This window comes from Streptomyces sp. NPDC024555, from assembly GCF_055559335.1.
Map to the genome: position 1 here is coordinate 10,261 of NZ_JBVHKV010000008.1, position 55,374 is coordinate 65,634.

Sequence of the window (55,374 nt, forward strand, 5' to 3'; positions counted from 1 at the left end):
GGCGGCAGCGTCCCGTACTGGCCGGTGTCACCCTCGCCCTGCGGCGGCAGCGTCCCGTACTGGCCGGTGTCACCCTCGCCCTGCGGCGGCAGCGTCCCGTACTGGCCGGTGTCACCCTCGCCCTGCGGCGGCAGCGTCGCGTACGCACCGGTGTCGCCCTCGGCCTGCCGGGGGACGAAGACGCCCGGGTCGTCGTCCTCGTCGGGTGCCGGGGCGCCCATGGGCATGCCGTCGGCGCCCGCCGGGCCCGGACGGCCGTCGCCGGCGCCGTCCGGGGACCCGCCGTCCGGCTCGCCCTCCGCCAGGGCGGCGGCGCGGAGCCTGCGGGCCCGGCGGCCCTCCCCGGCGACCGGCTCGGCCGGGACCGCGAGGTCCGCGTCGGGCAGGTCGTCGTCGATCTCGCGGCGCCGGCCGGGCAGGGCCATGACCACGAGGACGACCGCGAGCGAGATCTGGGCCCAGATCCACGCCCGGTGGGTCAGCGGGGTCTCGTACGTGAGGGACAGGGCGCCCCCCTCGGCGGGCAGCGCGAAGCCCTGGGCCCAGCCGTCGACGGTCTTGCGGTCGAGCGCCCGGCCGTCGAGCGTGGCCTGCCAGCCGGGGTCGGCGGCCTCGGCGATGCGCAGGGTCCGGCCCTCGGCGCCCGCGGGGATCTTGGTGTGCACCTCGACGGGGCCCGATTCGACCGGCAGCGGCTCGTCGGCCGCGGCGGACGGAACGATCATGACGCGGGCGACCTGGCGGCGGTCCACCCGCCACAGGGCGCTGCCGTCCAGCTGGCTCAGCCGGCTGAGGCCAGGGGTGGCGTCGAGCACCCGGCTCATCTGCTTCGGGGCGCCGTCGCGCACGAGGACGTACCGGATCGCGAAGCCGCTGAGCTGGCTGCCCTGGTCGGCACCGGAGCCGGCCACCAGATTGGCGACGACCTTGTCGAGGTGGCCGTTGCCGCCGCCGGACTCGGCCAGTTCGGCGTCGCCGAGGCGGGCGCCGGAGCCGCGGACCAGGGTGTACTCGACCAGGTCCGACGAGGTTCCGCCGAGCACCAGGGTGCGCGGTTGGTCGCGGGTGCCGGACTCCTCGGCGACGAAGGCGGGCACCTGGACCGGGTCGCGGCGCTCCAGCGGTCCGGCCGCGCCGCCGATCATCCAGCCGGCGGCGGCGAGCACCGGGGCGGCCGCGGCGGCCAGCGCGATCAGGGCGGCGACCGGCTGGCGCCAGCCGAAGCTCTGCTCGGCGACGCGGACCCGGGCGCCGTCCGCGCCGACCAGCGCGGCGGCGATGAGCGCGGCGCCGTAGACGAGGGTGGCCGGTCCGGCCCAGCCGGAGCCGTTGGCCAGGGCGGCGAAGACGAGCCCCACCAGGGCGGCGGCCCAGGCGGTCCGTACGGCGAAGCGGCGCTCGGAGCGCAGCAGTGCGGCCAGGGCGGCCAGCACGATGCCGAGGAGGAGGACCCCGCCGGCCGCCTTGGGACCGCCGGGGCTGATGCCCAGCAGATCCAGGGCGGAGGCCTCGCCCGAACCGGTCTCCAGGCCCGCTTCCTTCAGGAAGGACGAGGGGCTGCCGAGCAGCGAGAGCGACCAGGGGGCGAGGACGAGCAGCGGGGTGCCGACGGCCGCGACGAAGCGCAGCGCGTAGGCGGTGAGGTCGTTGCGGCGCAGCGCCAGGACCCCGAGGCCGAGCACCACGGCGAGCGGCCAGACGATCGGCGTGAACGCCATCGCGAGGGTGAGCAGCAGGGTGTACGCCCAGGTGGCGCGCCAGCTGCCGCGGGCGTCGCCGGTGGCGCGCATGCCGTGCGCGGAGACGGCGGTGCGGGCGATCAGCGGGAGCAGGACCGCCAGGACGGCGGTGCCCAGCCTGCCGGTCGCGAGGGCGCCGGTGGCGGCGGGCAGGAAGGCGTACGCGATGCTCGCCCAGGCCCGCAGGAGCCGTGAGGGCAGCAGCGGGCGGGAGACGAAGTAGGCGGTGAGTCCGGCGAGCGGGACCGAGCAGACGAGCAGCAGGGTGAGCGCGAAGCCGGTGGAGCCGAGGAAGAGCGCGGAGAGCGCCGAGAGCACGGCCAGATAGGGCGGTGCGGTCTGGGTGCCGCCGGTGCCGATGGTGTGCCAGCCGTCGGCGTAGCGGCCCCAGAGGTCGGAGACGTCGGCGGGGGCGGGCAGCAGGGCGCCGCCGGCCAGGGCGCCGCCGCCGAGCAGGCCGCGGCAGGCGACGAGCGAGACGAGGAGGAGCACGGCGAAGAGGACCGGGCCGGGCTTGCGGCCGATCCTCTTCAGCCGGGCGAACTGGTCGATCTCCAGGTAGTCGGCGTCGTCGCCGCCCGGTCCGGACTCGACGGCGCCGTGCCGGGAGCCGCCGGTGTCGGCGTCGGAGCCGCCGCCGAGGTTCCCGGCGACCTGTTCGACGGTCGCGCGGACGGTGGCGCCGGGGGCGGGGAAGAGTCCGCGCAGTTCGGCCTGGTCGACGGCGCCCTTGCCGCGGCTGCGGCGGGCTCCGAGGATGCGGCCGGGGCGCAGCAGGGTGCCGAGGAGGCCGGTGACCTCGTCGAGCGCCTGGCCGGGCACCTTGCCGACGAGGTAGGCCAGGGTGCGCAGCAGGGTGCCGAGGACGAGCCGGAGCAGGACCCAGGGCAGCCGCTTGCCGGGGGTGTTCACCAGCATGGTGTAGACGGCGCCGGCCTTGTCGACGCGGTGCGGGTTGGCCACGGAGCGGCCGGCGCAGTCGATGGGGCGGCGTTCGCGGGCGGAGGCCTCGGCGTGCCGCAGGACGGCGTCGGGGGCGACGAGCACCCGGTGTCCGGCCCGGTGGGCGCGCCAGCACAGGTCGACGTCGTCGCGCATCAGGGGGAGCCTGCGGTCGAAGCCGCCGAGTTCCTCCCAGACGTCCCGGCGGATCAGCATGCCGGCGGTGGAGACGGAGAGGACGGTGCGGACCTGGTCGTGCTGGCCCTGGTCCTGTTCGCGCCGGTCCAGTCCGGTCCAGCGGCGGCCGCTGTTGGCGATCGAGACGCCGACCTCCAGCAGCTGGCGGCGGTCGTACCAGCCGCGGAGCTTGGGGCCGACGATCGCGGCGTGCGGGTCCTCGTCGACGACGCGCAGCATCTCGGCGAGGGCGTCCGGCTCGGGCGCGCAGTCGTCGTGGAGCAGCCAGAGCCACTGCACCGGTTCGCCGTGCGGCAGTTCGGGCAGGTCGTAGGCGTCGTCGCGCCAGGTCCGGGTGACCGGGTCCCAGCCGCTGGGCCGCTTCAGATAGGGCAGGTCGTCCGGGGTGAGGACGCCGGCGGTGCGGCTCGCCTCGTCGACGGCGGTGCCGAAGCTCGTACGCCGCGCGAGGTGCAGGACGCGGTCGGCGCCGAGCGCCTCGGTGACCAGGCGCGCGGAGTCGTCGGCGCTGCCGGTGTCGGCGGCGACGACGTTCTGTACGGGGCGTTCCTGCCCGAGGAGTCCGGCGAGCGCGTCGGGCAGCCAGCGTGCGCCGTCGTGGGAGACGAGCACGGCGGTGACGACATGCCGGGGGAACTCGGGGGCGGTGGCGGCCGCGTACGGCGCCGCCGATTGGCTGTGCACGGACATCGAGGTACGGGCCCTCCGGCCGGGTCCGGGGGGCGTCCCCCCGGGGGCTGCTTCGGTGTACACGCGCGCTCTGTCGGGTCGTTGGCGCGTCTCGGACGGGGCCCCACACTAACGGTACGGATAACCGGGGTGGCGCGGGAGCGGGGAACGGGGTCGGTGGTACGGAGCGCGGTGCGCCCGGACACGACGACGGCCCGCCGCCTGCGGGCTGGGTGCAGGCGGCGGGCCGTGGCCGGAAACCATCGGGCCGGGACGTGGTCGGCTCCCGGCCGGGAGCGGCGGGGCCGCGTCAGACGGCGGCCTTCTTCAGGCGGCGCCTCTCGCGCTCGGAGAGACCGCCCCAGATGCCGAAACGCTCGTCGTTGGAGAGGGCGTACTCCAGGCATTCGGAGCGGACCTCGCAGGCGAGACAGACCTTCTTCGCCTCGCGGGTCGACCCGCCCTTCTCGGGAAAGAAGGACTCGGGGTCGGTCTGGGCGCACAGTGCGCGCTCCTGCCAGCCGAGTTCCTCGTCCGCGTCCTCGACCAGCAGTTGCTGGAACAGCTCGGTCATGTGCGCCCCTCGTCTGTCTCTTGCGTCCCCGTGATGCGGCCGTGATCGAATCGGCCGAACGACACGGGTGAAATTACAGGTATGTAGCTCTGGGCGAGTCAAGCCCGCATCTGCTATTGGGCCCCGTATTCACTCTGCGGAACCAAGCGTACGCAGAAAGTGTGCAAATCACCAAAAACCTGACATATGCCATAGCCCCCTTCACCCCCGAACCTGCCACTGGAAGGAACTCCCCCGGGGGCGGACACGTTGCGATTCGGTCACCGAAGCGATCAAGATCACAGTCGGATCACGGGCGGCGGCGTTTGAGGGCACGGCTGTTGCGCCACATCTCCGGCCCCGCGTCTGCATAAACCTTTCTCCGGATGGAGTAACCGGATGAGGTGAAACATTACCGCCAAATCGGGCATTGGGTTGACAGGTGCCGCCCCTCCCCGCTCTCCTTGATGGCATGCCAGTGACCTCAGCGATGCGCGCCACCCACGTCCGTGGGTTCCGCAGCGCTGTCCAGGCCCGCTGTTGCTGTTCCAGCTGTCTCGGCTGTTGAAGCCCGCGCGCTCCAGCCGTATCCCGCTCATCCCGGACCCCCGGACCCGTTCCCCCGTGGCCTGACGGCCCCTGTGGTCACCCGGTCCCGCGGTCCTCGCGACACCCCTGCACCGCACCCGCGCCACCTGCCGAGGAACCACCGCACCCATGAACAGCGACAGCGACCTCCAGATCGCCGGCGACCTCCTCGAGGTCCCCCACCTCCTGCGCCCCGCCCGCGAACACCCCGCCACCGTCGCGGAATTCGTCGGACTCGCCCGTACCGTCGCCGCCGACCGCGCCGCCTGGGCGCCGCTCGTCCGCTACGACACCACCACCCGCTGGTACCACCGGCTGCGCACCGGACCCGGCTACGAGGTCTGGCTGCTCAGCTGGGTCCCCGGCCAGGGCAGCGGACTGCACGACCACGGCCCCTCCTCGGGCGTACTGACCGTGCTGGACGGCGAACTGACCGAGCGTACGGACCGCGGCAAGCGGACCCTGGCCGCCGGCGCCCAGCGCGTCTTCGCCCCCGGCTACGTCCACGAGGTGGTCAACGACTCCCTCGAACCCGCCGTCAGCCTGCACATCTACTACCCGGGCCTGACCGACATGCCGATGCACGCCACCCGGTGCGCCGCGGCCCCCGCACCGACCCCGGCCTGAGACCCCTCCCCAACGACCGGGCTCCGCCTGACAGACTGTTTCCATGCGCATTGTGGTTCTGGCCGGCGGTATCGGTGGTGCTCGTTTTCTTCGTGGCCTCAAGGAGGCCGCGCCGGACGCGGACATCACGGTGATCGGCAACACCGGTGACGACATCCATCTGTTCGGCCTCAAGGTCTGCCCCGACCTCGACACCGTGATGTACACCCTGGGCGGTGGCATCAACGAGGAGCAGGGCTGGGGCCGCACCGACGAGAGCTTCCACGTCAAGGAGGAGCTCGCGGCCTACGGCGTCGGCCCCGAGTGGTTCGGCCTCGGCGACCGCGACTTCGCCACCCACATCGTCCGTACGCAGATGCTCGGCGCGGGCTATCCGCTCAGCGCCGTCACCGAGGCGCTCTGCGCCCGCTGGCAGCCGGGCGTGCGGCTGCTGCCGATGTCCGACGACCGGGTCGAGACGCATGTGGCCGTCGACGCCGACGGCGAGAGCCGGGCCGTGCACTTCCAGGAGTACTGGGTGAAGATGCGCGCCTCGGTCCCCGCGCGGGCGATCGTGCCCGTCGGCGCCGAACAGGCCAAGCCCGCGCCCGGGGTGCTGGAGGCGCTCGCGGGGGCCGACGTCATCCTCTTCCCGCCGTCCAACCCCGTCGTCTCCATCGGGACGATCCTGGCCGTGCCCGGGATCCGCGAGGCCGTCGCCGAGGCCGGGGTGCCGGTCGTCGGGCTCTCCCCCATCGTCGGCGACGCCCCGGTGCGCGGCATGGCCGACAAGGTCCTCGCCGCGGTGGGCGTCGAGTCGACGGCGGCCGCGGTCGCCGTGCACTACGGCTCCGGGCTCCTCGACGGCTGGCTCGTCGACACGGTCGACGCGGGCGCGGTGGACGAGGTGGAGGCCGCGGGCATCCGCTGCCGCGCCGTCCCGCTGATGATGACCGATGTGCCCACCACCGCCGAGATGGCCCGGCAGGCGCTGGCCCTCGCCGAGGAGGTGCGCGCGTGAGCGCCGCCGGGGAGGGCGCGCCCTCCTACCGGGTGTGGGCGCTGCCGGGGCTGCCGGAGGTGCGGGCGGGGGACGATCTGGCGAAGCTGATCGCCGCCACCGAGCCGGGGCTGGCCGACGGCGACGTGCTGCTCGTCACCTCCAAGATCGTCTCCAAGGCGGAGGGCCGGATCATGGAGGCCGCCGACCGGGAGGCGGCCATAGACGCGGAGACGGTACGGGTGGTGGCCCGGCGCGGACCGCTGCGGATCGTGGAGAACCGGCAGGGCCTGGTGATGGCCGCCGCCGGGGTCGACGCGTCGAACACCCCCGCCGGCACGGTGCTGCTGCTGCCCGAGGACCCCGACGCCTCCGCGCGGGCGATCCGCCGGGGGCTGCGGGACGTCCTCGGCGTCGAGGTGGGCGTCGTCGTCACGGACACCTTCGGGCGGCCGTGGCGCAACGGACTCACCGACGTGGCGATCGGGGCCGCCGGGGTGCGGGTCCTCGACGATCTGCGCGGCGGCACCGACGCGTACGGCAATCCGCTCTCCGCCACGGTCGTCGCCACCGCCGACGAACTGGCCGCCGCCGGTGACCTGGTCAAGGGCAAGGCCGAGGGGCTGCCCGTCGCGGTGGTGCGCGGGCTCGGCCAGGTGCTGGACCCGGACGACGCCGAGGGCGCGCGGGCCATGGTGCGGGTCGCGGCCGACGACATGTTCCGGCTCGGCACGTCCGAGGCGGTCCGCGAGGCGGTGACCCAGCGGCGCACGGTGCGCTCCTTCACCGGCGACCCCGTGGACCCCGGGGCGGTGCGCCGGGCCGTGGCCGCCGCGGTGACGGCCCCCGCGCCGCACCACACGACGCCCTGGCGCTTCGTCCTGCTGGAGTCGGCCGCCTCGCGGACCCGGCTCCTGGACGCGATGCGGGACGCCTGGACCGCCGATCTGCGGCGGGACGGCAAGAGCGAGGACTCCATCGCCAAGCGCGTCCGCCGCGGCGACGTCCTGCGCCGGGCCCCCTACCTGGTGGTGCCCTGCATGGTGACGGACGGCTCCCACACCTACGGCGATCCCCGCCGGGACACCGCCGAGCGCGAGATGTTCGTGGTCGCCGCCGGCGCCGGCATCCAGAACTTCCTGGTCGCCCTCGCCGGCGAACGGCTCGGCTCCGCCTGGGTCTCCTCCACCATGTTCTGCCGCGACGTCGTCCGCGACGTCCTCGGACTCCCCGCCTCCTGGGACCCCCTCGGCGCCGTCGCGATCGGCCACCCGTCCGAGACCCCGGCCCCGCGCACGGGGCGGGACCCGGAGGACTTCGTCACGGTGCGGTGAGGCCCGCCGCCGCGCCCCGCTACAACGGCGCGATGTTGCGCGGAGTCATCCGGGGCGCGTGGCGGGGCGGGGTGTGGCCGGAGAGCAGGATGAGGCGGGTCGCGCGGTGGCGCTGGCCCTCGTAGGGGGCGAGGAGGGTGAGCATGGCCTCGTCGTCGGCGTCGCGGTCGCCGGCCAGGGCGTGGCCGACGATGCCGGGGAGGTGGAGGTCGCCGACGGTGACGGCGTCGGCGGCGCCGTTGGTGCGCTGCAGGGTTTCGGCGGCCGTCCAGGGGCCGATGCCGGGGACGGCCTGGAGGCGGGTGAGGGCGTCGGGCAGGTCCATGGCCGCCGCCTCCTCCATGCGGCGGGCCACCCGGACCGCGCGCAGGATGGTCGCCGAGCGCTTGCTGTCGACGCCCGCGCGGTGCCACTCCCAGGAGGGGATCAGGGACCAGGTGCGGGCGTCGGGCATCACATAGAGGCCGTACTCCTGGGGGCCGGGGGCCGGCTCCCCGTAGGTGCGGACCAGCAGCCGCCAGGCGCGGTAGGCCTCGTCCGTGGTGACCTTCTGCTCCAGGACCGAGGGGATCAGGGACTCCAGCACCAGGCCGGTGCGCAGCAGGCGCAATCCCGGGCGGCGGTGGTGGACGGCGGCGATCAGCCGGTGGCGCGGGGTGAAGTCCTCCGGGGTGTCGCCCGCGCCGAGCAGCGTGGGCAGCTGGTCCAGCAGCCAGGACGCGCCGGGCCCCCAGGCCGCCGCCTCGATCCGGCCCTCGCGCGCGACGACATGGAGCGTGCCGGGGCCCGCCGGGGTGCGGCTGGCCCGGCGGACCGAGCCGTCGGCGGACATCCGGAACGTGGGGTCGGCGGGGCCGCGGCGCAGCGGGCCGAGGACGAGCCGCAGGTCGAGCGGGCCGGGCGGGGTCCAGTCGCGGGTCAGCGCCGCCGGTACGGGCGTCGCCGTCTGGCGCGGGACGGCCGCGCGCGGGGCGCTGCGGGGGGCGAATCGTCCTGCCACGGGTGAAGGTCCTCGGTAGTCGGGGCTGCCAGTCGAGGGTACGGCCGAATCAGGCCGGCCGGGCCGTCCTCGTACGGGTGGACCGCTCCGGTCATTCGTCCGAGGAGAACCGGAGGGAGGCGGCCGGGAGCCGGGCTCCGCACCAGACGCGGACGCCCTCGCGCAGTTCGTTGTCGGCGCCGACGTGGGCGCCGTCACCGACGACCGCGCCGGCCAGCACCGTACGGCTGCCGATCCTGGCCCCGGCGCCGACGAGGGAGTCGGTGATCACGGCGCCCGGTTCGACGACGGCGCCCGCGAGGACGGTGGAGCCGTCGATCCTGGCGCCCGCGCCGATGACGGCGTCGTCGCCGACGACCGTGCCGCCGGAGAGCTTGGCGTCGGGGGCGACGGTCGCGGTGGGCAGGACGAGCCGGTCGCCGCAGCGGCCGGGGACGGCCGGGGAGGGGGCGCGGCCGAGGACCAGGTCGGCGGAGCCGCGTATGAACGCCTGCGGGGTGCCGAGGTCCAGCCAGTACGTGGAGTCGACCATGCCCTGGAGGTGGGCGCCGTCGGCGAGGAGTCCGGGGAAGGTCTCGCGTTCCACGGAGACGGGCCGGCCCGCCGGGATGGTGTCGATGACCGAGCGGCGGAAGATGTAGGCGCCCGCGTTGATCTGGTCGGTGACGATCTCCTCGGGCGTCTGGGGCTTCTCCAGGAAGGCGGTCACCCGGCCGGTGTCGTCGGTGGGGACGAGGCCGAAGGCGCGCGGGTCCTCGACCCGGGTCAGATGGAGCGAGACGTCCGCCCCGGACTCGGTGTGGCAGGCGGCCAGGGCCCGGATGTCGAGGCCGGTGAGGATGTCGCCGTTGAAGATCAGGACCGGTTCGTCCGGGCCGGAGACGAGGCGCTCCGCGACGTTGCGCAGGGCGCCGCCGGTGCCGAGCGGGTCGCGTTCGGTGACGTACTCGATGTGGAGGCCCAGCGACGAGCCGTCGCCGAAGTACGGCTCGAAGACCTCCGCCAGGTACGACGTCGCGAGGACGATGTGCTCGACCCCGGCGGCCCTGGCACGCGCCAGCTGGTGCGTGAGGAAGGGGACGCCCGCGGCCGGGACCATGGGTTTGGGCGTGTGCACCGTGAGCGGGCGCAGCCGGGTTCCCTTGCCGCCGACCAGGAGGATCGCTTCTTTTGCCTCTGTCACAGCACTGTCTCTGCTTCCTGCTGGGGCCGGGCCGGGGTTTCGGCTGGCCAGTGTATGCAGACCGGAAAGGACGTCCTCGGTCAGCAGCCCGCAGCAGGTCTCCGGCGCGTCCGGCGCCGGGCGGCTCCTTTCGCGTCAGCGGCCCTGCAGCCGGGCCGATCCGGTCCGTGCGGTGCCGAGCTTCTTGTAGAGACGCGCTCCGGGGCATTCGGTTGCGAAACCGTCGCGGTGTCCGGAGATGACGTTCAGTTTGACCTTCCTGCCCTTCTTGTACTTGTTGCTCCCGGCGGAGACGAGCGTCACCTTGCCCTTGGGGTTGGCGCCGAACAGGCCGAGCTTCCAGGCGGTGAGCTTCTCGACGGCGGTGACGGCCGCGGCGGGCGGGTTGGACGAGGTGAAGGTCCCGAGCACGGCGATGCCCATGGTGTTGGTGTTGAAGCCGAGGGTGTGCGCGCCCATGACGGCCTTCGTCACGCCTCCGGCGCGGCCCTCGTAGATGTTTCCGCACTTGTCGACGGCGAAGTTGTAGCCGATGTCGCGCCAGCCGCTGCTCTTGACGTGGTAGCGGTAGATGCCGCGCAGCACCGACGGCGCCTGGGAGCAGGTGTAGTTGTTGCCGGTGGCGCTGTGGTGGATGAAGGCGGCCTTGACGCTCTTGGTGTACGCGAAGGCCTTCTCGCGGAGCTTCTCGTCGGCGCCCCAGCCCTTGCGGGTGATGATGCGGGGGCGGGGGCCGATGTACGGCTTGGCGCCGGGGGCGAATCCGGCGGCCGCCTGCGTGGCCGCGCGGCTCAGGGCGGGCAGGGCGGCGGCGCCGAGCGCGGTGGTGCGGTCCGCGCCGGCCGCCGTGTTCCGCTCGGGCGCGGCGCCGGGGTCGACGAGTTCGAGACGGAGTCCGGCGGGGAGCGGCAGGGGGGACGTGCCGCGGGCGGCGGGGGTCTCGGGCACCACCCGGACCTCGACGCCGTCGGAGGCGCCGGTCCAGAGCGGGGCGGTGGATCCCCGGGCGGCGCCGGAGTCGCGCTCGGCGGTTCCGGCGTCGGCCGAGTGCTCGGCGTTGTGGGTCTCCAGGCCCTGCCAGCCGGACCAGCGGCCGGTGGCGGTGGCGCGGGTGCGGACCTGGGCGGTGCCGTGGAGTTCGGTGTTCACGTCGTCCCAGACGACGCCGACCAGGGAGAACGGCTGGACGCGGGGTCTCGACAGCCCCTGTCCCGGGTCGGCGGCGCCGGCGGACCGGGAGGAGGGCGCGGTCAGGGGGGCCAGGGCCAGGGAGCGGGTCGAGCCGGGCGGGTCGGCGGGCTCGGACGCGGTGGCCGGACGGGCGGTGGTGTCGGGGGCGGCGCCCGCGGGCGCGGCGAGCGGCAGCACGAGGGCCGACGCGCAGGTGACACCTATGGCGGATGCAAGGAAGGCACGCATACAAACGATCCTTGGCACAAGGGGACGAGTCCGGCGACCGGGATGTTCCGGGTCAGTTGACGGCCCGTCTGCCGAACCGGTGTACCCGGCGTCCGCCGCACCGGTGGCCCTCCACCGCCGCCGCGTACGCTTCCGCCCATGAACGCCAGCGACCGCACCCCTGCCGACCTGCTGCGTTCCGCGCTCGCCGCGGACCCGGCCCGCCCCTTGGTCACCTTCTACGACGACGCCACCGGAGAACGCGTCGAACTCTCGGTGGCCACCTTCGCCAATTGGGTGGCCAAGACGGCGAACCTGCTCCAGGGCGACCTCGCCGCGGAGCCGGGCGACCGGCTCGCGCTGCTGCTCCCGGCGCACTGGCAGTCCGCGGTCTGGCTGCTGGCCTGCGCCTCGGTCGGCGTGGTCGCCGAGGTGCAGGGGGACCCGGCCGCCGCCGATCTCGTGGTGACCGGGCCGGAGGGCCTGGAGGCGGCGCGGGCCTGCGGCGGGGAGCGGGTCGCCCTGGCGCTGCGCCCGCTGGGCGGCCGGTTCCCGCAGGTCCCGGAGGGCTTCATGGACTACGCGGTCGAGGTGCCGGCGCAGGGCGACCGCTTCGCCCCGTTCGCACCGGTGGACCCGGGGGCGCCGGCCCTGGCGGTGGGCGGGATCGAGCTGACCGGGGCGGAGCTGGTGGAGCGGGCGCGGCGGGACGGCGCGGCGCTGGGGCTGGACGCCGGTTCCCGGCTGCTGTCGGGGCGGGCGTACGACAGCTGGGACGGGCTGAGCGCCGGGCTCTTCGCCCCGCTCGCGACCGGCGGGTCCGTGGTGCTGTGCCGGAACGCGGACCGGCTGGACGCGGAGGCGCTGGCCCGGCGGGTGGAGAGCGAGCGGGTCACGCTGAGCGTGTGAGACCCCCGGTCGGCGCCGGCGGGGCCGGGTTCGTCAACGCACCGGTACGACAAGCGGCCTGAGGACCACTCGTCCGGACCAGCGTGGGCCGAGCCCTCCCGTCGATCCGTCAGCTCCGGTACATGATCTGCGGTACGGACCACTCAAGGCACAACCAAGCGTGAGGTTCAGCCGTCTACTTGTGCGACCGGCGGCCGTACGCGCTGCCGAACGTGAAGGATGGACGCAGACGTGACCGAAAGCGCCGGCACACCGGACGGGCCCGAGGACCCGGACGGGAAGGGGGACCGGACGCCCGACGCGGCGCAGCCGGCGGCGGGCGGCGCGCCCGGCCCGGACTCCGGCGAGCGGTCCGCCCCGGCGGACGCCCCGGGCGGTGAGACGCGCAGCGGCTCGGGCAGCGGCCCGGGGCACGCCGCCCCGCCCCCGGACGGCGTCCCGGCGGCCGTCGCCCTCACGGTGCGGCGGAAGCGGCACTGGCTGCGGTGGACGGCGCTCGGCGCCTCGTTCGTCGTCCTGGCCGCCGCGGGCACCGGCTGGTGGCTGTACAAGAAACTGGACGGCAACATCCGGACGGACACCTCCGCGGCCGCCGAGTTGAAGGCGTACGAGAAGGAGCGCCCGGCCCAGGTCGTGCACGACGCGCAGAACATCCTGCTGATCGGCTCGGACAGCCGGGCCGGGGACAACCGGAAGTACGGGCGCGACGACGGGGGCAGCCAGCGTTCGGACACCACGATCCTGCTGCACCTGGCGGCGGACCGGAAGAGCGCGACCGCGATGTCGCTGCCGCGCGATCTGATGGTGAACATCCCGGAATGCCATAAGACGGACAAGAGCGTCAGCAAACCGCAATTCGCCCAGTTCAACTGGGCCTTCGAGATCGGCGGGACGGCCTGCACCATCCGGACCGTCGAGAAGATGACCGGCATCCGGATCGACCACTACATGGTCGTCGACTTCAGCGGCTTCAAGAACATGGTGAACGCCGTGGACGGTGTCGAGGTCTGCCTCAAGGAGCCGATCGACGACTCCTCCGCGCACCTCAAGCTCCCGGCGGGCCGCCAGAAGCTCAACGGAGAGCAGGCCCTCGGCTACGTACGGGCCCGCAAGTCCATCGGCAACGGCAGCGACACCGAGCGGATGGACCGCCAGCAGCAGTTCCTCGGCGCCCTGGTCAACAAGGTGCAGAGCAACGGCGTCCTGCTCAACCCCACCCGGCTCTACCCGGTGCTGGACGCGGCCACCAAGGCGCTGACCACCGACCCCGGGCTGGACAGCCTCAAGGACCTGTACGACCTGGTGCGCGGGATGCGCAGCGTGCCGACCGACCGGGTCCAGTTCCTGACCGTGCCCCGGCAGTCGTACCGACTCGACGCCAACCGGGACGAATTGGTACAGCCCGATGCGGACAGACTCTTCAAGCAGCTGCGCGACGACGAACCCGTCGCCGTGGTGCCCGCGGACCAGCTGAAAGAGGACGGAGGAAAAAACGCTGACGCCGATGAGGCATCGGGACCGTCGCCCACACCCACGTACTCGGGAAACAATGCGGCGGCCGACCTGTGCAAGCAGTAAAGCAATAGCCAAACAGTCATAGACGTTCGGCGCGCAATGGGAAGAATGCCCGGTTGTAAAGGCCGTGGAATGTGTCACGCCCGTCGCTGCGCACCGAACAGGACGGATAGTGTGACGCGATCCGGTGCTTCCGGCCAGCTGGCCGCGCACTTCAGGAACCAGAACTGAGCGCCCTTTTCGGGGGGAGGGCGCGTCGCGTGGCACCGACGGAGGACTCAAGCGACCGTGGATGCACAAGGCCGTGGGCGGGCGGAAGAATTCGATCCCGCAGACCAATGGGTTCTCAACCCGGACACCGGCGACTACGAATTGCGACTGAATCACTCCGGAGGGGATTCGACCCGGGCGCCGGGGGTTCCGGCTCCCCGTCGTTCCGCGCCCGCGGACGGCGGTCCCGAGACGGGCCGGCGGCGCGGCGCGCCCGCCGAGGGCACGGTGCCGCGCCAGGGCGGCCGCCGCGCGGCCGGACCGCGCGGCCAGGAGCCGGCCGGGTCCGCCGGTGAGGGTCCGGGCCGCCGCAAGCGCAAGGCGCCCCGGACCCGCCGCAAGAAGGTCCTGGTCTGGACCGGCGGCGTGATGGCCTTCCTGCTGGTGGGTGCCTCGGCGGGCGGCTACTGGCTGTACCAGCACTTCAACGGCAACATCAGCACCATCGACATCGGTGACCGGGGCAACAAGGAGGTCATCACCGCCAACGCCCCGCTCAACATATTGATCATCGGTACGGACAAGCGGACCGGCAAGGGCAACGAGGGCTACGGCGACAAGGGCAGCGTCGGCCACGCCGACACCAACATCCTCTTCCACGTCTCCGAGGACCGCACCAACGCCACGGCGATGAGCATCCCGCGCGACCTCATCACCGACATCCCCGAGTGCAAGTCCAAGCAGGAGGACGGCTCGGAGAAGACGATCCCGGGCCTGAACCACGTCCGGTTCAACCGGAGCCTCGGCGAGGCCGGCCGCGACCCGGGCTGCACGATGGACACCGTCAAGGCGCTGACCGGCCTCCAGGTCGACCACTTCATGATGGTCGACTTCAACGCGGTCAAGACCCTCTCCACCGCGGTCGGCGGCGTCAAGATCTGCCTCGCCCACCCGGTCAAGGACAAGGACTCCAAGCTCGACCTGCCGGCGGGCGAGAGCACCGTGCAGGGCGAGGAGGCGCTCGCCTTCGTCCGGACCCGGCACGCCTACTCCAACGGCAGCGACCTCGACCGGATCAAGGGCCAGCAGCAGTTCATCGGCTCGATGATCCGGCAGATGAAGTCGAGCGACACGCTGACCAGCCCGACGAAGCTCTACAAGCTGGCGGACGCGGCGACCAAGGCCCTCACGGTCGACTCGGCCATCGACTCGGTGCCGAAGCTGACGACGCTGGCCAAGGAACTCACCAAGATCGACACCAAGAACATCACGTTCGTCACCATGCCGGTGATAGACAATCCGGACGAGCCCAAGCCCGTCACCGTGGTCGCCCATCCGACCCAGGCGGAGCAGCTCTTCTCGATGATGCGCGACGACACCTCGCTCACCGAGGTGGCCGCGCAGAAGAAGAAGGCCAAGAGCAAGCAGGATGCGCTCCTCAACGGAACCAAGGCACCCGCCGCCGACGTCCGAGTCGACGTCTACAACGGTGGCGAGGTGCCCGGCGGTGCGCAGCAGACCGTCACCTGGCTCCAGAACGACAAGGGCGTGCTGAAGTCCACGAACAAGGCCAACGCCCCGCAGAAGATCGACAAGACGACGCTCGTGTACGCGCCGAACCAGGCCGATCAGGCCCGTGCGCTCGCCGAGATGATGGGGCTGCCCGGCTCCGCCATGAAGCCGGGCACCGAGGACGCCGTGGGGAAGCAGCCGATGGTGCTGACGCTGGGGAAGGACTTCAAGGAGGCGGGTACGCCCATCAAGGCCCCCGCGAAGATCGACATTCCCAAGGCCAGCGCCGACAAGGCGGAGTGCGCGAAGTGACACCGTGTCACCGCGCCATACGAGTCTGAGCAGCAGGGGGGTCCCGGTGGGACGGAGCGGTATGCCTGGGGAGGGGACCCGACCACGCGTCGGTCCCGCCGGCCAACTCGGCTGGGACGACGGGCTGTACGGCGCGGAGGACGGGAACGACGGTGAGCGGTCCGCACCGTCGGACTCCGCGGAGGGCGGCGGTGGCCGCGGCCACCGCGCCGGGAGCCACGGCGGACGCCGCGGCCGGTCCCGCCGCGCCCCCGGGAAGAAGAAGCACCGCGTCCTGCGGTGGATCGCCTTCTCGGTCGCCTTCCTCATACTCGGCACCGGCGCGGCCGGTTATCTGTACTACGAGCACCTCAACAGCAAGCTCCGCAAGGGCGAGCGCAGCGCCGGCAACAGCGGCGCGAAGAAGGCCGCCCCGAACGCGGACGGCCAGACCCCGCTGAACATCCTGCTGATCGGCTCCGACAGCCGCAACAGCGCGGAGAACCTGAAGCTCGGCGGTTCGAAGAGCAGCGTCGGGGGCACCCCGCTGGCCGATGTGCAGATGCTGCTCCATGTGTCGGCCGACCGGAAGAACGCCTCCGTCATCAGCATCCCGCGCGACACCCGGGTGAACATCCCGGCCTGCGAGAACCCGGACACCCACAAGAAGTACCCGGCCAGCAACGGCATCATCAACGAGACGCTGCGCGGCGGCCCGGGGTGCACCCTGGACACCTGGGAGCAGCTCACCAAGGTCTACATCGACCACTGGATCATGGTCGACTTCGCCGGTGTGGTGGACATGGCGGACGCCGTGGGCGGCGCCTGGGTCTGTGTGAAGCAGAACGTCAACGACGTGTCCAAGCCCGGGGTCCCCGGCGGCTCCCATCTGCGACTGACCGCGGGCCGTCACAAGATCAAGGGCGAGACCGCCCTCAAGTGGCTGCGCACCCGGCACGCCTTCGAGAGCGACATCGGCCGCTCCAAGGCCCAGCACATGTATCTGAACTCGGTCATGCGCGAGCTGAAGGGCCAGAACGCCTTCACCGACACGGGCAGGCTGATGAACCTCGCCGAGACCGCCGTCGAGTCGCTCCAGGTCTCCGAGGAGATCGGCACCGTCAAGAAGCTCTTCGACCTCGGCATGCAGCTGAAGAACGTGCCGCTGGACAAGATGACCATGCTGACGATGCCGCGCATCGCCGACCCCCAGAACCCGGATGCCCACGTCCTGCCGAAGCCCGGGGCCGCCGACAAGCTCTGGTCGATGCTGCGCGACGACGAGTCGCTGGACCCGAAGGACCGGGCCAAGGCGAAGAAGAAGGCGGCGGCCGGGCCGAAGGCCGGTGCGCCCGCCTCGCTGGGCGTGACCGTGGTCAACGGCACCTCCGCGGACGGCCGGCCCGCCACCGAGGGCCGGGCCGGTCAGGTCCGGGACCTGCTGAAGGCCAAGGGCTTCACCGAGGCGGACACCTCGACCGACCCCGGTTCGACGCTGACGACCGAGGTGACCTACCCGCACAGCGCCGGGGCCCAGGGCAAGGCCGACGCCCTCTCGGTCGCCAAGGCCCTGGGGCTGCCCACCAGCGCCGTGGCGGAGACGCCGGACGGGGCCGGGCTGACCCTCACCGTCGGCTCGGACTGGCGGTCCGGGTCCACGTTCCCGAAGGCCCCCGCCGCCGACGCGGAGGACAGCGATCCGCTGGAGGGCACCGAGGCCAGCAACAGCTCCAAGACGGACGACTGCATGGACGTGTACTGGCCGTACCGCCAGATGTAGCGGAGCACGCGCTGCGCGAGAGGGGGCGCCCGGTCCGGCCGGGCGCCCCCTCTCCTGTGTCCGCGCGGGTCAGGCGACCGTGGTGCCCGCCTCGCCCAGCGAGGGCCGGCGGCTCGCGATGACCTTCCTGGCCAGCGAGCGGGGGCTGGTCAGGAAGCCGAAGCCCCAGGACATGTGCATGGTGGCCAGCGCGACGGGGATCTGCGCCCGCGCCTTCAGCGACAGCCCCTTGCCCGCCGGGAGGGATCCGGCGACGATCGCGGCGGCGTACCCGCCCGGGACGATCAGCGCCCAGGGCGTGACGGCGGCCCCCACCACGAGACCGGCCGCGAGGGCGACGACGGCGGTCGGCGGGGCCAGATAGCGCAGGTTGATCGAGCCGGAGTGGTAGCGGGCGACGACATGGCGCCAGCGGCCGTAGTCCTTGTACTGCTTGGCGAGCGCCCGGACCGAGGGGCGCGGGCGGTACTGCACGCGCAGCTCGGGCGAGAACCAGATCAGGCCGCCCGCCTCGCGGATCCGGAAGTTCAGCTCCCAGTCCTGGGCGCGGATGAACTCGACGTTGTAGCCGCCGGCCTTCTCCAGGGCCTCGCGGCGGAAGACGCCCAGGTACACGGTCTCGGCGGGACCGGCCTCGCCGCCGGTGTGGAAGGCCGCGTTGCCGACGCCGATCTTCGAGGTCATCGCGGCGGCGACGGCGTCCTCCCAGGCGTTCTCGCCCTCGGCGTGCATGATGCCGCCGACGTTCTGCGCGCCGGTCTCCTCCAGGAGCCGGACGGCGGTCGCGATGTAGTTCGGGGAGAGCATGCCGTGGCCGTCGACGCGGACCACGATCGGGTGGCTGGAGGCCTGGATCGCGGCGTTGAGCGCGGCGGGGGTGCGGCCGGTGGGGTTGGGCACGGTGTGGACCCGGGGGTCCTCCGCGACCAGCTCGGCGGCGATCGCGTCGGTGCGGTCCGTGGACGGGCCGAGCGCGATCACCACCTCCATCTCTCCGGCGTACTCCTGCTCCAGGATGTGCCGGACGGAGTTCCTGAGATGACGTTCCTCATTGAGCACCGGCATGATCACGGAGACGGCGGGGTGCTGCGCGGCAGACATGTGGTCCTCGGATGGTCCTCGGGGGCGCCGGGGGTCTCTCACCCCACCAAGCGGCATGATTCGGCCGCCACGTTACCGCGAATGGGGGACACCGGCGCGCGCCGCCGGCCGGGCTGCCGGGATGGAGATCGTATGGACCTACCGTACGAATTGTCCCTCTTTCAGCGGAGGTCCCTCCCATGCCCGCACCCCGGCGCTCCCCCCGTCCGCCCCTGCCGCGCCAGGCCCCGCCGCGCCCCCGGCGCCCGCCGAAGCGGAACGAGCGGCCGCGCTGGGGCATGCGCGTGGCGACCGGGCTCTCCGTGCTGGTGCTCGGCGCGGGCGGGATCGGCCATGCCGTGGTGACCAACCTGGAGAACGGGATCGACCGGATCGACCCCTTCAAGGACATGAAGAACCGGCCCGCGGGCGGCCACGGCATGAATCTGCTGCTGGTCGGCACCGACGGCCGCGACCGGATCACCGCGGAGGAGAAGCGGAAGTACCGGCTGGGCGGTGCGCCCTGTCACTGCACGGACACGCTGATGCTGGTGCACCTGTCCGAGGACCGGAAGCGCGCGAGCGTCGTCAGCCTGCCGCGCGACAGCTACGCGGAACTGCCCGCGCACCGGGACGGGACCAGCGGCAAGGAGCACGCCGCCCATCCGGTGAAGCTGAACGCCGCCTACGCCGAGGGCGGGCCGAACCTGACCGTGCGGACGGTCGAGCAGATGACCGGCGTCAAGGTCGACCACTATCTGGAGGTCGACTTCACCAGCTTCATGACGACCGTCGACACCCTCGGCGGGGTGAAGATCTGCACCAGCCGCCCGATGAAGGACTCCTACACCGGCCTCGACCTGGCGCCCGGCACCCATGAGCTCAACGGCGGCCAGGCCCTCCAGTACGTACGCTCCCGGCACATCGACGGCGCCGCGGACCTGGGCCGGATGCAGCGCCAGCAGAAGTTCATGGCCTCGCTGATCAAGCAGGCGACGAGCAGCGGGGTGCTGCTGAACCCGGTGCGGTTCCGCGAGGTGGCCTCGACGATGCTGAAGTCGGTCCGGGCCGACACCGGCTTCGGCACCGAGCAGATGCTGGAGCTCGGCCAGGCCATGCGGGGCTTCTCCGCCGCCTCGTCGGAGTTCACCTCGGTCCCGCTGGACAACGTCGCCTACCCGGTCAAGGGCATCGGTTCGACGGTGAAATGGGACCCGAAGAAGTCCCGGGCGCTGTTCGAGGCCCTGCGGGAGGACAGGCCGCTGGCGGTGGCCCGTCCTCACCAGGAGCCCGCGAAGAAGGTCGACGTGGACCCCCGGCGAATCCGGGTGCAGGTCTACAACGGGACGCCGAAGGACGGGCTCGGCGCCACCGTCGACGCCGCGCTGCACGCCACCGGGTTCGACACCACCCGCGCCCCGCTCACCGCCCCGGAGCGCGACCTCAAGCACACCCTGGTGACGTACGACCCCCGCTGGGACCGGTCCGCGAAGACCCTGGCGGCGGCGCTGCCGGGGGCGCAGCTCAAGGCGGTCACGGGGCAGGGCGGCACGCTGAGGGTGACGGCGGGCGAGGACTACCGGGCGGTGGAGCGGGTGCGTGCCGAGGAGCCGGATCCGGGCCGGTTCGGCGCGGTGAAGGGCGACGAGGTGGTCTGCCCGTAGGACCCGGGGGCGCGAGGCCGCGGGACTGCGGGACCGCGGGACCGGTTACTCGTCCTCGATGCCGTCGGCGGCGCGCTTCTCGCGCAGTTCCTTGATGGCGCGGCGCCGGGCCAGCCGGTGGGTGCGGCGGATCTGGGCCTCCTGGTAGCGCCGCTTGTCGCGCTCGGTCTCCGGGACGACGGGCGGGACGCGGCGCGGCCGGCCGTCCGCGTCGACCGCCGCGAACACCAGATAGGCGGTACCGACCTGGGTGGCGGGGGTGGACTCGTTCCAGCGCTCGGCCATGACGCGGACGCCGACCTCCATGGAGGAGCGGCCGGTCCAGTTGACCTGGGCGCGGACGTGCACGAGGTCGCCGACGCGGACCGGCTCCAGGAAGACCATCTCGTCCATCGAGGCCGTCACCGCGGGGCCGCCCGAGTGCCGCCCGGCCACCGCGCCCGCCGCGTCGTCGACCAGTTTCATGATCACGCCACCGTGCACCGTACCCAGCAGATTGGTGTCGCTGCCGGTCATGATGTGGCTGAGCGTGGTCCGCGAGGCTGCGGTGGGCTTGCCCGGAATGTCACCCTCCGGGCGCGGGGCCTGATCTGTCATGCCCTCCACCTTATGCGCGGCCCGGAGGCCCGTCGCAATGCATCAGCTTCGCAACAGCCGCGGTCCGATTTCCCTCACCCCCTGTAGGAGCGGCGGCCCCGGCCTGCACACTGGTCCGTATGAACGAGTGGCCCGAGGGCTGGAGCGACGACAACCGCAGCGGCAACCGCTACGGGCAGGGGAGCATGAGCGACCGGCCCGAGGGCGCCCGCTCGATGCCGCATGTCCAGCGCCGCCCCGCCCCGCCCCGGCAGCGCCCCGCGCCGCCGAGGCAGCGGCCGGTGCCCCAGCAGCCCGCCGGCTACGACGAGGGCCCGCAGTACGACAGCGGGTACGACAGCGGCTACAGCTCCGGCCAGGTCTACGGCGGCGGCCGGGGCGGCGGCCAGGGCGACGGACCGGGGGGCGGCGGATATCCGCAGGGCCGTCCGGCGTCCGCGCCCGACTGGCGCCGCCGGATCAAGATCGGCGCGCTGACCCTGGTGGTCGTGGTGCTGGCGGTCTCCATCGGCACGTACTTCTGGGCCGACTCCAAGCTGAAGCGCGAGGTCGACCTCTCCAAGGTCATCGAGCGGCCCGAGGGCGGCGACGGGACGAACTACCTGATCGTCGGCTCCGACAGCCGCGCGGGCATGACGGCCGACGACAAGAAGCGGCTGCACACGGGCTCGGCCGAGGGCAAGCGGACCGACTCGATGATGATCCTGCACGACGGCTCGAACGGCCCGACGCTGGTCTCGCTGCCCCGTGACTCGAACGTCGAGATCCCCTCGTTCGTCGGCTCCGAGTCCGGCAAGCGGTACCCGGGCAAGGGCCGGACGACCAAGCTGAACGCGGCGTACGCCGAGGACGGCCCGGAGCTGCTCGTCCGCACGGTGGAGTTCAACACCGGCCTGCGCATCGACCACTACGTCGAGATCGGCTTCGGCGGCTTCGCCAAGATCGTGGACGCGATCGGCGGGGTGGAGCTGGACATCCCCAAGGCCTTCAAGGACAAGTGGTCGGGCGCCGACTTCCAGGCCGGCAAGCAGACCCTGGACGGCCAGCAGGCCCTCGCCTTCGTCCGGACCCGGCACGCCTTCACCTCGGACCTGGACCGTACGAAGAACCAGCAGAAGTTCCTCGCGGCCCTGGCCAGTCAGACGGCGACCCCGTCGACGATCCTCAACCCGTTCAAGCTGTACCCGACGATGGGGGCCGGCCTGGACACGCTGATCGTCGACAAGGACATGTCGCTGTGGTCCCTGGGCCAGATGTTCTTCGCCCTGAAGGACGTCACGGGCGGTGACGGCACCTCGCTGAACATGCCGATCTCCGGTTCCACCGGCGGCAACCTGGTCTGGGACAAGGCCAAGGTCAAGCAGCTGGTCGAGCAGCTGAAGAACGACGACAAGGTCACCGTCACCGACAACTGACCGCAGCCGAAGGGCCCGGACGCCGTCCGGGCCCTTCGCCGTGTCCCTACGCCCTCCCGTGGGCCAGCACCGCCACATGCGGCAGCGCCAGCATCCCGTCCGCCCCGAGGAACTCCCGGCACAGCCCGTCGTACGCGCGCTTCGCGGCCGCCACCCCGGCCGGGCCCCGGCTGTTGACCAGCCGGCCGATCGCGGCGACCCCGGACGCGGGCCCGTCCCACCAGTCGTCCGGGGCCACCCGGTGGTCCCAGGCGACGGCCTCGCTCCGTACGTCCGCGGCCCCGGCCTCCTCCAGCAGGGCGCCCAGGCCCTGCGGGGTGCGCGGGAAGTTGTGCTCCTCCTCGACCGTGGCGAGCCAGTCGGGCCGGGTCAGTCCGGCGGCCTCGGCGGCCCGGCCGGCCAGCGCCTGGCCGGGGGCGCCGGGCACCTGCCAGATCGTGACGGCGATCCGGCCGCCGGGCCGGGTGATCCGGCGCAGCTCCACCAGGGCCTCCAGCGGCCGGCCGACGTGGTTGAGGACGAAGTTCGCCACGACCGCGTCGAAGCCGTCGTCGGGGTACGGGAGCAGGGGCAGCGTGCCGGTGCGCACCTCGGCCCCGGGCGCGGCCCGCCGGGTCGCCTCGGCCATGCCCGGCTCGGCGTCCACCGCCTGGACGGCCGCGCCGCGTGCCAGCGCCGCCACGGTCACGGTGCCGCTGCCGCATCCCACGTCGAGGACCCGGCTCCCGGCGCCCACGGCCGCGGCGTCGAGCAGGTCCGGGACCGTACGGGCGCAGAGGCGGGCGAAGGTGCGGGCGTAGCTCTCGGCACGGCCCTCCCAGATCCGCCGCTCACTCACGTCGAACGCCGTCATGCGCCGCCTCCTGCCGGGCCCTGCGGCTCCGTCTCGTCCAGATCCTCGTACAACGCGCCCAGCACCCGTCCCGTCGGCCCGCCCCCGGGTGACAGTTCGGCCAGCCGCCAGCGGGGCAGCTCCGCCTCGATTCCGGGCGGGAGGTCGCCGTCCGAGGGGCCGTCCAGTCCGTACAGCACGCCGGACACGGTCTCCCGGGCGATCTCGCGGGCCAGCTCGCCCAGTTCGCCGGGCGTGAGCCCGAGCCCCAGCGCCCGCCGGACGCATCCGCTCGCCGGGCCGTCCTTCCGGTAGGCCTCGACCCAGGCGGGTGCCGCCGTGCTCCAGGCGTCGATGTCCTGCCACACCATGCGGAGGAACCGGTAGCGGGCCAGCTGCGGAAGGTCCTCCTCCGCCTCCGACTCGGCCCAGCCCGCGGCGTCGTCGGCCCCCAGCGCCTCGAACAGGGCGGTCAGCCCTTGGATGTCCGTCGTCATGGACCGCGAAGCTACGCCACCCCGCGCACCGCGTCCAAGGGGTGCGGTGCGCCCTCAGCCGCGGAAGTTGCGGGCCAGCCAGGGGCTGAGCATCGTGCGCGGGACGAGTTCCCGGTACGTCTCGTCCCCGGGCAGGGGGACGACGAGCCACTGGCCGGGCGGGAAGAGCTTCCCCTTCACGAAGGCGGTGCCGCCGTACACGGAGCGCAGGAAGGCGGGCACGGAGTCGCGGGGCACGTCGTGGAACTCGACGCCGTCGACGGTGATCCGCGCGTCGTCCTCGGGGAAGAGCTGGACGGTGACGTCGGGCGCCCCGCCCAGCTCGACGAAGGCCTCGTGGGGCAGCGAGCCGTCGGTGTCGAGGACGGTGAAGGCACCCGCCGAGGTGCGGCGGGAGGTCCGGTCGGCACCGATGTCGTCGGTGACCGTCATCTCCAGGCCGTACGCGCGCGCGACCTCGCGGACCGCGGTGACGGCGGTCTCGGTGCTCGGCAGATGCGGATGTCCCATGCCGTGATCATGCCCGAGCGGGCCGTGCGGGCGGGCGGCGGGTGTCGGTGCCCGCCCGTAGGCTGCGTTCCGTGGGCCAGGAACGGGAGGATCCGGTGAGCGGGACGACGACGGTGGCCGAGGTGAGGGCCGAACTCGCCGCGCTGGAGGACCCCAGGGCGCGGGCGGTCAACGAGCGGCACGGCGACGACCACGGGGTGAACCTCGGGAAGCTGCGCGCCCTGGCCAAACGGCTCGGGACCCGGCAGGAGCTCGCGGAGGAGCTGTGGGACACGGGCGACACCGCCGCCCGGCTGCTGGCCCTGCTGGTCTGCCGCCCCAAGGCCTTCGGGCGGGACCGGCTGGACGCCATGGTCCGCGAGGCACGGGCGCCCAAGGTGCTGGACTGGCTCGTGAACTACGTGGTGAAGAAGAGCCCGCACGCGGAGGAGCTGCGCCTCGCCTGGTCCGCCGACCCCGATCCGGTGGTCGCCGCCGCGGGCTGGGCGCTGACGACCGAGCGGGTGGCGAAGCGGCCGGACGGACTGGACCCGGGCGCGCTGCTCGACGTGATCGAGGCGGAGCTGAAGGACGCCCCGGACCGGTTGCAGTGGGCGATGAACCACTGCCTGGCCCAGATCGGCATCTCCGACCCCGCGTACCGGGCGCGGGCCCGCGCCATCGGGGAGCGGCTGGAGGTCCTCAAGGACTACCCGACGCCGCGGGGCTGCACCTCTCCCTACGCCCCGGCCTGGATCGACGAGATGGTGCGCCGGAACGAAGGGCCGTAGCGGACGCGCGAAGCCCCGCCGCCGGGGCGTTCCGGGGCGGGGCTTCGGGGGCCGGTGGGCCGGTGCTAGGGCGTGTCCGGAAAGTAGCGCCGTCCGCCCGCAGGGCGGGCTCGGCGGCGTCTGGTGCGTGCGATCGCAAGGCGGAGGGTCGCCCCGATACTGGATGTATCGGGGTGATCCCGACAACGCCGCGAGCGTGCGTGCCAGGCGTCGCCGAGCAGGCGGGACTTTCCGGACACGCCCTACGGCAGGTTGCGGGCCATGACGATCCGCTGGACCTGGTTGGTGCCCTCGTAGATCTGGGTGATCTTGGCGTCGCGCATCATCCGCTCCACGGGGTAGTCCCGCGTGTAGCCGTAGCCGCCGAGGAGCTGGACGGCGTCGGTGGTGATCTCCATGGCGACGTCGGAGGCGAAGCACTTGGCCGCGGCGCCGAAGAAGGTGAGGTCGCCGTCGACGCGCTCGGACTTGGCGGCGGCGGAGTAGGTCAGCTGGCGGGCCGCCTCCAGCTTCATCGCCATGTCGGCGAGCATGAACTGCACGCCCTGGAAGTCGCCGATCGGCTTGCCGAACTGCTTGCGCTCCTGGACGTAGCCCTTGGCGTAGTCCAGGGCGCCCTGGGCGACGCCGAGCGCCTGGGCCGCGATGGTGATGCGGGTGTGGTCCAGGGTCTTCATCGCAGTGGCGAAGCCGGTGCCCTCCTCGCCGATCATGCGGTCGGCGGGGATGCGGACGTTGTCGAAGTAGACCTCGCGGGTCGGGGAGCCCTTGATGCCGAGCTTCTTCTCCGGGGCGCCGAAGGAGACGCCCTCGTCCGACTTCTCGACGACGAAGGCCGAGATGCCCTTGGAGCGCTTGGTCGGGTCGGTGACGGCCATGACCGTGTAGTACTCGGAGACGCCCGCGTTGGTGATCCAGCGCTTCACGCCGTTGAGCACCCAGAAGTCGCCGTCGCGGACCGCGCGGGTCTTCATGCCCGCCGCGTCGGAACCGGCGTCGGGCTCGGAGAGGCAGTACGAGAACATGCCCTGGCCCTTGGCCAGCGGGCCCAGGTACTTCTTCTTCAGGTCCTCGGAGCCGGAGAGGATCACCGGGAGCGAACCGAGCTTGTTGACGGCCGGGATCAGGGAGGAGGAGACGCAGGCGCGGGCCACCTCCTCGATCACGATGACGGTGGCGAGCGCGTCGGCGCCGGCCCCGCCGTACTCCTCCGGTACGTGGACCGCGTGCAGGTCGGCGGCGGTGAGGGCGTCCAGCGCCTCCTGCGGGAAGCGGGCCTCCTCGTCGACCGCGGCCGCGAACGGGGCGATCTTCGCCTCGACGAGCGCACGCACCGTCTCACGGAGCATGTCGTGCTCCTCGGCCGGACGGTACAGGTCGAAATCGGTCGAACCCGCCAAGACGCTCACTCCCCAAGCTGCTAACTACCGTTAAGTAACCCAATTTTAGGCGCCCGCCCCGGCCCCGGCATACGGACGCGGGCCGTGAGCTTCACGACAGCCGGAACGGGCCGGCCCAGGGGCCAGGACTATGCTCGTGCACCGCACGTCTGCCCGCATCTCACAGGAGCACGTTCATGGCCCTCAGGATCACTGTGATCGGCACCGGCTACCTCGGCGCCACCCACGCCGCGGCCATGGCCGAGCTGGGCTTCGACGTCCTGGGACTCGACATCGTGCCCGAGAAGATCGAGCTGCTGTCGGCGGGCCGGGTGCCGATGTACGAGCCCGGTCTGGAGGAGATCCTCCAGCGGCACGTCGCCGGCATCGAGGGCTCCACCGGACGGCTGCGGTTCACCACCTCGTGGGCCGAGGTCGCCGAATTCGGCGATGTGCACTTCGTCTGCACGAACACCCCGCAGAAGCAGGGCGAGTACGCCTGCGACATGAGCTACGTCGACAGCGCCTTCGACTCCCTGGCCCCCCTGCTCACGCGGCCGGCCCTGGTCGTCGGCAAGTCCACCGTGCCGGTGGGCTCGGCCGCCCGGCTCGCGGCGCGGCTGGCGGAGCTGGCCCCGGCGGGCGAGGCGGCCGAGCTGGCCTGGAATCCGGAGTTCCTGCGCGAGGGCTTCGCCGTCCGGGACACCCTGCACCCGGACCGGATCGTCGTCGGCGTGGAGAGCGAGCACGCCGAGAAGCTGCTGCGCGAGGTCTACGCGGGACCGATCGCGGAGGGCTCCCCCTTCGTGGTCACGGACTTCCCCACCGCCGAACTGGTGAAGACGTCCGCCAACTCCTTCCTCGCCACCAAGATCTCCTTCATCAACGCCATGGCGGAGGTCTGCGAGGCCGCCGACGGCGACGTGGTGAAGCTGGCCGAGGCCATCGGCCACGACGAGCGCATCGGGAACAAGTTCCTCCGGGCCGGCATCGGCTTCGGCGGCGGCTGCCTCCCCAAGGACATCCGCGCCTTCATGGCCCGCGCCGGTGAGCTGGGCGCCGACCAGGCCCTCACCTTCCTGCGCGAGGTCGACTCCATCAACATGCGCCGCCGCGGCCACATGGTGGAGCTGGCCCGCGAGGCCGTCGGCGGGAGCTTCCTCGGCTGCCGCGTCGCGGTGCTCGGCGCCACCTTCAAGCCGGACTCGGACGATGTGCGCGACTCCCCCGCGCTGAACGTCGCCGGCCAGATCCACCTCCAGGGCGGCCAGGTCACCGTCTTCGACCCCAAGGGCATGGACAACGCCCGCCGCCTCTTCCCCACCCTCGGCTACGCGGAGACCGCCCTGGACGCGGTGCGCGGCGCGGACGTCGTGCTGCACCTGACGGAGTGGAGCGAGTTCCGCACCCTCGACCCGGAGGCCCTGGGCGCCGCGGCCGGACGGCGCGTCCTCCTGGACGGCCGCAACGCCCTGGACCCGGAGGTCTGGCGCGCGGCCGGCTGGACGTTCCGCGCGATGGGCCGCCCGAAGGCCTGACCCGGGCCGCCCCTCAGCCGCGCCGTGCGCGGTAGGTCCGCATCTTGGCGCGCGCCCCGCACACCGACATCGAGCACCAGCGGCGGCGCCCGGCCGGGCTGCGGTCGTAGTAGGCCCACCGGCAGTCCGCCGCCTCGCAGGCCTTGAGCCGGGCCCAGGTGCCGTCGGCCGCGGCGGCGGCGACGGCGGCCGCGACCCGGGCCGTGAGCCCCGGGGGCTCCTCCACCGGCCGCAGCGCGACCCCGCCCGCCCCGTCCACGGCGACCCTCAGCGGCGCCTCGGCGAGCAGCCGGTCCAGCACGCACAGCGGGCTGTCGTCGGAGCAGTGGCCCGCGTGGGCCAGACAGGCCGCGCGCAGGGCCTCGCGCAGGGCGCGCGCCGCCGGCACCTCCGGCTCCGCGAGGGCGAAGGCGGCCCGCCCCTCCGCCGTGTCCAGGGCGTCCGCGCCGGTCTCGACGTTCAGGGTGTTGACCAGCGCTTCGACCAGCGCGAGCCCACCCGGCGCGGAGTCCCTCTCATTCATGGTTGCGACGTTACCTCTCGTACGGCAGCATGCAGTAACGGTTACCGGTTGAGCGACTCAAGCGGTAACCACCTGTCCGTCGTTGTGCCGAGGAGGAAACACCATGGCTCTGGCCTCAGTGGGATCCGTCGTCCTGGACTGCCCCGACCCCGTCGCCCTCGCGACCTTCTACGCCGCGCTGATCGGCGGCGAGGTCGAGCAGCAGGAGGGCTGGGTGGAGCTCACCGGCGGCGCCGGGGCGCAGCTCGCCTTCCAGGCCGCGCCCGGGTTCGTCCCGCCGAAGTGGCCCAGCCCCGACGCCTCGCAGCAGTTCCACCTGGACCTGACGGTGGAAGACCTGGACGCGGCCGAGCGCGAGGTGCTGGCGCTGGGCGCGACGGTGCTGGAGGCGGACGACCGGGAGCGCACCTTCCGGGTGTACGCCGACCCGGCGGGGCACCCGTTCTGTCTCTGCGCCTGCTGAGCGGGCGCGCCGGAGGAAACGCCCCGGTGGCTCAGGCCGCCGGGGCGTCCAGCTGCTCGATCGTGGCGTGCGAGGGGCCGCGCAGCGCCTGCTGCTCGCGGGCCACGTCCTCGGCGGCGCGCAGCACCCGTACGGCGTTGCGCCAGGTCAGCTTGGACAGGTCGGCGGCGGACCAGCCGCGGCCGAGGAGTTCGGCGATCAGGTTCGGGTAGCCGGCGACGCTCTCCAGGCCCCGCGGGAGGAACGCGGTGCCGTCGTAGTCGCCGCCGATGCCGATGTGGTCGACGCCCGCGACCTCGCGCATGTGGTCGAGGTGGTCGGCGATGGTGGCCACGGTCGCGACCGGGCGCGGGTTCGCCGCCTCGAACGCGGCGTGCAGCTTCATCGCCCGCTCGGTGGTGTCCAGGTGGTGCAGCCCGTGGGCGCGCAGGTTCTCGTCGGCGGCCTTCGTCCAGGCGACGGCCTCCGGCAGGACGAACTTCGGCACGAAGGTGGCCATGGCGATGCCGCCGTTGGCCGGCAGCAGGGCGAGGACGTCGTCGGGGATGTTGCGCGGGTGGTCGCAGACGGCCCGCGAGGACGAGTGCGAGAACATCACCGGTGCGACGGTGGTGGCCAGCGCGTCGCGCATCGTGGTCGCCGCGACGTGCGAGAGGTCGACCAGCATGCCGGTGCGGTTCATCTCGCGGACGACCTCGTGGCCGAACGGGGAGAGGCCGCCGACGCCCGGCTCGTCCGTCGCGGAGTCCGCCCAGGCGATGTTGTCGTTGTGGGTGAGCGTCATGTAGCGGACGCCCAGGGTGTGCAGGGCCCGCAGGGTGCCGAGCGAGTTGTGGATGGAGTGCCCGCCCTCGGCCCCCATCAGGGAGGCGATCCGGCCCTCGGCGCGGGCCGCCTCCATGTCGTCGGCCGTCAGGGCGCGCCGCAGGTCGGCCGGATAGCGGTCGAGCAGTTCGGCGACGACGTCGATCTGCTCCAGCGTGGCGGCCACGGCGTCGTCGCCGGCCAGGTCGGAGCGCACGTACACGGACCAGAACTGGGCACCGACGCCCCCGGCGCGCAGCCGGGGGAGGTCGGTGTGCAGACGGGCCGACTGGTCGGTGGCGATGTCGCGGGCGTCCAGGTCGTAGCCGACCTGTTCGCGCAGCGCCCACGGGAGATCGTTGTGACCGTCCACGACGGGGTACTCCGCGAGGAGTGCGCGCGCCTCTGCCAGCCGGTCCATCGCCGTCCTTCTCTCTGTCCGCCGGGCGTCCGCCGGGTCTGCCTACTTGCCGAAGCCGAAGGAGTCCGCGCCCGTGACCTTGGCGCGCAGCCGCTTGCCCTTCTCGGTGGCCTGGCCGTTCAGGTCCGAGAGGAACTCCGTCATCCTCGCCCGCAGCTCCTCGTCGTGCGCGGCGAGCATCCGGACGGCCAGCAGTCCGGCGTTGCGCGCGCCCGCGATGGAGACGGTGGCGACGGGGATGCCGGCGGGCATCTGGACGATGGACATCAGGCTGTCCATGCCGTCCAGGTACTTCAGCGGTACGGGGACGCCGATGACCGGAAGCGGGGTGACCGAGGCGAGCATGCCGGGCAGGTGCGCGGCGCCGCCGGCACCCGCGATGATCGCCCTGAGCCCGCGGCCGGCCGCCTCCTCGCCGTACGCGATCATCTCGCGCGGCATGCGGTGGGCGGAGACGACGTCGACCTCGTACGGGATCTCGAACTCGTCGAGGGCCTTGGCCGCCGCTTCCATGACGGGCCAGTCGGAGTCCGAGCCCATGACGATGCCGACGGCCGGGGCGGCGGAGGCGGAGGCGGGGGAAGTCATTCAGTGATCGTTCCTCGCAGATAGTCGGCCGCGTGCCGGGCGCGCTCGCGCACGTCCGCCAGATCGTCGCCGTAGGTGTTGACGTGGCCGACCTTGCGGCCGGGCTTCACGTCCTTGCCGTACATGTGGATCTTGAGCTGCGGGTCCCGGGCCATGCAGTGCAGATAGCCCTGGTACATGTCCGGGTAGTCGCCGCCCAGGACGTTGCACATGACCGTCCAGGGGGCGCGCGGGCGCGGGTCGCCGAGCGGGAGGTCGAGGACGGCCCGGACGTGGTTGGCGAACTGCGAGGTGATCGCGCCGTCCTGGGTCCAGTGCCCGGAGTTGTGCGGGCGCATGGCCAGTTCGTTGACCAGAATGCCGGGCTTCCCGTCGGGTCCGCGGGTCTCGAAGAGTTCGACGGCGAGGTGGCCGACGACGCCCAGCTCGGCCGCGATGCGCAGCGCGAGCTGCTGGGCCTCGCCCGCCAGGGTCTCGTCCAGCTCGGGGGCCGGGGCGACGACCGTGTCGCAGACGCCGTCGACCTGGAGGGACTCGACGACCGGGTAGGCCACGGCCTGGCCGTGCGGCGAGCGGACGATGTTGGCCGCCAGCTCCCGTACGAAGTCGACCTTCTCCTCGGCGAGGACCGGGACGCCGGCCCGGAAGGGCTCGGCCGCGTCCGCCTCGGAGCGGACCACCCAGACGCCCTTGCCGTCGTAGCCGCCGCGCACGGTCTTGAGGATGACGGGGAAGCCCCCGGTCTCCTCGGCGAAGGCCGCGGCGTCGGCCGGGTCCGCCACGATGCGGTGGCGGGGGCAGGGCGCGCCGATCTCGGTGAGCTTCGCGCGCATCACCCCCTTGTCCTGGGCGTGCACCAGCGCGTCGGGTCCGGGGCGCACGGGGATGCCGTCCGCCTCCAGGGCCCGCAGATGCTCGGTGGGCACATGCTCGTGATCGAAGGTGATCACGTCGCAGCCGCGCGCGAAGGCGCGCAGCGTGTCCAGGTCGCGATAGTCGCCGACGACGACTTCGCCCACCACCTGGGCCGCCGAGTCCTGAGCGGTGTCACTGAGGAGCTTGAACTTGATGCCGAGGGGGATGCCCGCCTCGTGGGTCATACGGGCGAGCTGTCCGCCACCGACCATGCCGACTACCGGGAACGTCACCCGTCCAGGGTATCCGCACGCTCCGGCGGCGCCCGACGACGCCCTCGGGATGCGGAGGAGGGGAGTCCGGGTGGCGGCTGTCACAGCCTCGCCACACCTGTACCGGTACTCACGGGCGGCGGGCGGATCCCCTGGTTAGCATGGCTGGGTTGACGGAACACCGAGCGGAACCGACAGACGGGCTGAACGAGACCATGAGCGAACGGGGCGCACTGCGGGCGCGGCTGGAGCTGCTGGCCCGGGAGATCGCCAAGTTCGGCGTGGTCGGCGCGGTCGGCCTGGTGGTGAACATCGCCGTGTCCAACCTGCTGTGGCGCTACACGGACATCCCGACGGTGCGCGCGGGTCTGCTGGCGACGTTCGTCGCGATCCTCTTCAACTACGTCGGCTTCCGCTACTGGACGTACCGGGACCGCGACAAGTCCGGCCGCACCCGTGAGCTGACGCTGTTCCTGCTGTTCAGCGCGGTGGGCGCGGTCATCGAGACCGGTGTGCTGTACGCGGCGACGTACTGGTTCGGCTGGGACACCCCGGTCCAGAGCAATGTCTTCAAGGTCCTCGGCATCGGCATCGCGACGCTGTTCCGCTTCTGGTCGTACCGGACCTGGGTCTTCCGGGCGCTGCCCGCCAAAGAGTCCGCTCTGAGCCCCCCCGCCGAGGAGCCCGCGCGCGCCGCCCGGCCCGTGCAGGTCCCCGCTCCCGCACCGGCCGCGGTCGTCCGCGTCGAGGCGGACACCGCCCGGCGCTAGGGCGTGTCCGTCATCTGACCGGACGTTCCGGTTCCTTCCGGGGCAGGGCCACCTGGCTGAGGAAGAGCGCGAAGACGGGCGGCTGCTGCTGGAGCAGTTCCAGCCGTCCGCCGTCCGCCTCCGCGAGGTCGCGGGCCACGGCGAGGCCGATGCCTGTGGAGTTGCGGCCGCTGATGGTCCGCTCGAAGATCCGCGCGCCGAGGTCCGCCGGGACGCCCGGTCCCTCGTCCGTCACCTCGATGACCGCCTGGTTCCCGGTGACCCGGGTGCGCAGCGCGACCGTGCCCCCGCCGTGCATGAGCGAGTTCTCGATCAGCGCGGCCAGCACCTGGGCGACCGCGCCGGGGGTGCCGACGGCGCTCAGTCCGTGCTTGCCGGAGCAGACGATGGCCCGGCCCTCGCTGCGGTAGGCCGGGCGCCACTCCTCGATCTGCTGCTTGACGATCTCGTCCAGGTCGAAGACGACGGCGGAGCCGGTGCGCGGGTCCCGGGCGTTGGTGAGGAGCCGCTGGACGACGTCGGTGAGCCGCTCGACCTGGGTGAGGGCGATGTTCGCCTCCTCCTTGACGGTGTCCGGGTCGTCCGTGACGGAGATCTCCTCGATCCGCATGGAGAGCGCGGTGAGGGGGGTGCGGAGCTGGTGGGAGGCGTCGGCGGCGAGCCGGCGCTCGGCGGTGAGCATCCGCGCGATCCGTTCGGCGGAGGCGTCCAGGACGTCCGCGACCCGGTCCAGCTCCGGCACCCCGTAGCGCTTGTGGCGCGGGCGGGGGTCGCCCGAGCCCAGCCGTTCCGCCGTCTCGGCGAGGTCGGTGAGCGGGGAGGCCAGCTTGTTGGCCTGGCGTACGGCCAGGAGCACGGCGGAGACGATGGCCAGCAGCGCCACCGCGCCGATGATCAGCAGGGTGCGGCCGACCTCGCGGGTGACGGCGGAGCGGGACTCCTCGACCGTGACCCGTTCGCCGTGCTCGCCCTCCTCGGTGGCGCTGATCACACTGCCGGTGGGGCGGTCGCCGACCTCGATCGGGGCGCGGCCGGGCATCTTGACCAGGGCGTAGCGGGTGTCGTCGATCTGCTCGGCGAGCACCCCGGGGTTGATGCGCTCGGCGCCCAGCAGCCGGCTCTCGATCACGCTGATCAGCCGCAGCGCCTCGGAGTCCACGCTCTCCTGGGCGCTGGTGCTGATGGTGCGGGTCTCGACGATGACGAGGGAGACGCCGAAGACGGCGATCACCACGAGGACCACGGCGAGGGTGGAGTTGATCAGGCGTCGGCGCATGGCGGCCTCTGTACGTCAGCTCGTGCGGGACCGGTGTGCGTCAGCTCTTCTCGAAGCGGAAGCCGACGCCGCGGACCGTGGCGATGTAGCGGGGGTTGGCGGCGTCGTCGCCGAGCTTCTTGCGGAGCCAGGAGATGTGCATGTCGAGGGTCTTGGTCGACGACCACCAGGTGGTGTCCCAGACCTCGCGCATCAGCTGGTCACGGGTGACGACCCGGCCGGCGTCCCGGACGAGGACCCGCAGCAGGTCGAATTCCTTGGCGGTGAGCTGCAGTTCCTCCTCGCCCATCCAGGCGCGGTGGGACTCGACGTCGATCCGGACGCCGTGGGTGGCGGGCTGCGGGGCGGGCTCGGCGGAGCCGCGGCGCAGCAGGGCCCGGACCCGGGCGAGCAGCTCGGCCAGCCGGAAGGGCTTGGTGACGTAGTCGTCCGCCCCGGCGTCGAGGCCGACGACCGTGTCCACCTCGTCGGCGCGGGCGGTCAGCACCAGCACCGGGACGGTGTGGCCCTCGGCGCGGAGCCTGCGGGCGACCTCCAGTCCGTCCATCCCCGGCAGCCCCAGGTCGAGCACGACCAGATCGATGCCGCCCTGGAGTCCGGCGTCGAGCGCGGTCGGGCCGTCTTCGCGGACCTCGACCTCGTATCCCTCCCGCCGCAGGGCGCGGGCCAGCGGTTCCGAGATGGATGCGTCGTCCTCGGCGAGCAGTACACGGGTCATGGACTGATGGTAGTCCGCGGACGCGAGAAGGCGTGAGGTGATCGGAAAGGCCTGCGGGTCCGTGCTCGACTGGCGCTCAGACCTTCGAACAGGGGAGTGTGGACACCCTCTGACCTGTGATCCATCTCTCAAGTCCTGTTATTTCGGCTTCTGTCGTGCCGTATGGTGTTCGGACGCCTGTTGCACGACTCAAGGACCCTTGGGCAGCTGTTGACGCCCGGGGTCCTTGTGCGTGCGGGGGCCGGTACCCGCCGGCCCGGAAACAACCAGTGAATGACCTGTGGGCCGGGCCCGGGACACCGACGAGGGTGTGTCCGGGCGTGGATCCCGGCGCGGTGGGCGTACCCGCGCCGGTGCCGGCCTCCCCCCACCGGGCGCGTACCGCTCATGAGCGACGCGTCCCGAGCACACAAGGATCGATCATGGCGTCCAGCCTGACGAAGGACCCGGCGAGCACCGCGGGCGGCGAGAAGACCTTCTTCGGCCACCCCCGCGGCCTGGCCACGCTCTTCATGACCGAGATGTGGGAGCGGTACAGCTTCTACGGGATGAAGGCGCTGCTCCCGCTCTATCTGATCGCGCCCGGCGGCCTGCACATGAACGCCACCACCGCGACGGCCATCTACTCCGCGTACATGTCGATGGTCTATCTGCTGACCATGCCGGGCGGCTGGGTGGCCGACCGCTTCTGGGGGCCGCGCAGGACGGTCGCCATCGGCGGCGCCGTCGTCATCCTCGGCCACATCACCCTCGCGGTGCCGAACTCGGGGAGCTTCTTCGCGGGCCTGGCCCTGGTCGCACTCGGCTCCGGACTGCTGAAGGCCAACATCTCCACGATGGTCGGCCACCTCTACAAGGGGCCGGAGGACCCGCGCCGCGACGGCGGGTTCACGCTCTTCTACATCGGCATCAACATCGGCGCGTTCCTCGCCCCGCTCTCCATCGGCACGGTCGGCGAGAAGGTCAACTGGCACTTCGGGTTCGCACTGGCCGCGATCGGCATGGCGCTGGGCCTCGCCCAGTTCATGCTGGGCACCCGCCACCTGAGCCCGCAGAGCAGCGTCGTCACCACCCCGGCGACGGAGGAGCAGAAGCGCTCGGCCCTGCGCAAGGGCATGATCTGGCTGATCGTCGCGGTCGTCCTGTACGGCCTGCTCGGCATCACCGGGAACTTCTCCGACTGGGCCACCGTGCCGCTGAGCATCGCCGGACTGGTCATCCCGATCACCGTCCTGGCCCGGATGAAGCGGGACAAGGAGCTGACGGCCACCGAGCAGTCCAAGCTCTCGGGCTACATCTGGTTCTTCGTCGTCGCCGCCGTCTTCTGGATGATCTACGACCAGAACGGTTCGACCCTGTCGATCTTCGGTGAGAACTCGACGACGAACACCCTGTTCGGGTTCGACTTCCCGACCTCCTGGTACCAGTCGCTGAACCCGATCTTCGTGATGGCGATGGCCCCCGTGCTCGCCTCGGGGTGGCTGTGGCTGAACAAGCGCGGCAAGGAGCCGAGCACCGCGGTCAAGTTCGCCTCCAGCCTGGTGCTGATCGGCGTCTCCTTCGCGGTGTTCCTGATCCCGCTGATCGACACGGCGGCCAACGGCGGCAAGGTCAGCCCGATGTGGCTGGTGGCGATCTACTTCGTCCAGACGGTCGCCGAGCTGTGCCTCTCCCCCGTCGGTCTGTCGGTCACCACGAAGATGGCCCCGGCGAAGTACGGCTCCCAGATGATGGGCGTCTGGTTCCTCGCGGTCACCGCGGGCGACTCGCTGACCGGGCTGCTCACCGCTCCGCCGGTCGGTGTCGACCTGGACACGACGGGGGCGGTCGCCTTCGAGGTGATCCTCGCCGTGATCGCCGGTGTCGGCATCTGGATGTCGCGCAGGAGCATCGCCCGGCGCATGGGCGACGTGGGCTGAGAAGCCCGTTCCTCCGCGCACGAAGGGGCCGCCGCACCGTTTCCACGGTGCGGCGGCCCTTCGCCGTACGGGTTACGCGGTCCGGGTCACCGGCCCGAGCGCAGCCGGCGCCACGGGGTGAAGGTGAACACCGCACCGCCCAGCAGGATCGCCGTGCCGGCGACCAGGCCGAGCGCGCGCAGGGCCCCGTTGTCCTCGGCGCCGGTGGCGGCCAGACCGCCGCCGGAGGCCGTGCCGCCGCCCGCCGCACCGCCGGAGGCCGCGTCGCCGCCGCCCGCCGCGCCGCCTTCCTGGGCGGTGGTGTCGAGTTCGAGCGAGGCCTGGACCGCGCCCGTGACCTTGCAGGCGATCGGGATCTTCGCGCTGCCCAGCGTGACGTCGATCTGCAGGGTGCCGGGCGTGAGCGTCGACTTCCCGGAGGCGCCCGGCTTGTACGTACCGGTCATGTCGGGCAGGTTGACCGGCTTGCCCTTGGTCAGCGGCTCCGGATTGCCCGGACCCGCGGCGTTGACGAAGCCCTTGTCGGCCCCGCCGACGACGATCTTCATCGACGGCTTCAGCGCGCCCGCCGGCAGATCGGCCGGGCTGTCCATGACGCCCTTGGCGGTCTTGACCGTGAGCGCGTAGCTGCCGCCGCTCTTCTTGGCGTTGATCGTCACCTTGGAGGCGATGTCGGCCGGTCCGGGCGACTCGCAGGCGAAGTGGACGGAGACCTCCTTGCCCGGGAAGTCGGTGGCCCCGCCGGACCCGCCGGTCGTCCCGCCGGAGGTGGTGCCGCCCGCCGTCGTGCCGCCGCTCGTGGTGCCGCCGGAGGTCGTGCCGCCGGAGGTCGTGCCCCCGGAGGTGGTGCCGCCCGCGGTGGTCCCGCCGTCCGTGGTGCCGCCGGCGGTCGTGCCGCCCGCCGTGGTGCCTCCGGTGGTGCCCCCGCCGCCCTCGGTGACCTTGATCGTCGCGCCGGGCTGCACGGTCTCCTTGGGCGTGCACTTGGTGTCCGTGGAGATGGGCTTGGAGACGTTGAGGGTGTAGGCGTCGGGGGTCAGCGTCAGCTCACCCGCCTTCTCCAGTTTCAGCGACCCCTTCATGTCCGACATGACCATCGGGCTGTTCTTGGGGATGGCCGGATTCTGCCGGGGCCCCTCCACCTTCAGGTCCCCGGTGGCGGCGCCGCCCAGCTTGACGGTCCCGGACGGCTTGACCGTGTCCTTGTCGAGGTCGATGACGTCGGGATTGTTGGAGGCGGGCTGGACCGTCTTCCACACGACCTCGACGGTGTCGCCGACCTTGGCCTCGGCGGGCGCGGTCAGCTGCACCTTCGTGGTCCCCTGCACGGGCGGCAGTCCGGATATGGCCGGGGGGACGCACTCCGTCTTGAACGAGATGTCGGCGGCCTGGGCCGGGCTCGCGGCCAGCAGCATGCCCGCCCCGCCGATCATCATCGCGACTCCCGCCGCGACCGTCCTGCGTTGCGTACTCACGAATGTCCCTTCGTCGTCGGTCTGTGCTCTGACGGTGCGGATTCAGGGGTGAACCACGGCAGGGCCGCCGTGGTGGTGCCGCCCGGCGCGGCGGCCGGTGCGGGTCCGGGGGGCCGGTCGCCGCGCGGTTTCGACAGCCGGGCGCGCACTCCGGCGCGCGTGGAGGTGCGCCGTCCGCAGCGGCCCGCTCCCTGTCCGGAGCGGGGCCGGACCTTGTCGACGACCGCCATGCCGATCCGGAAGACGGCCGCGGGCACCACCAGGCAGAGCAGGATCCAGAAGAGCGTCACGCCCCACGGACGGCCGACCCCCCAGGGCTGTTCGGCCAGCACCTTCGTGCCGTACTTCACCGAGATCTGGTAGTCGCCGTGGGCCCCCGCCGACAGTTCGACGGGCAGCTCGACCAGCGCCTTGCGACCGGGCTCGACCGTGCCGCGCCACTGCCGGTCCTCCCACTGGGGGGCGTAGACGCCGTGCGAGACGCCGATCCGGAAGACCGGGTCCTTGACCGGGGCGGAGCCCAGATTGCCGACGGTGAAGACGAGCCGGCGCGAGGGCGGGGCGCCGAACCAGGTGAGCAGTCCGCTGTCCCCCTCCAGCCGGGTGGCGGCGAGGACGGCGAGCCTGCCCTCCCCCGACTCCTTCGGCAGCGCGGCGACGGGATGGCCCGCGACCACGAACGGGGCGTCGGCCAGGGCCTGTTCCCCGGTGACCGTGGCGACATGGACGACGCACGGGCAGGGCACGGGCGGCTCGGCGACCGGCAGCTTCTTGGTGAACGCGCCCTTCTTGTCGGTGGTGACGGCCCGGCCGTCGCCGTTGGCGCAGGAGTTCGTCCCGCCGATCACCCCGCGCGCCGGGGTGGACTGCCCGCAGATCAGCATCATCAGCAGGGTGTCGGGCCGCCAGCCCGTGCCCCTGACGGTGACCTCGCCGCCCTTGCCCGCCTGCTTCTGGGAGAGCGTGAGCGCCGGCTTCGGGTCGGCCGCGGCGGCGTGCGGCGCGGCGGCGAGCAGGGCCGGCAGGAGTACGGCCAGCAGGGCGGCGGCCACCGCGGCCGCCCGGGGCCGTGCGGTCCGGGGCGTCGCCGGCCCGCTGTGCCGCCGCGCGCTTTCGGTCCGTCGAGTCACGATTCCGCTCCCGCCTTCACCAGGTGCCTCTCGTCGGAATGCTGTCGGGGGTCCGGACCGGGGTCCCGCCCCGGACCGTCGGGGTCCGGTTCCCTCCGCCGCCGGACGCGGCGCCGCAGGACGTACCCGCCCCCGGCGACGGCGGCCAGGAGCACCGCCGCGCCCGCGGCCGCGGCCGGCCACGGGACGAAGAGCGCGGAGGCCGCCGCCTCGGCGTGCGCGCCGCCCGCCGCCGTGACCCGCAGCCGCACGGTGACCGAGTCCAGGGCCGGGGCGTCCCGCCACGGTTCGCTGAGCCTCACCCGCTGGCCGGGCAGCAGTTCCACCGGCAGCGTGCGGGGGCCGCGCCGCAGCAGCGGCCCGAACACCCCGTCCGCCTCGACGGCCAGCCGGGGCACCAGGACGGCGTTGCCCCGGTTGACCAGCGTGTAGTGGACGGCTCCCCGGGAGACCGTGACGTCCTCCGCGGTGAGCGCGGCGAGCGTCGGGCCACCGACGCGCAGCTGGACCCGTACGCCCACCGCGCGTCCGCCGCTCTCGGCGACGACGGCGCCCGGATGGTCACCGGGCAGCGCGTCCTCGGGCACGGTGAAGGAGACCGGGACGTCGGCCCGGGTGCGGGCGGGCACGGTCACCTCGGTGCGCGCCGTCCGCAGCCAGGCGCCGGTGCCGGTGGACGCGTGCGCGCCGCGTACGGCGAAACCGCCGTCGTCCGTGTTGTACGCGTCGGCCCCGCGCAGCCGTACGGTCACCGGCTCCGTCCCCGGGTTGATGACCGACAGCCGGTCCTGGAGGACGCTGCCGGGCAGGCCCTCCAGATAGAAGGAGGGCCGGGCGTCGTCCGGGTCCGTGCCGTCCGAGGCGGGCACCGCCGTCCAGGCCGGAGCGGCCGGGCGCGGCGCGGCGCCCGCCGGACCGGCCGGGGCGAGGACGCACCCCAGCGCGACGAGCAGCGGCAGGGCCAGGCGGATGACGTGACCGGACGGCGGCGGCATGGGCGGCTCCCTCGGGCGTGACGGCGGCGGCGGTTCGCGCGGGGATCAGCCGGTGGCCCGCTGTCCGCGCCGGGTCAGCCAGAGGACGCCGGCCGCACCGGTCAGCAGCACCGTGCCGCCGAGGGTGCCCAGCGCCACCGCCGAGTCCATCGGCCCGGTCTTGGGCAGCGCGTCGGTGGCGGTGCCGCCGCCCGCCGCGGTGACGTCCAGGCTGAGCGAGGGTCCCGGGTTGTTGGACGGGGTGCAGGTCGTCGTCGTACCGAGCGCCTTGATGGTGAGCACCCCGGCGGTGAAGTCGACCTTGCCGCTCTTCTTCGGGGTGTACGTCCCCGAGAGGTCGTTGATCTTGATGGGGCTGTTGGCGGGGATCGCGGCGGAGTTGGCGGGGCCGGAGACCCGGACCTCCCCCGGGTCGGCGCCGCCGACCTTGATCACCGCGCTGGGGTTCATCGCGCCCTTGCCCAGTTCGACCGGGCTGGAGGAGACGCCCTTCTGGAAGGACATGGTCAGCTTGTAGCCGCCGTCGCTCTTCACGCTCTTGATGTCGATCGGCGACACGGCGGCCTTGTCCCCGATCGGCGTCTTGCACTGGTAGTTGACGTCGACGACCGTCGCGTGGGCGGCGGGCGCGGCCAGCAGCACCGACGCACCCGCCAGTCCGGACGCCAGCGCGAGAGCTGTTCGCTTCTGGTACGACACCTCGAATTCCCCTCAGGCCGGGAGTCGCCCGCGCCGCTCCTGGCGGCACCATTAACTGACGACACATCAGATTGGGCGCTCAAGGTACGCCCGGGGCCTTGTGGAGGGAAGACAAAGAGCGCGCCGATCCGGCGCGCTCTTCGCGGGGGTGTCGTGGAGGCCGCGGCGGACGGGACGCCGCCGCGGGCCGCTACGCGGGGGCGGCCAGCTCCGCCCAGACGGTCTTGCCGGGCTCGCCCGGAACGCGGACGACGCCCCAGTCCAGGCAGAGCCGCTGCACGATGAACATGCCGTGGCCGCCGGGCCGGCCGGCCCGGTGCGGGGTCCGGGGCGCGGGCTGTCCGGCGCCGCCGTCGGTCACCTCGACCCGCAGGGCCTTCGGCAGCCGGGCGATCCGCAGCTCGTCGGGACCGTCCGCGTGCAGACAGGCATTGGTGACCAGCTCCGAGACGACCAGCAGGACGTCCTCGGCGGCGGCCCTGCGGTCGGCCGTCGACGCGGGCAGCCAGCCCCAGTCGTGGAGGGCCTGACGGGCGAAATCACGGGCCGTCGGCACGATGCCGCCGGTCAGCCGGAGCGACAGCGTCCGCCACTGCCGCTCGGCGGATTCGGCGGAGGCCGCACCGGCGTCCACGTCCGCACGCGGGCCCGCGTCGGCGCGCGCACCCACGCCCGCGCCGTCCGGCTCGCGGCCGAGGTCGCCCGGCGGATGCTGCCGGGTGGTGCTCATCAGCGCTTCACCTCACCGATTCACCATGTCGCCATTGAAGATACGAATACGAATACTGCTGGGAACTACGCATACTGCTGGCCCTACGGATACCTCTGGGGACACGGACACCGGCACCGCGCGGATACGTGTCCCCGCCGCCCGGCCCGCCGGGGTGTCTCCTGCCCGACGGAATCGTGACAACACCCACTTCGTCCTCGCGGATCACGTGACGAGGGCGACAGGAGGGGCGCCCGGGGTGCCGGCACGGGACACCTCAGGTGTCCAGGGCCTCTTCCAGGGAGTCATGGACGGTGAAGACCGCCTCGGCCCCGGTGATCTCGAAGACCCGCGCCACCACCGGCAGCATTCCGGCCAAATGGACCCCTCCCCCGGCGGCCTCCGCCTTCAGACGGGCACCGAGCAGCACGTTCAGCCCGGTGGAATCACAGAATTCGAGGCGCGAGCAGTCGACCACGAGGCGCACGCGCCCCTCGTCGATCGCGTGCTCCAGGGGCTCGCGCAGCAGATCGGCCGTGTGGTGATCGAGCTCACCGACCGGCGTCACCACCTCGCTGCGGCCCTCGGTCCGGGCCTCGACCTGAAGCCGCCCCCGGTTCGCGCTGCCGACCGTCCCGCGGTCCATGCCCGTCCCTCTTCGCCTCGTCACTGTCTGCATCACTGCGCATGCAGATGCGTTGCAGCTGTCGCTGACGTTGCTGAAACCCTACGCGTTCCGTGCGCCACGCGGTAGCGGAAGACCTCAACAAACCGGACATTTAGCGTCAATTGGTGGTTGTGAGGGGCCGCAAGGACCGGGTAAGGGTAGAGGGACACCCACAACACGGCCGGCTTTGGAGGCGCCGCTTCACCGCAGGAACACGTATGGGCATCGGCAGCCATATGCCGAGAACGATGGAGGAGACCATGTCACCCCGGCTCGACGGACCGCGTACCCACGACGCGACGTCGGCATGTCCTCAGGGACTGACCGCATCAGACTCCCCTGCCGCGACCGTCCAGGACGCCGCGCGCACCCGCACCACCCGTCACGACCGTGACACCGACCAGGCCGGCACCCCCCATGACGCCGGCACCGCGACCGACGGTCTCGAAGGACTTCCCGAGATACCGCCCTACACCGAGGTCGGGCCGCTGGACGCCAGGGCGCTCTCGAAGACGCTCTTCGCCCGGCTCGAATCCCTCGAAGAGGGCACGCACGAGTACTCCTACGTGCGCAACACGCTCGTCGAACTGAACCTCGCGCTGGTCAAGTTCGCCGCCTCCCGGTTCCGCTCGCGCAGCGAGCCGATGGAGGACATCATCCAGGTCGGCACGATCGGCCTGATCAAGGCGATCGACCGCTTCGAGCTGAGCCGGGGCGTCGAGTTCCCGACCTTCGCGATGCCGACCATCATCGGCGAGATCAAGCGCTTCTTCCGCGACACCAGCTGGTCCGTGCGCGTCCCGCGCCGCCTGCAGGAGCTGCGGCTGGACCTGGCCAAGGCGGGCGACGAGCTCGCCCAGCAGCTGGACCGCTCGCCCACTGTGGGCGAGCTCGCCGACCGCCTCGGCATCACCCACGACGAGGTCGTCGAGGGCATGGCCGCGAGCAACGCGTACACCGCGAGTTCGCTGGACGCCAAGCCCGAGGAGGACGAGACCGAGGGCGCGCTGGCCGACCGGCTCGGCTACGAGGACCACGGACTCGAAGGCATCGAGTACGTCGAGTCCCTGAAGCCGCTGATCGCCTCGCTGCCCGGCCGCGACCGCCGGATCCTCTCGCTCCGCTTCGTCGCCAACATGACGCAGTCGGAGATCGGCGAGGAACTCGGCATCTCGCAGATGCATGTGTCACGGCTGCTCTCCCGCACCCTGGTCAGGCTCCGCAAGGGGCTGACCCTGGAGGAGTGAGCGCGCTCCCCCGACGGACCGAGGACCTGCCCCGCCGGGCGGGTCCTCGCCGCGTTTCCGGCTCCTCAGCCCCCGTACGGCGCGACCACGCGCACCCCGCCGCGCCAGACCTCGTGGACGAGCGGCACCCCCGGCCGGTAGGCGAGGTGGACATGGCTCGGCGCGTCGAGCACCACCAGATCGGCGCGGGCGCCGGGGGCGATCCGCCCGATGTCCCCGCGGCGCAGCGCGGCCGCGCCGCCCGCGGTGGCGGACCAGAGCGCCTCGTCGGGGGTCATGCCCATGTCGCGGACGGCGAGGGCGATGCAGAAGGGCAGCGAGGAGGTGAACGAGGAGCCGGGGTTGCAGTCGGTGGAGAGCGCGACGGTGGCCCCGGCGTCCAGCAGCCGGCGGGCGTCGGGCCAGGCGGCCCGGGTGGAGAACTCGGCCCCCGGCAGCAGTGTGGCGACGGTCGACGACTGGGCGAGGGCGTCGACGTCGGCGTCCGTGAGATGCGTGCAGTGGTCGGCGGAGGCGGCGTCGAGCTCCACGGCGAGCTGCACGCCGGGCCCGTGGCCGAGCTGGTTGGCGTGCACCCGGGGGTGGAGCCCCCTCGCCCGGCCCGCGGTCAGGATCTCCCGGGCCTGGTCGCCGTCGAACGCGCCCCGCTCGCAGAAGACGTCGATCCACCGGGCGTACGGGGCGCAGGCGTCGAGCATCGGGCCGGTGACCAGGGCGACGTACCCGGCCGGGTCGTCCGCGTGGTCCGGGGGCACGATGTGCGCGCCGAGGAAGGTGACCTCGTCGGTGTGGCGGGCCGCGATGCGCAGCGCGCGGGCCTCGTCCTCGACGGTGAGCCCGTAGCCGGACTTGGTCTCGAACGTGGTGGTGCCCTGGCGCAGCGCCTCGGCGAGATAGCGGGCGACGTTGGCGTCGAGCGCCTCGTCGGTGGCGGCGCGGGTGGCGGCGACGGTGGTCCTGATCCCGCCCGCGCTGTAGGGGCGGCCGGACATCCGGGCGTGGAACTCCTGGGTCCGGTCGCCCGCGAAGACCAGGTGGGAGTGGGAGTCGACGAAGCCGGGGATCACGGCCCGGCCGCCCGCGTCGACGGCGTTGTCAGTGGCGGGTGCTTTGCTTGACTCACCGGTCCAGACGACGCGGTCGCCCTCGATGACGACGGCCGCGTCCCGGATCGGCGCCAGGGGGGAATCACCGCCGAGGGAGGGGTCGTTGGTGATGAGTTCGCCGATGTGGGTGAGGGCGGTCGTCGTCATCGGGGGTCTGCTCTCCTTGCGGACGGTCGACGGGGCGGGACGGCTGCTCAGCGGTGCAGGGCCGCGACGGCGTCCGCGAGGGTCCGGGGGACGTCGGGGACCAGCGTGTGCCGTCCGTCGCGCACGAGGTGGCGCCCCGCGACCACGGTGTGGCGCACATCGGCCGCGGAGGCGGCGAATACGGCCGCTTCGGCTGCCAGCCGGGGCACCGGTCCCGCCGTTCTGACGGAGTCCATGGCCACGGTGACCAGATCGGCGGGGGCGCCCGGTTCGAGGACGCCCGCGTCGGGCCGGCCGAGGGCGGCGTGGCCGTCGGCGGTGGCGGCGCGCAGCAGGGCGGCGGCGGTCCAGTGGCCGCGGGCCCGGGTGCGCAGGCGCTCGTTCAGCTCCATCGCGCGGGCCTCCTCGAAGAGGTCGATCACGGCGTGGCTGTCGCTGCCCAGCGAGAGCGGGGAGCCCGCGTCCTGGAGGGCGGCGGCGGGGCCGATGCCGTCGGCGAGGTCCCGTTCGGTCGTGGGGCACATGCAGGTGCCGGTGCCGTGGGAGCCGACGAGCGCGATGTCCTCGGGGGTGAGATGGGTGTTGTGGACGCCGGTGGTGCGCGGTCCGAGGACCCCGTGGTCGGCGAGGAGCCGGGCGGGGGTGCGGCCGTGGACGGCGAGGCAGGCCTCGTTCTCCGCGGTCTGCTCGGAGAGGTGGACGTGGAGCGGGGCCTGCCGTTCCTCCGCCCAGGCGGCGACGGTGGCGAGCTGGTCGGCGGGGACGGCCCGCACGGAGTGCACGGCGGCGCCGATCAGCGTGTGGTCGTCGCCCTTGAGCAGCGAGGCGCGCTCCGCCCAGGCCTCGGCGGTCCCGTCGGAGAAGCGCCGCTGGTGCGGGTCGGGTTCGAGGGGGGCGGAGGGCCGGGGGCCGAAGCCGGCGGAGAGGTAGGCGGTGTCGAGCAGGGTGATGCGGATGCCGGCCGCGCGGGCGGCGGCGATCAGCGCCTCGCCCATGGCGTTCGGGTTGTCGTAGGGGGTGCCGCCGGGCGCGTGGTGCAGATAGTGGAATTCGCCGACGGCGGTGATGCCCGCCAGCGCCATCTCGGCGTACACCGCGCGGGCCAGGTCGTAGTACGTGTCGGGGGTGAGCCGGGACGCGATCCGGTACATGGTCTCGCGCCAGGTCCAGAAGGTCCCGGAGCCGACCTGGACGGTGGAGCGCAGGGCGCGGTGGAAGGCGTGCGAGTGGGTGTTGGCGAGGCCCGGCAGGGTGAGGCCGCGCAGCGCGGTGGCGCCGGGCGGCGGCGTGGTGACCCCGGTGCGCACCCCGGCGATGCGTCCGCCGGCCACCTCCAGGAGGACGTCCGGTTCGGCGTGGGTGCCGAGCCAGGCCTGGGAGAGCCAGTACGTCTCGGTGACGGGTCCTGCCGTCGGGTGGGTCGTCAGCGGCACGCGAGACCTTCCAGTACGTCGGCGAGTGCGGTGACCCCGGCGGCGCAGTCGTCCTCGTCGGCGTGCTCGGCCGGCGAGTGCGAGATTCCGGTGGGGTTCCGTACGAACAGCATGGCGGTGGGGACCGAGGCGGACAAAATACCCGCGTCGTGTCCGGCGCCGGTGCCGAGGACGGGGATGTCGTGCCCGGTGTCCCGGTCGGCGGAGTCCTTGAGGAGGGCGCCGATCTCGTCCCGCAGCGCGTGCCCGAAGGCGATCTCGGGCGTGAAGGACTCGCGTACGACGTCGAGGTCGACGCCGGTCCGCGCGGCGTGCTCCCGGGCGGCCTGCTCGATCCCGGCGACGACGGTGTCCAGGGTGTCCTGGTCGGCGGCGCGGGAGTCGAGCCAGCCGCGCACGAGGGAGGGGATGGCGTTGACGCCGTTGGGTTCGACGGCGACCTTGCCGAAGGTGGCGACGGCCCCGGCCAGCCCGGCCTCCCGGCGGGCGGCGAGCACGGTCTCGGCGTACGTGAGCATGGGGTCGCGGCGGTCGGCCAGACGGGTGGTGCCCGCGTGGTTGGCCTCGCCCCGGAAGTCGAACCGCCAGCGTCCGTGCGGCCAGATCGCCGAGGCGATGCCGACCGGGTCGCCGGTGAGGTCGAGGGCACGCCCCTGCTCGACGTGGAGTTCGACGAACGCGCCGATACGGGCGAGCCGTTCGGGGTCCGGGCCGAGGGCGCCGGGGTCGTGTCCGGCGGCCTCCATGGCCTGCGGCAGGGTGATGCCGTCGGCGTCGCGCAGCCGGTGGGCGGCCTCGACGGTCAACTGCCCGGCGGCCAGCCGGGAGCCGACGCAGGCGAGACCGAAGCGGGCCCCCTCCTCGTCGCCGAAGTTGGTGATGGCCAGCGGCCGGACGAACTCCGCTCCCCTGCGGCGGAGTTCGTCCAGCGCGGCGAAGGAGGACACCACGCCGAGCGGCCCGTCGAAGGCGCCGCCGTCGGGCACGGAGTCCAGGTGCGAGCCGGTGACGACGGCGCCGGCGGCCAGCGGGTCGCCGAGCCAGGCCCACTGGTTGCCGTTGCGGTCGGTCTCCACGGCGAGTCCGCGGGCCTCGGCCTGCGCCCGGAACCACGCCCGGCAGTCGGTGTCGGCGGCGGTCCAGGCGTAGCGCCGGTAGCCGCCGCTGTCCTTGTTCCGGCCGAGGGGGGCCAGCTCGCGCCACATCTCCTGGAAGGAGGCGGGGGCGTGCGGGGCGGGCGGCGCCCCGCCGTCCGCCCGTTCGGTGCGCGTCACGCCGTGCCCTCCGCCGTCCGGTCCCCGTCCTCCGTCATGGGGACGCGGACGCCCTGGTCGTGGGCGACGGACTCCGCGATGTCGTAGCCGGCGTCGACGTGCCGGATGACGCCCATGCCGGGGTCGTTGGTCAGGACCCGGCGGATCTTCTCGCCGGCGAGCTTCGTGCCGTCGGCGACCGTCACCTGCCCGGCGTGGATCGAGCGGCCCATGCCGACGCCGCCGCCGTGGTGGAGGGAGACCCAGGAGGCGCCGGAGGCGACGTTGACCATGGCGTTGAGCAGCGGCCAGTCGGCGATCGCGTCGGAGCCGTCGAGCATGGCCTCGGTCTCGCGGTACGGGGAGGCGACGGAGCCGCAGTCCAGGTGGTCGCGGCCGATCGCCAACGGGGCGGCCAGTTCGCCGCTCGCCACCATGTCGTTGAAGCGCTCGCCGGCCCGGTCGCGTTCGCCGTAGCCGAGCCAGCAGATACGGGCGGGCAGGCCCTGGAAGTGGACGCGCTCGCCGGCCATCCGGATCCAGCGGTGCAGGGACTCGTTCTCCGGGAAGAGGTCGAGGATCGCCTTGTCCGTCTTGTGGATGTCCGAGGCCTCGCCGGACAGGGCGGCCCAGCGGAAGGGGCCCTTGCCCTCGCAGAACAGGGGCCGGATGTAGGCGGGCACGAAGCCGGGGAAGTCGAAGGCGCGCGCGTATCCGGCGAGCCGCGCCTCGCCGCGGATGGAGTTGCCGTAGTCGAAGACCTCGGCGCCGGCGTCCATGAAGCCGACCATCGCCTCGACGTGCCGGGCCATGGACTCGCGGGCGCGCTGGGTGAAGTCGGCGGGCTTCTCGGCCGCGTAGGAGGCCATGTCGTCGAAGTCGACGCCGACGGGGAGGTAGGCCAGCGGGTCGTGGGCGCTGGTCTGGTCGGTGACGATGTCGACCGGGGCGCCCTCGGCGAGCATCCGGGGCAGCAGATCGGCCGCGTTGCCGAGCAGGCCGATGGAGAGGGGGCGGCGGGCGTCGCGGGCCTCGACGGCGAGCTGGAGGGCGTGTTCGAGGCTGTCGGCCTTCACGTCCAGGTAGCGGTGCTCGATGCGGCGGTCGATGGCGCGCGGGTCGCAGTCGATGCAGAGGGCGACGCCGTCGTTCATCGTCACGGCGAGCGGCTGGGCGCCGCCCATGCCGCCGAGCCCGGCGGTGAGCGTGATGGTGCCGGCCAGGGTGCCGCCGAACTTCTTCGCGGCGACGGCGGCGAAGGTCTCGTAGGTGCCCTGGAGGATGCCCTGGGTCCCGATGTAGATCCACGAACCGGCGGTCATCTGGCCGTACATGGTGAGGCCGAGCGCCTCCAGGCGGCGGAACTCCTCCCAGTTCGCCCAGTCGCCGACCAGGTTGGAGTTGGCGATGAGCACCCGGGGCGCCCACTCGTGGGTCTGCATGACGCCGACCGGCCGGCCGGACTGCACGAGCATCGTCTCGTCCTGCTTGAGCGTGCGCAGCGTGCGGACCATGGCGTCGAAGGAGCGCCAGTCACGGGCGGCCTTGCCCGTGCCGCCGTAGACGACGAGCTTGTCGGGGTGCTCGGCGACCTCGGGGTCGAGGTTGTTCTGCAGCATCCGCAGCGCGGCTTCCTGCTGCCATCCCAGGGCGCTCAGTTCCGTACCGCGCGGTGCCCGTACGGGGCGGGGTCCTGACATGGCGGTGCCTCCTCGCGACTGTGAATTCCGTATTCACATCTTGAGTGGATGAATAGATCCAGTCAACAGGGTGGGGCGAACGGTCTCCGCGCGTCCCGCCGGCGGCACAGGGTGGGGCATTCTCCCCGAGCTCGCGCATGTACCGATGGAAAATGCCAGAAGCCCCACCAGGAGTGAGCACGTTGCGTAACCTCGGGCTCACAGCCGCACGCAGCGTCGGAGGGGAGTCGGCGTGCCCGGAATCGACGAGTGCCTGCTCGATGTCATGAGACTGCCCGGTGCCCGTGGCGCCGCCGTGGTCGACTGGACGAGCGGTCTCGCCCTCGGCACCATCGGTGACGCGCCCAACGGCGATCACGAGGCCACCGCCGCGGAGACCGCGGAGGTGGCGCGGATGGCGGCCGAACAGCCCGCCTTCGCCCTCGGCTCATCCGACGCGGCGGACGCCCCGCAGGACACGGCGTCCCCGCAGGCGGCCCCTCCCGTCGAGGACGTCATCGTCACCGCCCGCTCCGGCTACCACATCCTCCGTTTCGTCGAGACGGACTTCGACAGCAGCGTCTTCCTCCACCTCTGGCTGGACCGCGCGGAAGGCAATCTGGCCCTCGCCCGCATCCGGCTCGGCGAGATGGCCGAGCGGCTGGTCCTGGCATGAGAGCGACCGCCCCCGCCCCGGCCGGTGTCCTCTCGCCGATGCTCCAGCGCCTCGCCGCCGAACGCGCCACCGGCGCCCTGATGCGCGACCGCGGCACCCTCTATCTGGCCGAGGGCCAGGTCGTGCACGCCGAGTCCCCGGCCACCCCCGGCATCGACGTCCTGCTCACCCGCGGCGGCGCGCTGCGCCGCGAGGGCTGGTGGGACGCGGTCGCCGAGGCCGGTGCCGGACAGCGGGTCGGCCGCCATCTCGTGGACAGCGGCCGGGTGCCGGGCGGCGCGCTGGAGCTGTGCCATCTGGGCGCGCTGTACGACGCGGCGTTCTTCGCCCTCGCCCCGACCAGGACCCCGGCCCGCTTCCGCTACGGGGTCGCCCACTGGATCGGGCCGGTGCGCCCCGTCCCCGTGGAGGCCGTGCAGCGCGAGACGCTCCGGCGGCGGGAGCTGCTGGAGCGCATCTGGCCGGAGGCGGTCACCGACAGCGCCCCGCTGACCCGGACGGGCCTGCCGGCCGACGCCCCCGTGCCGCCCCGTCAGCGCCGGGTCCTGGAGCGCGTGGACGGCGTGCGCACGGCGACGGACATCGCCCAGGAGCTGGGCAGGTCCGCGTTCCACATCCTGGTGGACCTGCGTCGGCTCGCGGCGGCCGGGCTCGTCGCCGCCGTACCGGAGCCCGCCGGTCCGTACGCCTCCGGCCGGGTCGCGCTCCCCGAGGTCACGGCCGACCCCGACATCGCTCTGCTGCGCCGGCTCCGAGACGCATTGGAGGCCCTGTGATACGCGCGCTCAGACAGCGTGCCGGGAGGAGACAGCTGATGGTGCCCGAGGCCGAAGTGCAGGACGTGCTGGCCGAACTCCAGCGGTTACGGGCCCGCGTCCCGCTCCTCTCCGGCGCCCTGGCGGCCAGTGCCGACGGTCTCGTGCTGGCGCACGACACCCCGGGCGTGGAGGCGGAGGGCGTCGCCGCGCTCACCGCGGCCGCGCTCGGCGTCGCGGTCCGGATGACGGACGCGACCGGCCGCGGCGGCTTCCGCGAACTGCTCGTCCGCGGCGAGTCCGGCTACATCGCGACGTACGCGGCGGGTTCCCAGGCCGTCCTGACCCTGCTCGCCGAGGACCGCATCAACGTCGGCCGGCTCCATCTGGAGGGCCGCAGATCGGGTGTCCGGATCGGCGCACTCGTCGACGCCGCCCTGGACGGCCCCCCGCAGCCCGCCGCCGGGCCACGCGCCCCGCTGCCGCCCCGTACCGCACCCCAGCAGCCCGGCACCCTGCCGCACCGGCCGACATGACCCCCGCACACCCCCCGCAGCCCTCCGGCACGCCCCAGAAACGGAACCGGTCCTCCCGACCGGTCAGGGAAAGGAAACGAGCAAGCATGGCGAACACCGAAGCGTCACTGAAGGAAGCGATGTCGTCCATCGAGGGCACCACCGGTGTCGCCCTCGTCGACTACACGAGCGGCATGGCGCTGGGCACCCTCGGCGGCGGCAAGGACTTCAACCTGGAGGTCGCCGCCGCGGGCAACACCGATGTCGTCCGGGCCAAGCTGCGCACCATGGAGCACCTGGGCATCAAGGACGAGATCGAGGACATCCTGATCACCCTGGGCACCCAGTACCACCTGATCCGGCTGCTCAAGTCCCGCGGCAACAACGGCCTGTTCCTCTACCTGGTGCTGGACGCGGGGCGGGCCAACCTGGCGATGGCCCGCCACCAGCTGAAGAAGATCGAGGCCGAACTGGAGGTCTGAGCACGGCGCGCCCCCTGCCCGGCGGACGGTCCGGGGTCCCCGGACCCCGTCCGCCCAGGGGGCCCTCACTCGACGAACAGCCCCCGCGCCGCCGCCGTCGCATCGAACTCCTCCAGGCGCGCCTGCGCGTCCGGCAGGCCGTCGCACATGGCCTCCAGGAGCACGCGCCCGAGCAGCATCGGCGCGCAGGCGGTGTCGAAGGCGAGGCCGGTGCCGACGGCGGCCGGGATCAGCAGATCGCTGTGGGCGGCCACGGGGGCGAACGCCGAATCGGCCACGGAGACCGTGGTGAGCCCTTGCCCGCGTGCGTGGGCGAGGGCGTCGACGACCTCGCGCGGGTGGCGGGGCAGGGCGAAGCAGATCAGGGCGGTGGCCCCGGCCCGCCGGGCCGCGTCGATCCGGTCGTGCAGCATGCTGCCGCCCTCGTCGAGCACCCGGACGTCGGGGTGCACCTTGGCCGCGAAGTAGCCGAAGCCGCGCGCCTGCGAGGAGGCGGCGCGCAGCCCGAGGACGAGGAGCGGACGGGAGGCGGCGAGCAGCCGGCCGGCCCGTTCGACGGGTCCGGGGTCGGCGAGCAGCTCGGCGAGATGGCGCAGGTTCTCGATCTCGCCGAGCACGGCCTGCTGGTACTCGTTGACGGCGTCGGCGCCGTCCTGGCCCGTGTCCTCGGCCGGGCCGGCCGGGGCGTACTCGCGCAGGTGCCGGCGGAGCGCCGGGTAGCCGTCGAAGCCGAGGGCGACGGCGAAGCGGGTGACGGAGGGCTGGCTGACCCCGGCCAGCTCGGCCAGTTCGACGCTGGACAGGAAGGGGGCGTCCCCGGCCCGGCGCACCATGGAGTGGGCGATGCGCCGCTGGGTGGGCGTGAGCCGGTGCCCCTCGAACAGCTGCTGCAACCGCGCTCCCGCGCTGCTCGCGCTCATCCTGTCCCCTCGCTGGATCCCGGGGCCGAGGACCGGCACCGCCGGATCCATTCAGCCAGCCGGTCGTCTGCATGTCCATATGCAGCCGGACGGACCCGGGCCCCGCATACGCCGCCCGGCCCCCCGGAAACCGGGGGGTTAGCCCCACTGACGCGGCCTCCCCCGCTTCGTACCGTGGTCGGTATGGACGCACCCGACACCGAGCTCAAGAAGGAGCTCAACGCCACCGTCCGGGCCCGTGGGGAGCTGGGGGACGAGTACGAGTCCGCGCTCGTCGACTCCTTCCTGGAGAAGGTCGAGCAGCGGCTCGACACCACGCTCGACCGCCGGGTCCGGCGCCATCTCGCGGAGCAGCGGGTCGCCGTGGCCCGCGGGGCGCGCGCCCCGGAACCGCCGCTGGGCCACTTCGGCGAGCGCTACGGGCTGGCGATCATCTCGCTGGTCCTGGCGATCCCGCTGACCGCCATCGCCGTGGTGAACGCGGGGATCGGCGGGCTGCTCGTCGTCTGGTTCGGCATCGTCGGCGTGAACGCCTTCCAGGCGGCCGGCCACGGCGGGCTGTTCCGGAACCGGGAGCGGCGGCAGCCGGCGTCCGACTGGGAGGACTGAGCCCGGGGCGCGGTCTCAGGCCTGCCGGGTCGGCAGGACGACGAGCTGGCGCAGGTTGATGTGGCGGGCCCGGCTGGTGGTGTACGCGATCAGGTCGGCGATCTCCTCGCCGGACAGCCCGCCCAGGGCGTCGAACATGCCGCCGAGTTCTCCGCTCAGCCGCGGGTTGTCGATGTGGTCGCCGAGTTCGGTGGTGGTCAGGCCCGGCTCGATGTTGGTGACGCGGACGTCGCGCGGCCCGAGTTCGGCGCGCAGCGAGGCCGAGAGATGGGTGAGCGCGGCCTTGGTGGCGCCGTAGACCGCGTAGTCGGGGAAGACGACGTGCGCGCCGATCGAGGAGATGTTGACGAGGTCGGCGGTGCGGCCGTCGGCGGCGGCCGCGAGCAGGTCGGCGGTGAAGGCCCGGGTGATCCGCAGGGCCCCGGTCACATTGGTGTCGATCATCCGCTGCCATTCGTCGGCGCGGCCCGCGTCGAGCGGGTTGGGCAGCATCACCCCGGCGGCGTTGACGACGAGGTCCACCGGGCCGAGCCCGGTGCGCACGCGCTCGGCGGCGGCGTCCACGGACCCCTGGTCGGTGACGTCGGCGGCGACGGCCAGTGCCCGCCCGCCGTCGGCGGTGATCGCGGCGGCCAGCTTCTCCAGCCGCTCGGCGCGGCGGGCCAGCAGCGCCACCCGCGCCCCGTGGGCGGCGAGCAGCCGGGCGGTCGCCTCCCCCATGCCGCTGGCGGCCCCGGTGACGACGGCGGTACGGCCCGCGAGCGTGGCGTACGACATGGTGGTTGCTCCTCCGGCTGGTGCCCCCGGGGCGTCTCCCCGGGGCCGGTGACCACTCTGCGGCGGGGCGCGGGGGCTGCCCAGGGGTGCGTCTTTCCTGGGTCCGGCAGTACCAGGCTCGGCGGCGGGCGCTCTTCTACGATCGGGCGCATGGACGGCGATCTGGGGGACTTCCTCCGCTCACGGCGTGCCCGCATCCGGCCCGAGGACGTGGGGCTCAGCTCCTACGGCCGGCGGCGTGTCCCCGGGCTGCGCCGGGAGGAGGTGGCGCAGCTGGCCGGGGTGAGCGTGGACTACTACATCCGCCTGGAACAGGGGCGCGGCCCCAGCGTCTCGGACGCGGTGCTCGACGCGATCGCCCGGGTGCTGGACCTGGACGCGACGGAGCACGGCTATCTGCGCACGGTGGCCCGTCCGGCGTCCCGGGTCCCCGCCGCCGCGGTCCCGGCGCGGCGGGTGCGGCCGGGGGTGCGGCTGCTGCTGGACGCGCTGGAGGGGGCGCCCGCCTTCGTGCTGGGGCGCCGGATGGACGTGCTGGCGTGGAACGCGCTCGGGGACGCCCTGAACGGTTTCTCCCGGATGGCGCCGGAGGGGCGGAACATGCCGCGTCAGGCGTTCCTGGACCCGGCGGCGCGGGAGCTGTACCCGGACTGGCCGGCCGTGGCGGCGGAGACGGTCGCCCATCTGCGGCTGGACGCGGGGCTGCACCCGGACGACAAGGTGCTGGCGACCCTGGTCGGCGAGCTGTCGATGAAGAGCGAGGACTTCCGCAGGCTCTGGGCGGACCACGGGGTGAAGGCGAAGACCCACGGGGTGAAGCGGATCGCGCATCCGGTCGTGGGCGAGCTGACCCTGCCGTACGAGACGCTCGCGCTGCCGGGGGACCCCGGGCAGTCGCTGGTGGTCTACACCCCGGAGCCCGGTTCCGTGACGGCGGAGCGGGTCGCCCTGCTGGCGGGCCGGGCCGTCCCGGACGGGGACTCCGGCCGGGAGAACGACCGGGAGGGCGGCGAGGGGAGCGCCGGGGGTCCGCGCGCGTAGACATGGCGCGGGGACCGCCGCACCCCCGGTTTCCCAGGGGGCGGGACGACGGCGGTCCCCGCGAGGGACGCGGTCCGGGTCAGGGCCGGTCGCGCGTCCGGGCGACGGTGGAGGTCCGGGAGCCGCTCCGTAGTCCGGTGTCGCCGTATCGGTGCCGGCGGTTCTCCCCCGCCGACATCCACCACTGTGCCCGAGCCGTGTTAAGCGGGTGCTGCGCGGACGTGTCGCGCTCGTACCGTTTCCGGAAAGACCGCCGTCACGGGCCGCGGGACCGGACGGCCCCGCCGCCGGTGACGCCGGACGGCTCCTACGCGTCCTTGGCCGTGTCCTTGGCGAGGAAGGCCAGCAGGTCCTGGCGGCTGACGACGCCCTTGGGCCTGCCCTCGACCAGGACGATCGCCGCGTCGGCCGCGCCCGTACCGCCGAGGACCGCCATCAGGTCCTCGACCGGTTCGCCGGAGCCGACCTGCGGCAGCGGCGGGGACATGTGCTTCTCCAGGGGGTCGGAGAGCGAGGCGCGCTGGGCGAAGAGCGCGTTGAGCAGTTCGCGTTCGACGACGGAGCCGATGACCTCGGCGGCCATCACGTCCGGGTGGCCCGCGCCGGGCTTCACGATCGGCATCTGGGAGACGCCGTACTCGCGCAGCACGTCGATGGCCTCGCCGACGGTCTCCTCCGGGTGCATGTGGACCAGGGTGGGGATGGGCCCCTCCTTGTGGTTCAGCACGTCCGCGACACGGG

The 55,374-nt window shown here is 72.9% G+C and carries 51 protein-coding genes (1 of these 51 only partly in view); 21 read left to right on the top strand and 30 right to left on the bottom strand.

The features are described from left to right. Both ACZ4FH_RS15125 and ACZ4FH_RS15130 read right to left on the bottom strand, forming a co-directional pair. Positions 1-3,569, bottom strand: a 3,569-nt coding sequence (locus tag ACZ4FH_RS15125; protein ID WP_467304937.1) for a glycosyltransferase family 2 protein, incomplete at its 3' end; no start/stop codon positions are given. Positions 3,570-3,858: 289 nt separating this feature from the next. Beyond that, positions 3,859-4,122, bottom strand: coding sequence for a WhiB family transcriptional regulator (locus ACZ4FH_RS15130; RefSeq protein ID WP_030927001.1), 264 nt, complete (start codon positions 4,120-4,122; stop codon positions 3,859-3,861). 696 nt (positions 4,123-4,818) lie between these two features. On the opposite strand from ACZ4FH_RS15130, the gene ACZ4FH_RS15135 reads away from it, so the two are divergent. From ACZ4FH_RS15135 to ACZ4FH_RS15145, 3 genes are read left to right on the top strand one after another with little or no spacing between them, the layout of a single operon-like run. Beyond that, the gene (locus ACZ4FH_RS15135; RefSeq protein WP_467304938.1) at positions 4,819-5,316 is read left to right on the top strand and encodes a cysteine dioxygenase; all 498 of its coding nucleotides are present in this window, start codon (positions 4,819-4,821) and stop codon (positions 5,314-5,316) included. 43 nt (positions 5,317-5,359) lie between these two features. After that, positions 5,360-6,316 carry a 2-phospho-L-lactate transferase gene (cofD, locus tag ACZ4FH_RS15140; protein WP_467304940.1) on the top strand — a complete coding sequence of 319 codons (957 nt, stop codon included), beginning with the start codon at positions 5,360-5,362 and terminating at the stop codon, positions 6,314-6,316. Further along, the gene (locus ACZ4FH_RS15145) at positions 6,313-7,629 is read left to right on the top strand and encodes a coenzyme F420-0:L-glutamate ligase (RefSeq protein ID WP_467304941.1); all 1,317 of its coding nucleotides are present in this window, start codon (positions 6,313-6,315) and stop codon (positions 7,627-7,629) included. Before cofD ends, ACZ4FH_RS15145 begins: the two co-directional genes overlap by 4 nt. Positions 7,630-7,648: 19 nt before the next feature. Here the strand turns inward: ACZ4FH_RS15145 and ACZ4FH_RS15150 are convergent, their stop codons facing one another. From ACZ4FH_RS15150 to ACZ4FH_RS15160, 3 genes are all read right to left on the bottom strand, one after another. After that, complete coding sequence (locus ACZ4FH_RS15150; protein ID WP_467304943.1) at positions 7,649-8,629, bottom strand: DNA-3-methyladenine glycosylase family protein; 981 nt, start codon at positions 8,627-8,629, stop codon at positions 7,649-7,651. A 91-nt stretch (positions 8,630-8,720) separates the two neighbouring features. After that, the gene (gene manB, locus ACZ4FH_RS15155) at positions 8,721-9,812 is read right to left on the bottom strand and encodes a mannose-1-phosphate guanylyltransferase (protein WP_467304945.1); all 1,092 of its coding nucleotides are present in this window, start codon (positions 9,810-9,812) and stop codon (positions 8,721-8,723) included. Between the two features lie 135 nt (positions 9,813-9,947). Next, on the bottom strand, positions 9,948-11,231 hold the full coding sequence (locus tag ACZ4FH_RS15160) for a peptidoglycan recognition protein family protein (RefSeq protein ID WP_467304946.1): 1,284 nt from the start codon (positions 11,229-11,231) through the stop codon (positions 9,948-9,950). 138 nt (positions 11,232-11,369) lie between these two features. On the opposite strand from ACZ4FH_RS15160, the gene ACZ4FH_RS15165 reads away from it, so the two are divergent. The 4 genes from ACZ4FH_RS15165 to ACZ4FH_RS15180 all read left to right on the top strand — a co-directional run bounded on the left by ACZ4FH_RS15165 (position 11,370) and on the right by ACZ4FH_RS15180 (position 17,427). Then, positions 11,370-12,119: a TIGR03089 family protein gene (locus ACZ4FH_RS15165; RefSeq protein WP_467304948.1), complete on the top strand. Its 750-nt coding sequence runs from the start codon at positions 11,370-11,372 to the stop codon at positions 12,117-12,119. Between the two features lie 231 nt (positions 12,120-12,350). Further along, positions 12,351-13,697 carry an LCP family protein gene (locus tag ACZ4FH_RS15170; RefSeq protein WP_467304950.1) on the top strand — a complete coding sequence of 449 codons (1,347 nt, stop codon included), beginning with the start codon at positions 12,351-12,353 and terminating at the stop codon, positions 13,695-13,697. A gap of 225 nt (positions 13,698-13,922) precedes the next feature. Continuing rightward, on the top strand, positions 13,923-15,668 hold the full coding sequence (locus ACZ4FH_RS15175; RefSeq protein ID WP_467304951.1) for an LCP family protein: 1,746 nt from the start codon (positions 13,923-13,925) through the stop codon (positions 15,666-15,668). 61 nt (positions 15,669-15,729) lie between these two features. Further along, positions 15,730-17,427, top strand: coding sequence for an LCP family protein (locus ACZ4FH_RS15180; RefSeq protein ID WP_467304952.1), 1,698 nt, complete (start codon positions 15,730-15,732; stop codon positions 17,425-17,427). A gap of 69 nt (positions 17,428-17,496) precedes the next feature. Here ACZ4FH_RS15180 and ACZ4FH_RS15185 read toward each other — a convergent pair whose 3' ends face one another. Next, entirely contained in the window at positions 17,497-18,528 is a 1,032-nt protein-coding gene (locus ACZ4FH_RS15185; protein WP_467304954.1) for a glycosyltransferase family 2 protein, read from the bottom strand. 179 nt (positions 18,529-18,707) lie between these two features. Here ACZ4FH_RS15185 and ACZ4FH_RS15190 point away from each other — a divergent pair, with 179 nt between their 5' ends. Beyond that, positions 18,708-20,171, top strand: a complete 1,464-nt coding sequence (locus ACZ4FH_RS15190) for an LCP family protein (protein WP_467304956.1) — start codon at positions 18,708-18,710, stop codon at positions 20,169-20,171. A gap of 45 nt (positions 20,172-20,216) precedes the next feature. On the opposite strand, the gene ACZ4FH_RS15195 is transcribed toward ACZ4FH_RS15190, so the two are convergent. Then, positions 20,217-20,768 carry an acyl-CoA thioesterase gene (locus tag ACZ4FH_RS15195; protein ID WP_467304958.1) on the bottom strand — a complete coding sequence of 184 codons (552 nt, stop codon included), beginning with the start codon at positions 20,766-20,768 and terminating at the stop codon, positions 20,217-20,219. A 119-nt stretch (positions 20,769-20,887) separates the two neighbouring features. Between ACZ4FH_RS15195 and ACZ4FH_RS15200 the strand changes: the two genes are divergently transcribed. Beyond that, positions 20,888-22,183, top strand: coding sequence for an LCP family protein (locus tag ACZ4FH_RS15200; protein ID WP_467304959.1), 1,296 nt, complete (start codon positions 20,888-20,890; stop codon positions 22,181-22,183). Positions 22,184-22,229: 46 nt separating this feature from the next. Here the strand turns inward: ACZ4FH_RS15200 and ACZ4FH_RS15205 are convergent, their stop codons facing one another. Genes ACZ4FH_RS15205 through ACZ4FH_RS15215 form a run of 3 tightly spaced genes read right to left on the bottom strand, consistent with a single transcriptional unit; the run spans position 22,230 to position 24,022 of the window. Continuing rightward, complete coding sequence (locus tag ACZ4FH_RS15205; protein ID WP_467304960.1) at positions 22,230-23,036, bottom strand: class I SAM-dependent methyltransferase; 807 nt, start codon at positions 23,034-23,036, stop codon at positions 22,230-22,232. Next, positions 23,033-23,512: a hypothetical protein gene (locus ACZ4FH_RS15210; protein WP_467304961.1), complete on the bottom strand. Its 480-nt coding sequence runs from the start codon at positions 23,510-23,512 to the stop codon at positions 23,033-23,035. Before ACZ4FH_RS15210 ends, ACZ4FH_RS15205 begins: the two co-directional genes overlap by 4 nt. Before the next feature lie 54 nt (positions 23,513-23,566). Continuing rightward, positions 23,567-24,022 carry a hypothetical protein gene (locus ACZ4FH_RS15215; protein ID WP_467304962.1) on the bottom strand — a complete coding sequence of 152 codons (456 nt, stop codon included), beginning with the start codon at positions 24,020-24,022 and terminating at the stop codon, positions 23,567-23,569. A 71-nt stretch (positions 24,023-24,093) separates the two neighbouring features. Here ACZ4FH_RS15215 and ACZ4FH_RS15220 point away from each other — a divergent pair, with 71 nt between their 5' ends. Further along, entirely contained in the window at positions 24,094-24,792 is a 699-nt protein-coding gene (locus tag ACZ4FH_RS15220; RefSeq protein WP_467304964.1) for a DNA alkylation repair protein, read from the top strand. Positions 24,793-25,034: 242 nt separating this feature from the next. Here the strand turns inward: ACZ4FH_RS15220 and ACZ4FH_RS15225 are convergent, their stop codons facing one another. After that, positions 25,035-26,192 carry an acyl-CoA dehydrogenase family protein gene (locus ACZ4FH_RS15225; RefSeq protein WP_383648917.1) on the bottom strand — a complete coding sequence of 386 codons (1,158 nt, stop codon included), beginning with the start codon at positions 26,190-26,192 and terminating at the stop codon, positions 25,035-25,037. A gap of 176 nt (positions 26,193-26,368) precedes the next feature. Here ACZ4FH_RS15225 and ACZ4FH_RS15230 point away from each other — a divergent pair, with 176 nt between their 5' ends. After that, positions 26,369-27,709 carry a UDP-glucose dehydrogenase family protein gene (locus ACZ4FH_RS15230; RefSeq protein ID WP_467304966.1) on the top strand — a complete coding sequence of 447 codons (1,341 nt, stop codon included), beginning with the start codon at positions 26,369-26,371 and terminating at the stop codon, positions 27,707-27,709. Between the two features lie 13 nt (positions 27,710-27,722). Here ACZ4FH_RS15230 and ACZ4FH_RS15235 read toward each other — a convergent pair whose 3' ends face one another. Continuing rightward, positions 27,723-28,232, bottom strand: a complete 510-nt coding sequence (locus tag ACZ4FH_RS15235) for a CGNR zinc finger domain-containing protein (RefSeq protein WP_467304967.1) — start codon at positions 28,230-28,232, stop codon at positions 27,723-27,725. A 103-nt stretch (positions 28,233-28,335) separates the two neighbouring features. Between ACZ4FH_RS15235 and ACZ4FH_RS15240 the strand changes: the two genes are divergently transcribed. After that, positions 28,336-28,695, top strand: a complete 360-nt coding sequence (locus ACZ4FH_RS15240; RefSeq protein WP_467304968.1) for a VOC family protein — start codon at positions 28,336-28,338, stop codon at positions 28,693-28,695. A 31-nt stretch (positions 28,696-28,726) separates the two neighbouring features. Here ACZ4FH_RS15240 and ACZ4FH_RS15245 read toward each other — a convergent pair whose 3' ends face one another. The 3 genes from ACZ4FH_RS15245 to ACZ4FH_RS15255 are packed head-to-tail and all read right to left on the bottom strand — an operon-like array spanning position 28,727 to position 31,656. Beyond that, complete coding sequence (locus ACZ4FH_RS15245) at positions 28,727-29,920, bottom strand: dipeptidase (protein ID WP_467304970.1); 1,194 nt, start codon at positions 29,918-29,920, stop codon at positions 28,727-28,729. 42 nt (positions 29,921-29,962) lie between these two features. Beyond that, on the bottom strand, positions 29,963-30,508 hold the full coding sequence (gene purE, locus ACZ4FH_RS15250; protein ID WP_467304972.1) for a 5-(carboxyamino)imidazole ribonucleotide mutase: 546 nt from the start codon (positions 30,506-30,508) through the stop codon (positions 29,963-29,965). Beyond that, positions 30,505-31,656 carry a 5-(carboxyamino)imidazole ribonucleotide synthase gene (locus tag ACZ4FH_RS15255; protein WP_467304974.1) on the bottom strand — a complete coding sequence of 384 codons (1,152 nt, stop codon included), beginning with the start codon at positions 31,654-31,656 and terminating at the stop codon, positions 30,505-30,507. The genes purE and ACZ4FH_RS15255 overlap by 4 nt, the downstream gene beginning before the upstream one ends. A 194-nt stretch (positions 31,657-31,850) precedes the next feature. On the opposite strand from ACZ4FH_RS15255, the gene ACZ4FH_RS15260 reads away from it, so the two are divergent. Then, positions 31,851-32,405, top strand: a complete 555-nt coding sequence (locus tag ACZ4FH_RS15260) for a GtrA family protein (RefSeq protein ID WP_467305370.1) — start codon at positions 31,851-31,853, stop codon at positions 32,403-32,405. 10 nt (positions 32,406-32,415) lie between these two features. On the opposite strand, the gene ACZ4FH_RS15265 is transcribed toward ACZ4FH_RS15260, so the two are convergent. Continuing rightward, a complete protein-coding gene (locus ACZ4FH_RS15265) occupies positions 32,416-33,681 on the bottom strand; it encodes an ATP-binding protein (RefSeq protein WP_383648940.1) in 1,266 nt (421 codons plus the stop codon). 40 nt (positions 33,682-33,721) lie between these two features. Continuing rightward, on the bottom strand, positions 33,722-34,399 hold the full coding sequence (locus ACZ4FH_RS15270) for a response regulator transcription factor (RefSeq protein ID WP_383648944.1): 678 nt from the start codon (positions 34,397-34,399) through the stop codon (positions 33,722-33,724). Between the two features lie 422 nt (positions 34,400-34,821). On the opposite strand from ACZ4FH_RS15270, the gene ACZ4FH_RS15275 reads away from it, so the two are divergent. Next, positions 34,822-36,318, top strand: a complete 1,497-nt coding sequence (locus tag ACZ4FH_RS15275) for a peptide MFS transporter (protein ID WP_467304975.1) — start codon at positions 34,822-34,824, stop codon at positions 36,316-36,318. Between the two features lie 86 nt (positions 36,319-36,404). On the opposite strand, the gene ACZ4FH_RS15280 is transcribed toward ACZ4FH_RS15275, so the two are convergent. From ACZ4FH_RS15280 to ACZ4FH_RS15305, 6 genes are all read right to left on the bottom strand, one after another. Beyond that, entirely contained in the window at positions 36,405-37,751 is a 1,347-nt protein-coding gene (locus ACZ4FH_RS15280) for a hypothetical protein (protein WP_467305371.1), read from the bottom strand. Between the two features lie 38 nt (positions 37,752-37,789). Further along, a complete protein-coding gene (locus ACZ4FH_RS15285; RefSeq protein ID WP_467304977.1) occupies positions 37,790-38,923 on the bottom strand; it encodes a hypothetical protein in 1,134 nt (377 codons plus the stop codon). Further along, positions 38,920-39,918, bottom strand: coding sequence for a COG1470 family protein (locus ACZ4FH_RS15290; RefSeq protein WP_467304979.1), 999 nt, complete (start codon positions 39,916-39,918; stop codon positions 38,920-38,922). Before ACZ4FH_RS15290 ends, ACZ4FH_RS15285 begins: the two co-directional genes overlap by 4 nt. Positions 39,919-39,963: 45 nt before the next feature. Continuing rightward, positions 39,964-40,617, bottom strand: a complete 654-nt coding sequence (locus tag ACZ4FH_RS15295) for an LPXTG cell wall anchor domain-containing protein (RefSeq protein ID WP_467304980.1) — start codon at positions 40,615-40,617, stop codon at positions 39,964-39,966. A gap of 190 nt (positions 40,618-40,807) precedes the next feature. Further along, on the bottom strand, positions 40,808-41,347 hold the full coding sequence (locus ACZ4FH_RS15300) for an ATP-binding protein (protein WP_467304981.1): 540 nt from the start codon (positions 41,345-41,347) through the stop codon (positions 40,808-40,810). Positions 41,348-41,603: 256 nt separating this feature from the next. Beyond that, on the bottom strand, positions 41,604-41,972 hold the full coding sequence (locus tag ACZ4FH_RS15305) for an STAS domain-containing protein (RefSeq protein WP_383648960.1): 369 nt from the start codon (positions 41,970-41,972) through the stop codon (positions 41,604-41,606). Between the two features lie 281 nt (positions 41,973-42,253). Between ACZ4FH_RS15305 and ACZ4FH_RS15310 the strand changes: the two genes are divergently transcribed. After that, positions 42,254-43,240 carry an RNA polymerase sigma factor SigF gene (locus ACZ4FH_RS15310; RefSeq protein ID WP_467305372.1) on the top strand — a complete coding sequence of 329 codons (987 nt, stop codon included), beginning with the start codon at positions 42,254-42,256 and terminating at the stop codon, positions 43,238-43,240. 65 nt (positions 43,241-43,305) lie between these two features. Here the strand turns inward: ACZ4FH_RS15310 and hutI are convergent, their stop codons facing one another. The 4 genes from hutI to hutU form a co-directional block, all read right to left on the bottom strand. Further along, positions 43,306-44,493 carry an imidazolonepropionase gene (hutI, locus tag ACZ4FH_RS15315; RefSeq protein WP_467304982.1) on the bottom strand — a complete coding sequence of 396 codons (1,188 nt, stop codon included), beginning with the start codon at positions 44,491-44,493 and terminating at the stop codon, positions 43,306-43,308. Positions 44,494-44,540: 47 nt separating this feature from the next. Beyond that, positions 44,541-45,926, bottom strand: coding sequence for a formimidoylglutamate deiminase (locus tag ACZ4FH_RS15320; protein ID WP_467304984.1), 1,386 nt, complete (start codon positions 45,924-45,926; stop codon positions 44,541-44,543). After that, the gene (locus ACZ4FH_RS15325) at positions 45,917-47,131 is read right to left on the bottom strand and encodes an allantoate amidohydrolase (RefSeq protein ID WP_467305373.1); all 1,215 of its coding nucleotides are present in this window, start codon (positions 47,129-47,131) and stop codon (positions 45,917-45,919) included. Before ACZ4FH_RS15325 ends, ACZ4FH_RS15320 begins: the two co-directional genes overlap by 10 nt. A 65-nt stretch (positions 47,132-47,196) precedes the next feature. Beyond that, complete coding sequence (gene hutU, locus ACZ4FH_RS15330) at positions 47,197-48,879, bottom strand: urocanate hydratase (RefSeq protein WP_467304986.1); 1,683 nt, start codon at positions 48,877-48,879, stop codon at positions 47,197-47,199. 232 nt (positions 48,880-49,111) lie between these two features. Here hutU and ACZ4FH_RS15335 point away from each other — a divergent pair, with 232 nt between their 5' ends. From ACZ4FH_RS15335 to ACZ4FH_RS15350, 4 genes are all read left to right on the top strand, one after another. Then, positions 49,112-49,534 carry a hypothetical protein gene (locus tag ACZ4FH_RS15335; protein ID WP_467304987.1) on the top strand — a complete coding sequence of 141 codons (423 nt, stop codon included), beginning with the start codon at positions 49,112-49,114 and terminating at the stop codon, positions 49,532-49,534. Further along, positions 49,531-50,310 (top strand): transcriptional regulator, encoded by a 780-nt coding sequence (locus tag ACZ4FH_RS15340; protein ID WP_467304988.1) that lies wholly within the window; start codon positions 49,531-49,533, stop codon positions 50,308-50,310. Before ACZ4FH_RS15335 ends, ACZ4FH_RS15340 begins: the two co-directional genes overlap by 4 nt. Positions 50,311-50,348: 38 nt before the next feature. Then, positions 50,349-50,825 carry a roadblock/LC7 domain-containing protein gene (locus ACZ4FH_RS15345; RefSeq protein WP_467304990.1) on the top strand — a complete coding sequence of 159 codons (477 nt, stop codon included), beginning with the start codon at positions 50,349-50,351 and terminating at the stop codon, positions 50,823-50,825. Between the two features lie 86 nt (positions 50,826-50,911). Continuing rightward, positions 50,912-51,286, top strand: coding sequence for a hypothetical protein (locus ACZ4FH_RS15350; RefSeq protein ID WP_467304991.1), 375 nt, complete (start codon positions 50,912-50,914; stop codon positions 51,284-51,286). Positions 51,287-51,351: 65 nt separating this feature from the next. On the opposite strand, the gene ACZ4FH_RS15355 is transcribed toward ACZ4FH_RS15350, so the two are convergent. After that, positions 51,352-52,206 carry a MurR/RpiR family transcriptional regulator gene (locus ACZ4FH_RS15355; protein WP_467304992.1) on the bottom strand — a complete coding sequence of 285 codons (855 nt, stop codon included), beginning with the start codon at positions 52,204-52,206 and terminating at the stop codon, positions 51,352-51,354. A 183-nt stretch (positions 52,207-52,389) separates the two neighbouring features. On the opposite strand from ACZ4FH_RS15355, the gene ACZ4FH_RS15360 reads away from it, so the two are divergent. Continuing rightward, positions 52,390-52,815: a hypothetical protein gene (locus tag ACZ4FH_RS15360; protein WP_467304993.1), complete on the top strand. Its 426-nt coding sequence runs from the start codon at positions 52,390-52,392 to the stop codon at positions 52,813-52,815. 15 nt (positions 52,816-52,830) lie between these two features. Here the strand turns inward: ACZ4FH_RS15360 and ACZ4FH_RS15365 are convergent, their stop codons facing one another. Continuing rightward, complete coding sequence (locus ACZ4FH_RS15365) at positions 52,831-53,592, bottom strand: SDR family oxidoreductase (protein ID WP_467304994.1); 762 nt, start codon at positions 53,590-53,592, stop codon at positions 52,831-52,833. Between the two features lie 150 nt (positions 53,593-53,742). On the opposite strand from ACZ4FH_RS15365, the gene ACZ4FH_RS15370 reads away from it, so the two are divergent. Beyond that, a complete protein-coding gene (locus ACZ4FH_RS15370) occupies positions 53,743-54,633 on the top strand; it encodes a helix-turn-helix transcriptional regulator (protein ID WP_467304995.1) in 891 nt (296 codons plus the stop codon). A 307-nt stretch (positions 54,634-54,940) separates the two neighbouring features. Here the strand turns inward: ACZ4FH_RS15370 and ACZ4FH_RS15375 are convergent, their stop codons facing one another. Then, a protein-coding gene (locus tag ACZ4FH_RS15375) for a cystathionine beta-synthase (protein WP_467304996.1) crosses the window boundary here: on the bottom strand, positions 54,941-55,374 show its final stretch. 970 nt of this gene lie beyond the right edge of the window; 434 of the gene's 1,404 nt are visible here — the last part of the coding sequence; its start codon lies beyond the right edge, outside the window — the gene reads right to left on this strand; the stop codon is at positions 54,941-54,943.

Excerpts from the sequence above, each read along its gene's own strand:
- ACZ4FH_RS15130 (WP_030927001.1), bottom strand. The coding sequence starts at position 4,122 with ATGACCGAGCTGTTCCAGCAACTGCTGGTCGAGGACGCGGACGAGGAA.
- ACZ4FH_RS15135 (WP_467304938.1), top strand. The coding sequence starts at position 4,819 with ATGAACAGCGACAGCGACCTCCAGATCGCCGGCGACCTCCTCGAGGTC.
- cofD (WP_467304940.1), top strand. The coding sequence starts at position 5,360 with ATGCGCATTGTGGTTCTGGCCGGCGGTATCGGTGGTGCTCGTTTTCTT.
- ACZ4FH_RS15160 (WP_467304946.1), bottom strand. The coding sequence starts at position 11,231 with ATGCGTGCCTTCCTTGCATCCGCCATAGGTGTCACCTGCGCGTCGGCC.
- ACZ4FH_RS15165 (WP_467304948.1), top strand. The coding sequence starts at position 11,370 with ATGAACGCCAGCGACCGCACCCCTGCCGACCTGCTGCGTTCCGCGCTC.
- ACZ4FH_RS15180 (WP_467304952.1), top strand. The coding sequence starts at position 15,730 with ATGCCTGGGGAGGGGACCCGACCACGCGTCGGTCCCGCCGGCCAACTC.
- ACZ4FH_RS15185 (WP_467304954.1), bottom strand. The coding sequence starts at position 18,528 with ATGTCTGCCGCGCAGCACCCCGCCGTCTCCGTGATCATGCCGGTGCTC.
- ACZ4FH_RS15190 (WP_467304956.1), top strand. The coding sequence starts at position 18,708 with ATGCCCGCACCCCGGCGCTCCCCCCGTCCGCCCCTGCCGCGCCAGGCC.
- ACZ4FH_RS15195 (WP_467304958.1), bottom strand. The coding sequence starts at position 20,768 with ATGACAGATCAGGCCCCGCGCCCGGAGGGTGACATTCCGGGCAAGCCC.
- ACZ4FH_RS15200 (WP_467304959.1), top strand. The coding sequence starts at position 20,888 with ATGAACGAGTGGCCCGAGGGCTGGAGCGACGACAACCGCAGCGGCAAC.
- ACZ4FH_RS15205 (WP_467304960.1), bottom strand. The coding sequence starts at position 23,036 with ATGACGGCGTTCGACGTGAGTGAGCGGCGGATCTGGGAGGGCCGTGCC.
- ACZ4FH_RS15210 (WP_467304961.1), bottom strand. The coding sequence starts at position 23,512 with ATGACGACGGACATCCAAGGGCTGACCGCCCTGTTCGAGGCGCTGGGG.
- ACZ4FH_RS15215 (WP_467304962.1), bottom strand. The coding sequence starts at position 24,022 with ATGGGACATCCGCATCTGCCGAGCACCGAGACCGCCGTCACCGCGGTC.
- ACZ4FH_RS15230 (WP_467304966.1), top strand. The coding sequence starts at position 26,369 with ATGGCCCTCAGGATCACTGTGATCGGCACCGGCTACCTCGGCGCCACC.
- ACZ4FH_RS15235 (WP_467304967.1), bottom strand. The coding sequence starts at position 28,232 with ATGAATGAGAGGGACTCCGCGCCGGGTGGGCTCGCGCTGGTCGAAGCG.
- ACZ4FH_RS15240 (WP_467304968.1), top strand. The coding sequence starts at position 28,336 with ATGGCTCTGGCCTCAGTGGGATCCGTCGTCCTGGACTGCCCCGACCCC.
- ACZ4FH_RS15245 (WP_467304970.1), bottom strand. The coding sequence starts at position 29,920 with ATGGACCGGCTGGCAGAGGCGCGCGCACTCCTCGCGGAGTACCCCGTC.
- purE (WP_467304972.1), bottom strand. The coding sequence starts at position 30,508 with ATGACTTCCCCCGCCTCCGCCTCCGCCGCCCCGGCCGTCGGCATCGTC.
- ACZ4FH_RS15260 (WP_467305370.1), top strand. The coding sequence starts at position 31,851 with ATGAGCGAACGGGGCGCACTGCGGGCGCGGCTGGAGCTGCTGGCCCGG.
- ACZ4FH_RS15265 (WP_383648940.1), bottom strand. The coding sequence starts at position 33,681 with ATGCGCCGACGCCTGATCAACTCCACCCTCGCCGTGGTCCTCGTGGTG.
- ACZ4FH_RS15270 (WP_383648944.1), bottom strand. The coding sequence starts at position 34,399 with ATGACCCGTGTACTGCTCGCCGAGGACGACGCATCCATCTCGGAACCG.
- ACZ4FH_RS15275 (WP_467304975.1), top strand. The coding sequence starts at position 34,822 with ATGGCGTCCAGCCTGACGAAGGACCCGGCGAGCACCGCGGGCGGCGAG.
- ACZ4FH_RS15280 (WP_467305371.1), bottom strand. The coding sequence starts at position 37,751 with ATGATCGGCGGGGCGGGCATGCTGCTGGCCGCGAGCCCGGCCCAGGCC.
- ACZ4FH_RS15290 (WP_467304979.1), bottom strand. The coding sequence starts at position 39,918 with ATGCCGCCGCCGTCCGGTCACGTCATCCGCCTGGCCCTGCCGCTGCTC.
- ACZ4FH_RS15300 (WP_467304981.1), bottom strand. The coding sequence starts at position 41,347 with ATGAGCACCACCCGGCAGCATCCGCCGGGCGACCTCGGCCGCGAGCCG.
- ACZ4FH_RS15305 (WP_383648960.1), bottom strand. The coding sequence starts at position 41,972 with ATGGACCGCGGGACGGTCGGCAGCGCGAACCGGGGGCGGCTTCAGGTC.
- ACZ4FH_RS15310 (WP_467305372.1), top strand. The coding sequence starts at position 42,254 with ATGTCACCCCGGCTCGACGGACCGCGTACCCACGACGCGACGTCGGCA.
- hutI (WP_467304982.1), bottom strand. The coding sequence starts at position 44,493 with ATGACGACGACCGCCCTCACCCACATCGGCGAACTCATCACCAACGAC.
- ACZ4FH_RS15325 (WP_467305373.1), bottom strand. The coding sequence starts at position 47,131 with ATGTGGCGCGAGCTGGCCCCCCTCGGCCGGAACAAGGACAGCGGCGGC.
- hutU (WP_467304986.1), bottom strand. The coding sequence starts at position 48,879 with ATGTCAGGACCCCGCCCCGTACGGGCACCGCGCGGTACGGAACTGAGC.
- ACZ4FH_RS15340 (WP_467304988.1), top strand. The coding sequence starts at position 49,531 with ATGAGAGCGACCGCCCCCGCCCCGGCCGGTGTCCTCTCGCCGATGCTC.
- ACZ4FH_RS15345 (WP_467304990.1), top strand. The coding sequence starts at position 50,349 with ATGGTGCCCGAGGCCGAAGTGCAGGACGTGCTGGCCGAACTCCAGCGG.
- ACZ4FH_RS15350 (WP_467304991.1), top strand. The coding sequence starts at position 50,912 with ATGGCGAACACCGAAGCGTCACTGAAGGAAGCGATGTCGTCCATCGAG.
- ACZ4FH_RS15355 (WP_467304992.1), bottom strand. The coding sequence starts at position 52,206 with ATGAGCGCGAGCAGCGCGGGAGCGCGGTTGCAGCAGCTGTTCGAGGGG.
- ACZ4FH_RS15360 (WP_467304993.1), top strand. The coding sequence starts at position 52,390 with ATGGACGCACCCGACACCGAGCTCAAGAAGGAGCTCAACGCCACCGTC.
- ACZ4FH_RS15365 (WP_467304994.1), bottom strand. The coding sequence starts at position 53,592 with ATGTCGTACGCCACGCTCGCGGGCCGTACCGCCGTCGTCACCGGGGCC.
- ACZ4FH_RS15370 (WP_467304995.1), top strand. The coding sequence starts at position 53,743 with ATGGACGGCGATCTGGGGGACTTCCTCCGCTCACGGCGTGCCCGCATC.